The following is a 56,451-nucleotide window of genomic DNA, read 5'->3' as shown; positions in this document are numbered from 1 at the left end:
GTGGTGCGGGGCACGGATCCGCAGCTCTGCCATGCCTGGGGCTCGACGGTTCCTCGCCCATCCGCCCACCCGTCTCGGCGGGCCAAGGGGGCGGCATGCCTCGGAGCTCCGCCCCAGCCCCCGACCCGGGCTGCGCCCGTCCGCCCTCCCGGACACCCGTCTCGGCAGGCAGCCAAACGCCGACCGTGGCCCGGGGGGACTGCTCCGGGCCCCGACCCGGGCTGCGCCCGCCATGCCCACCCGGACACCCGTCTCGGCAGGCAGCCAAACGCCGACCGTGGCCCGGGGGGACTGCTCCAGGCCCCGCCCCGGGGGGCGCCCGCCTGGCCCTCCCGCCCACCCGTCTCACGGCCGATTCCCGCTCCACCGATGTCCGCACCAGCCCCCATCCCGCCGAGAGTCTCCGCCGTCCACCTCCCAGCCCACCGAGTCGGGTGGTGGGTGGGCGCAGGTCGCGGGTGCAGGGGGCGGAGCCCCCTGGTCCGGTGGGGTGGGACCGGCGCGGCCTCGGAGCTACTGCAGCTTCCACTTCTGGTGGGCAGCACCGGTGCAGGACCAGATCTGCGCCCTGGCCCCGTTCGCCGACGAGTTGTCCGTCACGTCCAGGCACTTGTTCGCCGCCGTGTTCACCACATCACCGCTGGACGCGTTGTACGACCACTGCTGCGCACCGGTCCCGTTGCAGTCGTACAACTGCACCTTGGCCCCGTCCGCCGTCGAACCCGAGGCCACGTCAAGGCACTTGTCCAGCGCCTGAATCGTCCCGTCGCCCTGCACCGTCCACTGCTGCGCCGCACTCCCGTTGCAGTCGTACAGCTGCACCGCCGTCCCGTTCGCGCGGGAACCACCGGCCACGTCAAGGCACTTGCCCGCCGGTCCCACGAAGGATCCGGACCGGCCGCCGCCGCCCGACTGGGTGCCCGACCAGGTGAAGGTCGCCGAGGTCCTGCCGGGGAGCGAGTAAGTGGCGTGCTGCGAGCCCCAGTCGATCGTCACCGACTTCGCGGAGGACGAGTCGTTGTACGCGATCAGCGCCTTGCTGCCGTCCGGGTTCCGCCACGCCACGTTGGGCACGGCGGTCGACGCCGTCGAGGCGATCCGCTGGGCGCCCGGGCGGACGAACTTCGTCAGATGGCCCATGTCGTAGTACTCGACGGTGTAGTCGACCGTTCCGCTCGAGCCGTCCCCGTTGTGCACGGTGACCAGCCCCGTGCAGGTGCCGCAGCCGCCGTTGTGCGGCCCCATGTTCTGGTCCACCGCCAGCGACCACTTGGTGACCGACTTCGCCCAGTTGCGCGTGTAGTCGATGATGTTGGACATGTCCTCGCGCTGCTGGTCGGTGATCCAGGTGCCACCGGAGTGCTCGGTGCCGAAGGCGTCCAGCGTCGGGTACTGGTTGTGCACGGACGTCTGCTTGCCGACGTCACCGCCGTAACCGTGCCAGGCGATCCCGCCGAAGTTGGGGTGGTTGCGGACCGCCGGGTCGTCCACCGTCTGGGCGGCGTAGGAGTCGTAGACGTCCCAGTTCCAGTCGTGCGCCAGCACCTTCGTCGCAAGACCCGCCGCCTGCAGCTTCGGCAGCAGCTCGCTCTTGGTGAAGTACGCCAGCCCGCTCGCGTTCCAGCTCATCGACGGATAGCCCGAGCAACAGGTCGGCTCGTTCTGCGCGGTGACGAAGGAGACGTTCACGCCCTGGTCCTTGTAGGCCTGCAGGTACTTCACGAAGTACGAGGCGTACGCGCCGTAGTCCTCCGCCTTCAGCCAGCCGCCGTTGAGCGAGCCGCTGTCCTTCATCCATGCCGGGGCCGTCCACGGCGAGGCCATCACCGTCAGGGACGGGTTCAGCCGCAGCGCCTGCTGCGTCAGCGGGACGACGTCCGCGAGGTCGTGCCCGATCGAGAACTTCGACAGCGACGGATCGGTCTGGCCCGCCGGCACGTCGTCGTAGGTGTACCCGTACCGCGCCAGGTCCGAGGCGCCCATCGGGTCGCGCAGGAACGACAGCCCGATGCCGTCCGTCGGAGAGAACAGCTTGCGCATGGTCGCGTCCCGCGTGGCCTGCGTGAGCGCCCCGCTGCTGTTCATCAGCCAGGCCGCGGCGTCCGTGAAGGACGCGCCGCCGCCGGTGAAGGTCTGGTAGCGGGTGTTCTCGTCCACGGTGATGTTCTCTCCGCTGCCGCCGGTCCCGGACTGGAAGGCGAACGGCGTCTGCGCCTGGAGTCCGCGCACGACGTGCCGTCCGGCGGAGTCGTCGGTGGTGGTGAGCCAGGCGGTGACCTGTTCACCGGCCGCGTGCGCGGAGGGCATGCCGAGGGTCGTGAGCCCGGCGGTGGTCAGCAGGCCGGCGAGAAGCAGCCGGGCCGTGCGCAGGGGACTTCTCATGGTGCGTCGCCCTTCTGGGGAGAGCCAACGTGCCTGATGTGGGGGGAAGCAGTACCCGCGACCGTCCTGACGTGCCGTCTTGACGGTTCTGTGAGCCCCCAGTTAACTCATGTCGTGAGCTAAGTCATGAGTGAACCATGAGAGTCGAGGGAAGGTCCATGCGAAGAACCGCCCTGCTCGTCTCCGCCGCACTCCTCGCCGGTCTGCTCCCGTGGGCGACCGCCCGAGCCGCCGACGACCCGGCCCCAGCCCCCGTCGACCGCTTCGAGGGCGAGGTTCCCTTCGCCGCCCAGCCCGCCGAGGGCATCTTCACCTGGGGGAGCGACGCCGACGACCCGCCGGCCCTGCAACTCACCGCCCGCTCCGACGCCCCCGAGGGCGCCAAGGTCCTCACCGGCAGCTACGACATCAGTGGCTACGGTGGCTTCACCCACGACTTCGCCGCCGGTGAGCCCGCCCACGACTGGTCCGCCCACCGGGGCATCCGTTTGTGGTGGGACGGCCAGGACAACGGCAGGAAGGTGGCCTTCGAGATCAAGGACGGCGGCGCGAACGGCGAGGCCTCGGAACTGTGGACGACCTCGTTCACCGACGACTTCACCGGCTGGAAGCGGATCGAGCTCCCCTTCACCGACTTCACCTACCGTACGGACTACCAGCCCGTCGGCGGCATCGACCACGTCCTCGGCCTCACCGGGATGTGGGGCTACGCCGTCACCCTCCCGGCCGGCGCCAGGGGCCGGTTCGCCCTGGACGGCGTCGAGTTGTACGGCAGGGCCGACCAGTCGCTGCGCGCCTCGGTCACGACCGACGCGGCCGTTCACCCCGTCACGGAGGGCGGCACCGCCAAGGTCGGGGTCACCGTCGCCACCACTGGCTCGCAGCCCCTGGACGATCCGGTGACCGTCACCTACGCGACCGGCGCCAACGGCACCGCCGACCCCGGCAGGGACTACACCCCGGTCTCCGGCACCCTCACCTTCCCGGCCGGTACGGCCTCCGGCGCCACGCGGACCATTGAGGTGTCCACCCTCAAGGACAAGGCGGCCGAGTCCGCCGAGACGATCCCGCTCACGCTCACCGTGAACGGCGCCAAGGCCCCCGCCGAGACCCCGCAGGTCGTCATCGACGCGCACGGACTGCCCTACCTGGACGCCAGGTTGCCGGTGCGCAAGCGGGTCGCGGATCTCCTGAGCCGGATGTCGCTGCGGGAGAAGGCCGGCCAGATGACCCAGGCCGAGCGCGGCGCCCTGACGAACCAGGGGGACATCGCCGCCTACGCGCTCGGCTCGCTCCTGTCCGGCGGCGGCTCGACTCCCACGCCCAACACCCCTGAAGCCTGGGCGAAGATGATCGACGGCTTCCAGCTGCGCGCCCGGGCGACCCGCTTCCAGATCCCGCTGATCTACGGCGTCGACGCGGTGCACGGCCACAACAACCTGGCCGGCGCGACGATCATGCCGCACAACATCGGCATCGGCGCCACCCGCGACCCCCGACTTGCCGAGCGGGCGGGCGCGGTGACGGCCGCCGAGGTGCGGGCCACCGGGATCCCCTGGGACTTCGCGCCCTGCCTGTGCGTGAGCCGTGACGAGCGCTGGGGCCGCTCCTACGAGTCCTTCGGCGAGGACCCGGCGCTGGTCGAGTCGATGGAGACCGTCATCCAGGGGCTCCAGGGCCGGGCGAACGGCAAGGACCTCGCCCGCGACGACAAGGTCCTCGCCACCGCCAAGCACTTCGTCGGCGACGGCGGCACCGGGTACGGCTCCTCGACCACGGGGACGTACAAGATCGACCAGGGCGTCACCAAGGTCACCCGGCAGCAACTGGAGGCCATTCACCTGGCGCCGTACCGGACGGCCGTCGACCGGGGCATCGGCACGGTCATGCCCTCGTACTCCTCCCTGGACGTGCTCGGCGACGGGCAGGGCCCGGTGAAGATGCACGCGCGGGCCGACATGATCAACGGCGTCCTCAAGGATCGCCTCGGCTTCGACGGCTTCGTCATCAGCGACTGGAACGCCATCGACCAGCTCCCCGGCGACTACGCGTCGCACGTCCGCACAGCGGTCGACGCGGGTGTCGACATGATGATGGTGCCGTACTCGTACAAGGACTTCAGCTCGACGCTCATCGACGAGGTGAGGGCCGGACGGATCAGTGAGAAGCGGATCGACGACGCGGTCTCCCGGATCCTCACCCAGAAGTTCGGACTGGGCCTGTTCGAGCACCCCTACGCCGACACCACCGGCGCCGCCGCGATCGGCTCCCCGGCCCACCGGGCCGTGGCCCGCCGGGCCGCCGCCGAGTCGCAGGTGCTGCTGAAGAACACCGGCGGGCTGCTGCCCCTGAAGAAGGGCCAGAAGGTGTACGTCGCCGGGTCCAACGCCGACGACATCGGCAACCAGACCGGCGGCTGGACCGTGACCTGGCAGGGCTCCTCCGGGAACATCACCCCGGGTACGACCGTCCTCCAGGGCATGCGCGAGGCGGGCGGCAACGTCACCTACTCCAAGGACGCCTCCGCCCCCACCACCGGCTACGACGTCGGCGTGGTCGTCGTCGGCGAGACCCCGTACGCCGAGGGCGTCGGCGACGTCGGCAACGGCCACGACCTCGCGCTGTCCGCCGCCGACAAGGCGGCCGTGGACAAAGTGTGCGCGGCCATGAAGTGCGCGGTGCTGATCGTCTCCGGGCGTCCGCAGCTGATCGGCGACCGGCTCGACCGGATCGACGCGCTCGTGGCCTCCTGGCTGCCGGGCACCGAGGGCGAGGGCGTCGCCGACGTCCTCTACGGCAGCCGCCCCTTCACCGGACAGCTCCCGGTCACCTGGCCCAGGTCCGAGTCCCAGCTGCCGATCAACGTGGGCGACCCGTCGTACGACCCCCAGTTCCCCTACGGCTGGGGCCTGACCACCCTCACCCGGGTGCCGCGGGGCGGCGCGGCGGCCCTGCGCGCGCTCGCCCTGGCGGCGACGGCGGCCGAGAAGGCGGGCGCCGTCCGGACCGGACGCGAGCTGGTCGCCGAGGCGCGGCTGATCGTCCAGCGGAAGGCGGGACAGCGGATCACGCAGGGGGTGGCCGAGCCCTTCGCCGACGCGGACCACCTCCTGCTGACCGGACACTACGGCAAGGCGGTGCAGAAGCTGGCGGAGGCGTACCGGGCCGCGTAGGCCCACCCCTCTGCTCCGCAGACATCACCGATTCCGGGAGGCTTCGGGTAGGTTCGAAGGATGAAGGCCGTCCTGCGGATCCGAAGCCTCCCAGCACTGCTGCTGGCCGCACTGATGCTGGTGATGGTGACCGCACTGGCGCCCGGCGCGACGGCGGTCACCGGCATCTCCACGATCGCCGAGGCCCTCCGCAAGGGCCCGGTCTACGTCGACCCGGCCGCTTCCGCCCAGGTGTCCGCCGCCGACGCCCACACGCTCGCCAAACGGATCAAGGACGCGAACAAGCCCCTGTTCATCGCGGTCCTGCCCGCCGGCTACCCCACGCAGAACCTCTTCTCCGACCTGCGCACGGCAACCGGCATCACCGGTGTGTACGCCATCCGCCTCGGTGACCGCTTCGACGCCCGCGCCGACTCCTCGGTGCTCTCGCGCGGCGCGGTGCGCAACCTCGTCACCAGCGTGCGGGGCGAGAACGCCACGACCCAGCTCACCGACTTCACGAACCGCGCCCTGGCCAACATGGGCGGCCACGCCCCCGCCTCCTGGGGGTCCTCCGCCTCCGGAGGCGCAGTCTCCGGTACGGCACTGATCACCACGGCCGCGGTCCTGGTGGCCGGCGGCGCGGGTGCCTACGCCCTGGTGCGCCGCAACCGCCGCCGGCGCGACGAGGAACAGCGGGCCGCCCTGGACCGCCTGCGGGTGGTCGTCGACGAGGACATCACCGCCTTCGGCGAGGAACTCGACAGGCTGGACTTCCACCCGGCCGAGGCGGGGGCCGACGACGCCATGCGCGCGGACTACGAACGGGCCCTGGACGCCTACGAGAAAGCCAAGCAGTCCATGGCCGAGGCCCGCAGACCGGAGGACGTCCGCGCGGTCACCGAGGCCCTGGAGGACGGCCGATTCTCCCTCGCCCAGCTGGCCGCCCGCCGTGAGGGCCGCGCTCTCCCGGAGCGCCGCCCGCCCTGCTTCTTCGACCCCCGCCACGGCCCCTCCGTCACCGACGCCACGTGGACCCCGCCCGGTGGCGCCCCGCGCGAGGTCCCGGTCTGCGCGGCCGACGCCACCCGCCTGGCCGACGGCCGCGATCCGGTGATCCGCGAGGTCGACACCGACTACGGCCGCCGCCCCTACTGGGACGCGGGCCCGGCCTACGGCCCCTGGGCGGGCGGCTACTTCGGCGGCGGCATCCTGCCCGGCCTGCTCGTCGGCACCCTGCTGGGCAGCATGATGGCCACGCCGTCGTACGCGGCCGGCTACGGCACCGGATACGGCGACTTCGGCGGCGGGGACTTCGGCAGCGGCGGCTACCAGGGCGGCGACATGTCCGGCGCGGACTTCGACCCCGGGGACTTCGGGGGAGGCTTCGGCGACGGAGGGGGCTTCGACGGGGGCGGAGGCGGGGGAGGGGACTTCGGCGGGGACTTCTGAAGTCTTCGCAGCGACGGCACCCGGCACCGGCGCCCGGGAGCCGCGCAAGCGTCACAGGTCCCGGTCCCTCGTGCCCAGCCGTTCCATCAGGTCCGCGTCGGCGCCGGCACCCCGCGTTCCGGCTCCCCGAGCGCGCTGCGGTCATGCGGCGGTGGCGGTGTCGTTCGCCGTCCTGGCCGTGGCCCGGTGGCTCCGCCCGCTCACCCACGCCCACTGGGCGGCAGGCATGACCACCGTGCTCTCCCTGCTCCTCGGCTACGTCCACCAGGACGCGGCAAGCCTGCTGCCGCCCCGCCTGGCCGCGATCGCCGTCGGGACGGTGCTGTCCGTGGGAGCCTCCGGGTACCCGCTGCCGGTTCAGCGGCCGTACCGGCGGGCGTAACGCTCACCGGCGGCGTGCCATCAGGCGGGCACGGAAGGGCCGTTGACGACGGAGGTCGGCTGATCGGGATGCAGCCCGAGCCGCCTCAGCGCGCGGGCTTCCACGTTCAGACCGAGCGTGCCGTGCCAGTGCCCGTCGTCACCGATACGGCACATGAGGTCGATCCGCAGCTCCTCCTGGGTGAACGGCATCCAGTCGATGCCGCGTTCCCGCAGTCAGGCGAGGAGGACGACGGCGGGGTGGGGGCGTCCCGGGAGGTTCTCGTAGGAGGTGAGGTGTACCCAGTCGGTCACCCACACACAACACACCCACCCACGACACGCGCGAGCGCCCGCCCTCCCTTGTGCGGAGGGCGGGCGCGCTCGGGGTGCGGGAGTCCCGCAACCGGCCGGACCGCCGGAGGCTCACGCGTTCTTGATCGCCGAGATGTCGAAGTTCAGCTTGATCTTGTCGGAGACGAGAACGCCGCCGGTCTCCAGCGCCGCGTTCCAGGTCAGGCCCCACTCGGAGCGCAGGATCTCCGTCCTGCCCTCGAAACCGACGCGCTCGTTGCCGAACGGGTCCTTCGCGGCGCCGTTGAACTCCAGGTCGATGGTGATCGGCTTGGTCACGCCGAGGATGGAGAGGTCACCGGTGACGCGGTACTCGTCGCCGCCCAGCGCCTCCGCCTTGGTGGAGCGGAACGTCATCGTCGGGAACTCGTCGGTCTTGAAGAAGTCCGAGGACTTCAGGTGACCGTCACGGTCGGCGTTGCCGGTCTCGATGCTCTCCATGCTGACGTCGAGGGTGGCGGTGGACTTGGCGGGGTCCTCGCCGTCCAGGTGCAGGGTGCCGGTGAAGTCCTGGAAGCTGCCCTTGACGTTGGTGACCATCGCGTGGCGGGCCACGAAACCGATCGTGGTGTGCGCGGGGTCGATGGTGTAGTCGCCGGTCAGCGCGGCCAGGTCGGGGTTGACGGCGGTCGGCGCCGTGGCGGTGTCGGTGCTTTCCTTGCGGCTGAAGATACCCATGACGGTGCTCCTTGGGGACGGGCGCGGCCGGCAGTGCCGAAGCCGCGGGGCCTTCTGTTTAACGTTCAACGAACCTAACGACTCAGACCGTAGACCTATTCCGTACGGTTTTCAACATCATCCGGAACGTGTTTACCTGGCTACCCTGAGTCACCGTGTCAGCCCTCTGGCGAACGCGCGTAGAGCTCGGGCACCATCAGGCGTGCGCCACCTGCACAGCCGAACCACAGGAAGCACGGCCATCAGCAGGAAGGGTCCCCATGAAGGCCACACCGGTCATGAAGGTCCGCTCCGTCCTGACCGCGCTCGCTCTCGTCGCCGCTCCCGGCGTCGCCGTCCTCGGCACCGCCACCGACGCCTTCGCCGTCACCAAGATCAGTCACGCGACCGCCACCCAGATGTTCCGCGACGTCGGCATCACCTGGTCGTCCTCGGGCAACTGCTCCGACCGGAACAACCCCACCTGTACGTCCTTCGAGCAGCTCAACCTCGCCACCGCGCAGGGTGCCCAGACCCTCAAGCGGGCCAGCGGCTGCGCCCTCGACATCACCGGCGGCACCGAGACCGGCCACGCCTCCGGCACCTACTCCCACTGGAACGGCTACAAGCTCGACTACGGCAAGAACACCTGCGTCACCTCGTACATCAAGAACTACTTCAGCTACATCGGCCTGCGCGGCGACGGCGCCCCGCAGTACCAGTCCGGCTCCGGCAACATCTATGCCGACGAGGGCAGCCACTGGGACGTCCTGTACTACAACTGCGGCGGCTGCTGAGCGAGGGGGCGGTGACCGGCGACATGGGCGCGACCGGACCGACGCGGCGCGTGCTCCTGCTGGCCGCCGCCCTCTGCGCCACCCTGACCCCCCGGGCCCACGCGGCTCCCGCCGCCGACCCCTACGACACCCTCCGCCGCCGCTGGCTCGACCTCGCCCTCGGCACCGGATACGACCCGGCCGCCGCGCCGTACGCCGCCCGGCTCGCCCAAGTCGGGTCACTGGCGCGGGACTTCCGGGCCACCATGGCCCCCGCTCCCGACTCCCTGTGGCCCGGGCACCCCTTCGACCCGCCCTCCGGCATCACCTTCAGCTACGGCCGCCTGTGGACCATGACCCAGGCCTACGTCCAGCCCGGCACCGGCTCCACCGGCGACGACGCCCTCCTCGCCGACGTGATCCGCGGCCTCGACCACCTCTCCGCAACCGTCTACAACCCGGTCACCACCCGCTACGGCAACTGGTGGGAGTGGCAGATCGGCAGCCCGCGGCTCCTCATGGACCTCACGGCCGCCCTGCACGACCACCTCGGCGCGGCCCGTGTCACGGCCGCCTGCGCGGCGGTCGACCACTTCATCCCCGACGCGATGCTCACCGACTACTCCGGCACCTCCACCGGCGCCAACCGCGTCGACCTGTGCCGTTCCATCGCCCTGCGCGGCGTCCTCGGCCGGGCCGGCGACCGCGTCGCGCTCGCCCGGGACGCCCTCTCACCGGTCTTCCCGTACGTCACCCGGGGAGACGGCCTCTACGCCGACGGCTCCTTCGTCCAGCACACCTGGGTCGCCTACTCCGGGACCTACGGCCAGGTCCTGCTCGACGGCCTCGGGCGGCTGTTCGCCCTGCTCGCCGGGTCGGCGTGGGAGATCACCGACCCGGCCCGGCAGAACGTCCTGGACGGTGTCGAGCACGCCTACGCACCGCTGATCCACGACGGGTTGGTGATGGACTGCGTCAACGGCCGGGCCATCAGCCGGGGTTACCTGCGCGGGGACGACCTGCACATCCTGCGCAGCGACCATTACCACGGCCAGGCCCTGATCGCGGCCGTCGCCCTGCTGGCGGGCGGTGCGAGCGAGGAGGAGCGGAAGCGGTGGTACGGCCGGATCAAGGGCTGGATCGAACGGGACACCGTGACACCGGTCCTGACGGCCGGTCAGTTCGAAGTCGCCGACCTCGCGCGGCTGCACGCGGTTGCCGACTCGGCCGTACCCGCGAGTCCCGAACCGGTCGGCCACCGCCTCTTCCCGGCCATGGACCGGGCCGTCCACCGCCGCCCCCGCTTCACCGCCGCCCTCTCCATGGCCAGCGACCGCATCGCGCACTACGAGTGCGGCAACGGCGAGAACCCGCGCGGCTGGCACACCGGCTCCGGGATGCTCAGCTGGTGGCCGGCCGGCCCCGGCGCCCGGTCCGACCAGTACACCGACTGGTACTGGCCGACCGTGGACTGGTACCGCCTCCCCGGCACCACGGTCTCGACCAAGCGGCTGGCCGACCGGGCCGGCGGCGAATGGGGCGCCCCCAAGCCGGACGTCCACTGGGTCGGCGGTACGACCGACGGCGAGTACGCGGCCGTGGGCCAGCACCTGAAGGGGATCGAGTCGACGCTCCAGGCCCGCAAGTCCTGGTTCTTCCTCGCCGACGCGATCGTCTGCCTCGGCGCCGGGATCACCTGCGCCGACGGCGTCCCGGTCGAGACGGTCGTGGACAACCGCAACCTCGGCGAGAAGGGCGGCGAGCCCCTCGTGCGCGGCCCCGGCTGGGCCCATCTGGAGGGCCAGGGCGGCTGGATCCTGCCCTGCGGCGGTGAGCTGCGCACCCTGCGCGAGGACCGCACCGGCGCCTGGTCCGACATCAACACCACCAGTTCGGCCGAACGGCGCACCCGCCGCTGGCAGACCCTCTGGCTAGACCACGGCACCGACCCGGCCGACGCCGACTACGTCTACGTCCTGCTGCCCGGCGCTTCCCGCGGCGAGGTCGCGGCCCGGGCCGCCGACCGTCACTGGCTGCGTGTCCTCGGCAACGACGCCCGCCGCCAGGCCGTCGCCGTACCCGCCCTCGGCCTGACCGCCGTCAACCTCTGGGAAGCGGGTACGGTGGGTGACCTGACCGCCTCGGCGGGCGCCGGCGTGCTCGTCCGGTGCCGGGGTCGGACGGCTACCCTCTGCGTGAGCGAGCCTCCCCGCACAGGTGTGCCACTGGAGATCGTCTGGGACCGTCCCGTGCGTTCGGTTCTCCGCGCCGACGACAGCGTGGAGGTCCTTTCGGGGGACCGCCGTCTGAGGCTCCGTGTCACCCCAGGGAGGGCATGTGCCACCCATGAATGTGAGGTGGCTCTCTGGTGACGCCTTTGTGGCTTCTCCACAACGCCGATGCCCCCTGACCAGTCGGAACGGCTGCATGCCGCTTTGGTTCTGTTCGGTGGTACCAGGAAAACGGCCCGGAGACTGTACGGAGTCGACGGCTCGCTTTCCTTGGTGTCCTTCGTAAGGTCGCTACATGACCGTTTTGGAAGAGACGACGGGTGAGCCGACCGGCGAGCCGACGGACGCGCGCGGGCGGGTCGCCGAGCTGCACGAGATCCGTGCGCAGGCCGTGGCGGGCCCCAGCGAGAAGGCGACCGAGGCGCAGCACGCCAAGGGCAAGCTGACGGCGCGGGAGCGCATCGAGCTGCTCCTGGACCCGGGATCCTTCCAGGAGGTCGAGCAGTTGCGCCGGCACCGGGCGACCGGTTTCGGCCTGGAGGCGAAGAAGCCGTACACCGACGGCGTCATCACCGGCTGGGGCACGGTGGAGGGCCGCACGGTCTTCGTCTACGCCCACGACTTCCGGATCTTCGGCGGCGCGCTGGGCGAGGCCCACGCCACCAAGATCCACAAGATCATGGACATGGCCATCGCGGCCGGTGCGCCCCTGGTCTCCCTGAACGACGGCGCGGGCGCCCGTATCCAGGAGGGCGTCAGCGCCCTCGCCGGGTACGGCGGCATCTTCCAGCGGAACACGAAGGCCTCGGGTGTCATCCCGCAGATCTCCGTGATGCTGGGCCCGTGCGCGGGCGGCGCGGCCTACAGCCCCGCCCTCACGGACTTCGTCTTCATGGTCCGCGAGACGTCGCAGATGTTCATCACGGGGCCGGACGTGGTCAAGGCGGTGACGGGCGAGGAGATCACCCAGAACGGCCTGGGCGGCGCCGACGTCCACGCGGAGACCTCCGGCGTGTGTCACTTCGCGTACGACGACGAGGAGACCTGCATCGCCGAGGTGCGCTACCTCCTCTCGCTCCTCCCCCAGAACAACCGCGAGAACCCGCCCCGGGTGGACTCCAGCGACCCGGTGGACCGTCGCAGCGACGTCCTGCTCGACCTGGTCCCGGCGGACGGCAACCGGCCGTACGACATGGCCAAGGTCATCGAGGAGATCGTCGACGACGGCGAGTACCTGGAGGTCCACGAGCGCTGGGCGCGCAACATCATCTGCGCGCTGGCCCGCCTCGACGGCCAGGTGGTCGGCATCATCGCCAACCAGCCCCAGGTGCTGGCCGGCGTCCTGGACATCGAGGCGAGTGAAAAAGCTGCGCGCTTTGTCCAGATGTGTGACGCTTTCAATGTCCCGATCATCACCTTCCTGGACGTGCCGGGGTTCCTCCCCGGCGTCGATCAGGAGCACGGCGGAATCATCCGTCACGGCGCGAAGCTGCTGTACGCCTACTGCAACGCGACCGTGCCGAGGATTTCGCTGATCCTGCGCAAGGCGTACGGAGGTGCCTACATCGTCATGGACTCCCAGTCGATCGGCGCCGACCTCACCTACGCCTGGCCCACCAACGAGATCGCCGTGATGGGCGCGGAAGGCGCGGCCAACGTCATCTTCCGCCGTCAGATCGCCGAGGCCGAGGACCCCGAGGCGATGCGGCAGAAGATGGTCAAGGAGTACAAGGCCGAGCTGATGCACCCGTACTACGCGGCCGAGCGCGGTCTGGTGGACGACGTCATCGACCCCGCCGAGACCCGCGAGGTCCTGGTCAAGTCCCTGGCGATGCTGCAGTCCAAGCACGCCGACCTGCCCTCCCGCAAGCACGGCAACCCCCCGCAGTAACCGAGCGGACCCGCCGCGGCAATCCCGCGGACCTCTCTCTCACGGAGACTGACATCCATGAACACTGACATCCGCGTCGAGAAGGGCCACGCCGAGCCCGAGGAAGTCGCCGCCATCACGGCCGTCCTGCTGGCCCGCGCGGCCGCCCAGCCGGCCGCCCCGGCTCACCGCGGCCGGCCGAAGGCAGGCTGGCGCCGCCTGGAACGCGAGCCCGGCTTCCGGGCCCCGCACAGCTGGCACTGAGCCCTTGCGCGTGACCACAGCCCCGCTGCTCCTTCGGGAGGGCGGGGCTGTGGTGTGTGGCCGTCGCACACCCCTTCCGTTGCGACGTCCGGCGGGGCAGGGGGTACGACAAAAGGGGCCCTCTCCGGATGGAAAAGGGCCCCCGCGTGCGGCGGTCGACTAGCGCAGGCGCGCCATCAGGGCGTGCTCCACGAGCGTGATGAGCGCTGACTTCGCGTCCGCGCGGTGACGGGCGTCCGTCGTGATGATCGGGGTGTCCGGGCCGATCTGCAGGGCCTCGCGGACCTCGTCCGGGTTGTAGGGCTGCTGTCCGTCGAAGCCGTTGAGGGCGATGACGAACGGCAGGCCGCTGTTCTCGAAGTAGTCGACCGCGGGGAAACAGTCGGCCAGGCGGCGGGTGTCCACCAGGACCACCGCGCCGATGGCGCCGCGGACCAGGTCGTCCCACATGAACCAGAAGCGGTCCTGGCCCGGTGTACCGAAGAGGTACAGGATCAGGTCCTGGTCCAGGGTGATGCGGCCGAAGTCCATCGCCACGGTCGTCGTGGTCTTGTCTCCGGTGTGGGTGAGGTCGTCGATGCCGGCCGACGCGGACGTCATGACGGCCTCTGTGCGCAGCGGGTTGATCTCCGAGACGGCGCCGACGAACGTGGTCTTGCCCACGCCGAAGCCGCCCGCCACCACGATCTTCGCGGAGGTGGTGGAGCGGGAAGGACCGCCGCTAGAGCTTGCGAAGTCCACTGAGCACCCTTTCGAGCAGTGTCACGTCTGGCTGGCCACCGGCGTTCTCGTCGCCGCCGGGCTGATGGATGGCGACCAGGCCCGCCTCCGCCAAGTCGGCGACGAGAATCCTGGCCACGCCGAGGGGGATCGTGAGCAGGGCCGAGACCTCGGCCACCGACTTGATCTCCCGGCACAGGTTGCAGATCCGCTGATGCTCGGGCAGTTGGCCCTGCATCTGGTGCGGAGCGGCGGTGGTGTGCACCAGTGCCTCGATGGCGAGCTGGTAGCGCGGGCGGGTCCGGCCGCCGGTCATGGCGTACGGACGCACCAAGGGGTTGTTCGCTGCGGTCGCGGGCGCCGGCTCGGGGCGGCGCTGCGGTTGCACCGGCTGGATGCGCGGGGCCGGCGGCTGGTCGTACGGCGACGGGCCGGGACCCTGCGGGTACGGCTGCCGGTGGCTCGGGGCGGAGGGGAAGTTGTACCGGTTCGCCGAACCGTCGCCCTGGCCCTGGGCAGGGCCGTACGACCAGTTGCCCGAAGACGAACCGCCTGGGGGTGTTACCACTTTCTCCTCCTCCGACTGTGCCGGGCACCCATCCGTGTGGAGCCGCGTCCCGAAACCTTACGGCCCCGGGACGCGTATACGCACCGTTGGTCTGTTAGTTGAGAAGGCTTCCCTGGAGTTCCGCACGCAGATCCGGGGTGAGGACCGTGCCCGCGCGGTCCACCAGAAGGGCCATCTCGTACCCGATGAGGCCGATGTCCGCCTCCGGGTGTGCCAGAACCGCGAGCGAGGAACCGTCGGAAATGGACATGATGAAGAGGAATCCCCGCTCCATCTCCACAACCGTCTGGTTCACACTGCCGCCCTCGAAGATGCGCGAGGCGCCTGCCGTCAGAGACGTCAGACCGGAGGCGACGGCCGCGAGCTGATCGGCGCGGTCGCGGGGGAAGCCTTCGGACATCGCCAGAAGGAGTCCGTCGGCGGAGACCACCACCGTGTGGGACACCCCCGGGGTGTTGTCCACGAAGTTGGTGATCAACCAGTTCAGGTTCTGTGCCGCCTGGCTCATCGGGCTCACACTAACGCTCCTGGTTGTAGGTGCTGTCAGGACCGAAGCCCTGGCCGTTCGTTTCACTGCCTGCGCTGCGTCCGCGCTGGACGCCCCGACGCAGGTTGCTCAGCCTGCCCCGGACGTCCTCCGGGGCGCGGGAGACCTGTGGGCCTCCCTGAGGGGTGCTCTCGGCGGTGCCCTCGACCAGGTTGGCCTTGGGTACCCGCCGCGGCAGGCCGGAGGCGGTGACCCCGCCCGCCTTGGGCTTCCGGAGCTGCGCGGCCTGCTGCCAGCGCTCGTCGTTGGCCGAACGCCAGTCGCTGTCGCCGCCCGCTCCCGGGGCGTTGCCCGGTGCGGGAGCCGGCACTTCCTGCTGCACGCGCGCCGTGCCGTTCGAGGCACTCGAGCCGTTGGTGCCGCTCGCGGCGGAGCCGCGGCGGGGCAGCCCGGCGTCGGTCAGCTCGTGGGCGGCGGGAGAGGCCGTTCCCGGACGGTCGAAGCCTACGCCGTTCCGCTCACTTGCGTCAGCGGCCTGCGAGGATTCCGCTTCCGGAGCGTACTGGGCCGGGTAGCCGTTCTGGTAGCCGTTCTGCTGCGGCCAGTCGTCCTGGTAGGACTGGCTCTCGTAGGAGCCGAATCCGTCGGACGCGGAGGCCTGAGTGGGCCCGTGCTCCTCCCGGGCGGGCTCCGCATAGGCGGTGTCCGGGTAGCCGCCACCGGTCGAGGAGAAGCCGTCGTTCTGCGGCAGCCCGCCGTTCGGCGCGAAGTACTGCTCGTCGTACGAGGTGTGCTGCTGCTCCTCGTACGTCTGCTCCTGGTACGCCTGCTGCTGCTCCTGGTACGCCTGCTGCTGCTCCTCGTACGCCTGCTGCTCGGTGTAGCCCGTGCCGCCGCCTTCGTAGCCCTGGGGTGCGTCGAACTCGTCCCGGTACGCGGACCGCTCCGCGCTCTCCTGGTGCGGCTGGCCGTGGTTCTGGGCCTCCAGGGCCGCCCGGCGCTCCTCGCGCATCAGGGAGCGGCCCACGGGGTCCAGTTCGCGGATGTCGTCGGGGACGTCGGAGTAGCGGCTGTCGTCGAAGCCCAGCTCGGCGGCCGTGCGCATCGGCGCCACCTGGCTGAAGCTCTCACCCTGGAACTGCTGGTCCGGGATGATCTGGGAGACCGTGAAGTCCTCGCGGTCCAGCGGCGTCTCGGCGCCACCGCCGTGCGTGATCGCGTCCGGCAGCATGACCAGGGAGGTCGTGCCGGCCTGCTCGCCCGAGGGGCGCAGCTGGACACGGATGCCGTGCCGGTCGGACAGCCGGCCGACCACGAACAGGCCCATGCGCTGGGAGATCGCGGCGTCCACGGTCGGCGGGTTGGCCAGCTTGTGGTTGATGTCCGCGAAGTCCTCGGCCGTCAGGCCGATGCCCTTGTCGTGAATCTCGATCATGATGCGGCCGTCGGGCAGACGGGTCGCGGTGACCCGGACCTTGGTCTGCGGGGAGGAGAACGTGGTGGCGTTCTCCAGCAGCTCGGCCAGCAGGTGCACGAGGTCGGTGACGGCGCGGCCGTGGATCTCGGCCTCCGGAACACCGGACAGCTCGACACGCTCGTACTGCTCCACCTCGGAGGAGGCGGCGCGCAGGACGTCGACCAGCGGGACCGGCTGGTCCCAGCGGCGGCCGGGCTCCTCGCCGGCGAGGACCAGGAGGTTCTCGCCGTTGCGGCGCATACGGGTCGCGAGGTGGTCCAGGCGGAAGAGGTTCTCCAGCTGGTCCGGGTCCGCCTCGTTGTTCTCCAGGTCGGTGATCAGGGTCAGCTGGCCCTCGATCAGCGACTGGTTGCGGCGCGAGAGGTTGGTGAAGATCGCGTTGATGTTGCCCCGCAGCAGGGCCTGTTCGGCGGCGAGCCGGACGGCCTCGCGGTGGACCTGGTCGAAGGCGCGCGCGACCTCGCCGATCTCGTCCGTGGAGTTGATCGGGATCGGTGCGACGCGGGTGTCGACGCGGCCCGGGTCGGTGCGGGAGAGCTGGTCGACCAGCATCGGCAGACGCTGCTCGGCGATGCCGAAGGCGGCGTTGCGCAGCTGGCGCATCGAGCGGCTCATCTGGCGGGCCACGGCACCGGCCAGGATGAACGCGAGGAGGAGGGCGACCACGACGACGGCACCGGTGATGATCGCGGAGGTCTTGGCGTCGTCGGCGATGCCGGAGGCCTCGTTCACCGCCTTGTCGGCGAGGTCCGACTCGATCTGGCGGTAGGCCTTGTACTTGAGCGTGTTGACCGCGAACCAGTTCTTGGCGGTGATGCCCTTGGCCGCCAGCGCCTGACGCGTGAGCGGGCTGGTGTCCTGCAGCCTGGCCAGCGCCGAGACCATGGTCTCCGGCTTGGACGGCGGGGCGATGTACTTCGGGTCACTCTGCTTCTGCTGCGCGACCAGCGCGGCGCCGTCCGTCGTGATCTTCTGCTTCGCGTCGGTCAGCTTCTGCGCGTCCTCGTCGGTGCCACCGCCCAGGTACTCCTCCAGGGCGATGCGCTCCAGGTAGGCGTACGAGGACAGGGAGACCCGCTGGGTCGCCAGGTTCGGGTCGTCCGGGCCGGGCTTGACCAGCAGATGCGTGCCGATCGACCGCTCCAGCGACAGCGCCCCCTTGGTGAGGGAGATGGCGTAGACGGTACGGCCGTAGGAGGTGATGTTGCCGGTGCCCAGACCGAGTTCGTTGGCGAACTCCATCAGGGGGTGGCTGACCCCGACATAACCCTCCTCGGTCTGCACGCCGTGGGTGTTGCTCGTGTAGGCGACCTGGCGCAGCGTCTGCAGCTGGGGCTCCACCTTGCGGAACAGCTGCAGGCGGCGCTTCAGACCGGACTTGTCCGGCATGTTCTGCGCGGCCTGGTCGAAGCCGTCGGCGGCCTGGTCCGTGGCCTTGCGGGCGGCGGCGATGGTGTCCTTGCCGGTGCCCAGCAGGATCGGCGCCGCCGTGACGTCGCGCTCGTTCTCCAGGGCGTCGGCGTAGGTGAGGGCGGCGCGCACCAGGACGGCGGTGTTCTCCGCGTCCCGTGCCTCCTGCCAGGTGTCGATGGAACTCTTCACCTGGAAACCGCCCATGACGAGACCGACCGCCACGGGTATGAGCAGAATCGCGTTCAGCCGGGTCGGCACCCGCCAGTTGCGCGGGGAGAAACGGCCGCCACCCTTCGCGGGAGTGGGCGCCGGCTCCGCACCGGACACAGGGGTGTGCGCCGCAGCGCGCGGCGGCGGGGAGAAGTTGCCCCGCGCCGACGGCTCGGGACCGTTCTTGCTTCGCCTCACTCGACCAACAACCTCTCGGCGGTCGGCACCTACGTCGTGCCGCAGTCTCTCAGAGCCCGGTTCGTCATCGACCACTCGGTAGGTACGTCTTTGACTAATGGGCAGTTCAGGCATTCCAGCACGTGGACCAGCGCACTTCCAAACACTGGAAACCCTCGGACGGCACTCTGTAAGCCCCAGATAAAACGGTCATAAAGAACGAGCCCCGCCAAAAGGCGGGGCGTTTGTGAGCACAGCGGCACCACTCGACCGCGTCGCGTGGTGACGCCGGGCGATTCCTCTGCCGAACTGTTATGAACACCGGAGCCGACCGTGTCAAAGTCCACAGCCGGCTCCGATTGATTTACGACAACTGCCGTACGGCATGTCGAACTTGGGTGCTACCGCAGGCGAGCCATCAGCGCGTGCTCGACCAGCGTGATCAGCGCACTCTTGGCGTCCGCGCGATGGCGGGCGTCCGTCGTGATGATCGGGGCGTCGGGACCGATCTGCAGGGCCTCGCGCACTTCATCGGGGGTGTACGGCTGCTGTCCGTCGAAGCCGTTGAGGGCGATGACGAACGGCAGACCGCTGTTCTCGAAGTAGTCCACGGCCGGGAAGCAGTCCGCGAGGCGCCGGGTGTCCACGAGCACCACCGCGCCGATGGCGCCGCGGACCAGGTCGTCCCACATGAACCAGAAGCGGTCCTGGCCCGGCGTACCGAAGAGGTACAGGATCAGGTCCTGGTCCAGGGTGATACGGCCGAAGTCCATCGCCACCGTGGTGGTCGTCTTGTCTCCGGTGTGGGTGAGGTCGTCGATGCCCGCCGAAGCGGACGTCATCACGGCCTCCGTACGCAGCGGGTTGATCTCCGAGACGGCGCCGACGAACGTGGTCTTGCCCACGCCGAAGCCGCCCGCCACCACGATCTTCGCGGAGGTGGTGGCCCGGCCCGCGTCAGAGCTTGCGAAGTCCACTGAGCACCCTTTCGAGCAGCGTCACGTCCGGAGCGCCGCCGTTGTTCTCGTCGCCACCCGGCTGGTGGATGGCGACCAGGCCGGCCTCGGCGAGGTCGGCTACCAGGATCCGGGCCACGCCGAGCGGCATGGCCAGCAGCGCGGAGACCTCCGCGACCGACTTGACCTCCCGGCACAGGTGGCAGATGCGCTGGTGCTCCGGGAGCAGTCCCATGAGGGCTGCCGGGTCGGCCGTGGTGCTGATCAGTGCCTCGATGGCCAGCTGGTACCGCGGCCGGGTCCGGCCGCCGGTCATCGCGTACGGCCTCACCAGCGGCTGGTCGCCCTCGTCCCCGTACGGCTCGGCGTACGGATCATGATGGGCGGTGGGCGGGGTCATGAATCCTCCGGGCGGGACAGCAAGTCGGTCAGTCGTGCCGTCTGACGGGGCCGGTGGGGGGATTGTGGCGGCCGGACGGTGTTTTCGTGAGGTGGGTGGTGCCGGAGCAGGTCAGTGGAGCAGACTGCCCTGGAGTTCGGCGCGCAGATCCGGGGTGAGTACCGCACCCGCGCGGTCGACGAGCAGTGCCATCTCGTAGCCGACGAGACCGATGTCGCACTCGGGATGGGCCAGGACCGCGAGGGACGACCCGTCCGAGACGGACATCAGGAAGAGGAAGCCGCGCTCCATCTCGACGACCGTCTGTGCCACGTTGCCGCCCTCGAAGATCCGGGACGCCCCGGCCGTGAGGGAGGTCAACCCGGACGCGACGGCCGCCAGCTGGTCGGCGCGGTCCCGCGGGAAACCTTCGGACATTGCCAGCAGAAGGCCGTCGGCGGAGACCACCACTGTGTGGGACACCCCGGGGGTGTTGTCCACAAAGTTGGTGATCAACCAGTTCAGGTTCTGTGCCGCCTGGCTCATCGGACTCAACTAACGCTCCTGCTGGTGAGTGGGGCTCGGGAAGCTGCCGGTCTGGCCGCTGCCGGCCTGACGGCCCTGAGCGATGCCCCGACGGAGATTGGTCAGCCGGCCGCGTACGTCATCGGGCGCACGCGAGACCTGCGGACCGCTTTGGTGCTGTTGCTGCTGGGCCGTGCCCGGAACGAGGTTCGCCCGGGGCACCCGGCGCGGCAGGCCGGAGGTGGTGACGCCACCCGCCGCGGGCTGCCGTACGCGCTCCGCCTGACGGACGAGTTCGTCGTTGGGCGAGGTGCGCCAGGAGCCGGTGGCGGAGGCCGAACGCTGGGGACCGGGCGTGGGTGCCTGCTGAGGTGCCGGCGCGGGGGTGTTGTCCGGCTGCCGCTCCTGCTGGCCGTGGAACCAGTTGGTCTCCAGCGTGTCGTACAGCGGGGTACGGCCGTCACCCGGGCCGGTGGCCGGCGGCAGCGCCTCCGGCTCCTGCCGGACCGGACGCTGCTGCTGGGCCGGCGGGCGCGGGGCGCCGAAGTCGCCGCGGCCGCCCTGCTGCGGGCGCTCGAACTGACCGGTGTCCGCCGGGCCCTGGCCCGGCCGGCCGGGCAGCGCGTGCCTCCCGGAGGAGCTGCCGTCGAAGCCGGCGTCGTAGGCCCGCGGGGCCGCGAACCGGCCCGTGTTCTGCGGGTTCTGCTGCCCGGGCGCCGGCGTGCCGAAGACGTCGGAGCGGACGAACTGCCCGCCGCCGCTCTGCTGGCCGAACTGGCTGTTGTCCTGCTGGGCGCCGGGCCGGGCGAACTGGCCGGTCTGCTGCGGGCCTTCGCTGCCGGGGCGCGCGAACTGGCCCGTGGAGCCACCGGTGGCGAAGTCGGGACGGGGGAACTCGCCCGTGGCGGCCGGGCCCTGCGCGTCGATGCGGGGCATCTGCGCGGTCGAGCCCGGACCCTGCTGGTCGTCGACGCGCGGCATGCGCCCGGTCTGCGCCGGGTCCTGCTCGTCATGGCCGCGCGGGGCGTCCAGCGAGGCGCGCGACTGGGCGTTGTCGTTCCAGTCCGGGGTGCGCGAGGGCGGGTTGCCGCCGGGCAGTTCGGCCCGCGGACCGCCACGCGGCGACAGCTGGGGCTGACGGCCCTGGTCGGACGCGTTCGCGCCGGCGCGCGGCGGAACGGGGCCGCGACCGCCGAAGGCGTCCTGCTGGGGTCCGCCGGTACCCGCGGCCTGCAGGCCCTGCGTCTGACCGCCGAAGCCGCCCGCACCCGCACCGGCCGGGGCCGGCCGGCCCTGCTGCGGGGCACCAGGACCCTGCGGACCACGCGCGCCACCCGGCGCACCGGGACGGCCGCCCTGGCCGGTGCCGGGCAGCGCGGCCCGCGGACCCTGGGCGGAGCCGACCTGGCCGCGCGGGCCGGGGCCGGCGCCGAGGCGTCCACCACCGGACGGCGCACCGCCGAGGGCGCCGCCCGGACCGTTGCCGCCGTTGTTGCGGCGGGCGGCGGCAACACCGGCAGCGGCCTGCGCGGCGGCCGGACCGCCGGTCGGCGCGGGCGCGCCGGGCTTGCCCGGGACGGGCTTCTTGCCGCCCTGGGCGACGTCGACGGGAAGCATGACCAGCGCGGTCGTGCCGCCGGAGTCGGACGGGCGCAGCTGGATGCGGATGCCGTGGCGCTGCGACAGACGACCGACCACGAACAGGCCCATGCGGCGGGAGACGGAGACGTCCACGGTGGGCGGCGAGGCGAGCCGCTCGTTGATCGCCGCGAGGTCCTCGGGGGAGAGGCCGATACCGGTGTCGTGGATCTCGATCAGCACCCGGCCGTCGGGCAGCGCGTGACCGGTGACCTTGACCTTGGTCTGCGGCGAGGAGAAGGAGGTGGCGTTCTCGAGCAGCTCGGCCAGGAGGTGCACGAGGTCGTTGACCACCCGTCCTGCGACCTCGGTGGTCGGCACGGCGGCCAGTTCGATGCGCTCGTACTGCTCCACCTCGGACGCGGCGGCACGGAGCACGTCGACCAGCGGGACCGGGCGGGTCCAGCGGCGGCCGGGCTCTTCACCCGCGAGGACCAGGAGGTTCTCACCGTTACGGCGCATACGCGTCGCGAGGTGGTCGAGCTTGAAGAGGGAGGACAGCTGGTCCGGGTCGGCCTCGCGGGACTCCAGCTCGGAGATCAGCGACAGCTGGCGCTGGATCAGACCCTGGGAGCGGCGCGAGAGGTTGGTGAACATCGCGTTGACGTTGCCTCGCAGCAGGGCCTGCTCGGCGGCGAGGCGGACCGCCTCGCGGTGCACGTCGTCGAAGGCCGCGGCCACCTGGCCGATCTCGTCCTTGGAGTGCACACCGACCGACTCCACCGACGTGTCGACGTCCTGCGGGTCGGACTCGGACAGCTGCTTGACCAGCTCGGGCAGCCGGTCCTGGGCGACCTTGGTCGCGGTCTCCTGCAGCCGGCGCAGCGAGCGGATCATGGACCGGGCCACGACGAACGCACCGACCAGCGAGATGCCCAGCACCAGCAGGATCAGCGCACCGGAGATGATCGCGTCCTGCTCGGAGGACGACTTCAGCTCGCGGGCCTTCTGCTCCATGTCCTCGAGCAGCGTCTGCTCGATCTTCTTCATCTCCTGGATCTTGGTCGTACTGTCGTCCACCCAGTCGCGGTACGAGCGCGCCGGCAGGCCGTCGAGACCGTCGCGGGACTCGAAGGTCCGCTTGGCGTACAGGTCCGCGGCCTGGATGATCGGGTTGCCCTCCTCGATCGGCTTGAGGAGTTGGTCCGGGTTCTGGTTGCTGTAGATCTTCCGGAAGATCGCGATCTCGGAGTTCTCGCTCTCGTACGCGGAGGCGCCGTAGAGGCGGTCGTTGTCGGAGAGCTTGCCCTTGGAGGTGTTGCTGGAGGTCAGGGCCGCGGCGATGACGGCGCGCTGCACCGAGGCGTACTCCTTGGCGGTGGAGAAGGCCGCCAGGGCACGGGTGCGGGAGATCATCTCCGGGTTGCTGGACGCCTCCGCCATGGACTGGGAGAGGTCGATCAGCTGGGTGATCAGCCGGTGGTAGGCCTCGACCGTCTGCGTCGAGTTGTTCTTCGACTGGTAGGCGTCCCGGCGGATCTTGGCCAGGTCGCCCAGCTGTTCGGCGAGGCTGACCAGGGTGTCGCGGACGCCCTGGAGCTGGCCGTTCTTGCTCGCCTCGTCGATCTGCTCGGAGGAGTTGAGGAAGTTCTCGCGGGCGCGGTCGGTCTTGTCCTCGTAGCCCTTGATCTCGTAGGCGGACGTCACGCCGTGCGACAGGGGGCCGGCCGACTGGTCGCGCTCGTCCTGAAGCGCCATGGCCAGCTGGGTGGCCTGCTTGGTCATGTCCGTCAGCAGCTTCATGTTGTCGAGCTGCTGGATGTCGTCCATGGACTGGCTGATACGCACAGCGCCCAGAGAGGTCGCCGCGACGACCGGGAGCGCGAGCAGCGACACCAGACGCGTGGAGATGCGCCAGTTGCGCAGGGCCATGCGCGAACCGGGGCCGGTCGGGCTCTTGGCGGGCTTCACGGGCGGCGTGGGGTTCGCCGCCTTCGTCTTCGCGGAGCCCACCGCGACCGTCGGGGCGGACACGCCGGGGCGCCCGGAGCGCTCACCGCCGTCTCCGGACGGTGCCGGGCCCGGGTTCTGGGCGTGCTGGGGCGAGGAACCGCGGTCGGTCCCGCCGTGCGCCTCCGGCTCCGCCGGAGCGCTGCCATCCCTCTTGAAACGTCCCTGCACTAGCGTCGCAACCTCTGGACCAGGCGCCCCTCCGCGTGAACGGAGAGACACGGTTTCGGCGTCTTGGAGAGCGCCCTGAATACGCCCCCCGGGTGGTCTTGAGTGACCGGCGCAGGTTTCCCCCTATCTCGCCGCCACTCGGCGCTGCTGCGCCCCCTGCGCGCCGGCTCGATCCCGCGGCGGTCCGTGGAATTCCAGCACAGTGCCGGATCTCCAACAAGGGCCATACCCCGAGCTGTGACCTCCGTGACGCCTTGTGACCACCGGACTACGACCTGTGTAGGTCGTTCTCCTGCAAAACGGGCATACCCCTGCGAGTTGTCACGCGGTGCCCGGTGTCCCAGTCGCCATGATCAGGTGCGGAATGCAGGCTTCAGGGGGTCAATGTCCGTTTCCTTGGGGCGAGGTGTAGGCCGGAATTGACCGATTTGCCCCTGGATTCGTGAGCAAACTCACACGCAGATCATGGAGCGTTCCCGTCTGTGACGGGGAAGCGGATGTTTAGCCTGACGCTTTACAAGATGAAGCATTCTGTTCGACACGAGGCCACAGGACGACAACGGTGAAGACGACGATGATGTTCCGGACGATAGCCAACCCGCGGCGCACGACGCTGGCGCACCTCGAGGACGCCGACGACCTGCAGACGCCCGAGCTGCCGGAGCACTCCCTCGACCTCCCCGCCCAGACGGCCAACCCGAGGCGCACCGTCCTGGTGGAGGTCCCGGCCGGCCTGGCGGTCGAGGCCGGCGCGTAGCCGGGCGGGCACCGCACTCGTCGAGCGCGGCCCGGAGATCACGCACCCGCGATGATCTTCCTGGCCGCGCTCACCTTTTGGGCGTGCAGGGTCTTCAGCCGCCGCAACACCGCGATCCGGTTCCGGATCATCCGGCGCTGAATCCCGGTCTCGGCCTTCAGCCACGATTCCAGATGGTTCGTACGGCGCTTGCACGCCATGTCGGCCGCCGCCGTCGCCTTCTCCTCCGCGGTCACCCGGCCGTCCGTGAACGCCGGATTCCGGAACGGTTCCAGCGGTGAGGCGTAGTCGTACCCGTTCTCCTTCATGCAGGCGGACCAGTGGGCGAACAGCGCCTCGACGCCGGAATCCCGCATCGAGTCGCTGAAACCGCCGGACGAGATGTTGCTCGCCGCGGTGACGCCCGCGGGATACTCGTGCGGCCGCGCGAGCTGCCGGACGGCCGAGCCCAGGCATCCCGTGTTCGGTACCGCCTTTCCCCGGAACTCCAGCTTTCCGCGCTTTCCGGCCGAGCCGTCCCTGTTTCCGTAGAGAACTCTGCGCTGGTCCGCGCCGAGTTTCGGTTCGGGGTCCCGCGGCTGCGGCGGCAGGTGATATCCGTAGCGCGCCGCGTCAGCCATGTCCGATATCCCGTACCGGCGGTCCGACGTGGCACCCGGAGCGGATTTCTTCGCGGGACGGTAGGAAAGCCCGAAACCTTTCATGCAGTCGCGGGCCAGGATCTGCTGCGCGGACTCGATGACCTCGTATTCGGCGTCGCTGTAGCTGTAGACCGCGAGGGGGAGCCGGTAGGTGTAGTCGCTCCTGCCGGGGCCCGTGGGGCTCGGCCCGGCCGCCGCGCGGGTGGTGTGCGGACCCTGGGCCGTCGGCTCCGGGGAGGCGCAGCCCGCGAGCAGCGCCAGGCAGACGGCGGCCGGCGCCAGCCGTGCCGCCGCACGTCGGCGGCGCTGGATCAGTTCCACTTGTAGCAGTTGGTGCCGCTGCGGGCGAAGCCCAGCGAGGCGTTCTCGTTGTAGGTGTTGTGCAGCCGGTCGGTGGCGGTGAGCGGGGCGAAGGTGTCACAGGCCCCCGAGTAGCCGTTGTTGTAGAAGACCGTGGCGATGTTGTCGACGCTCAGGTTGTTGAAGGAGACCGCGTTGTTCTTGACCGGCAGGCCCCTGCCGGCCCCGGAGGTCACAAAGGTGTAGCCGGCGAGATTGGACACGCTGCTGCCCCGGAAAGCGGTGAAGGAACCGGTCCGTCCGCTGTTGTGGAAGAAGATCCCGCAGTTCTTCTCCTCGTTCAGGCAGTAGGGGCCCGCATCGGCATGCGCCAGGGGAGCCGTGCTCAGTACCGCGACGACTGCTGCCGGAATCGCGACAGCGAGGGAACAGAGCTTCCGGGATGCCTTCATGAGGTCCTCTCCCCGTCGGAAATTCGGTGGTTTTTCCGGGGGGATCCCAGGGTCCGGATCCGGCCGGATCAATAGCGCTTCCGGCCACTGGCGCCGGGTGGCATCACGCGGCGCGGATCGCGGGCAATAAGGGTGATGCGCCCGTATGCCGGGTTGTCGCGTGGAATGCCATGGGCGCGGAACTCCCGGAATTCGGAATTCCGGTACGACGGTTTCCGCTGCGGAAAAGCCCCGTCGCCACGCCGCACCGCCCGAACACCGGGCGGCCCGACCGGTTAACCTGGGGCGTCAGTACGCCGGTTCTAGTTGAGGGGCGCAAGGATCCCGTGCGCATCGCCAGGTTCTCCATCGACGGGAACGTAGCCTTCGGCGCGGTCGAGGGCGACACGCAGGACGAACTCGTCCTCGACATCATCAAGGGCATCCCGTTCGCGGACTACGAGCTGTCCGGGACGAAGGTGCCGGTGAGCAAGGTCAGGCTGCTCCCGCCGGTCCTGCCCAACAAGGTCGTGGCGTTCGGGCGCAACTACGCCGACCACGCCAGGGAGCTGGGCAACGAGGTGCCCGACACCCCGTTCGCCTTCTTCAAGCCGTCCACCTCGGTGATCGGCCCCGGCGACGACATCCAGTACCCCCCCTTCTCGCAGGAACTGCACCACGAGGCCGAGCTGGCCGTCGTCATCGGCCGCATGTGCCGCGAGGTACCGCGCGAGCGCGTCAAGGACGTGGTCTTCGGCTACACCTGCGCCAACGACGTCACCGCCCGCGACGTGCAACAGCGCGAGAAGCAGTGGGCCCGGGCCAAGGGCTTCGACACCTCCTGCCCGCTGGGCCCCTGGGTGGAGACGGAGCTGGACCTCGACCGCGCCAACGACCTGACCATCCAGCTCACCGTCAACGGCGAACAGCGCCAGCTGGGCCGTACGAGCGAGATGATCCATCCCATCGAGGACCTGGTCGTCAACATCTCCGAGGCCATGACCCTGCTCCCGGGCGACGTCATCCTCACCGGCACCCCCGCGGGGGTCGGCCCCCTGAACGTCGGCGACGAGGTCGCCGTCACCATCGAAGGCATCGGCACTCTCACCAACAAGGTTGTCAAGCGTGGCTAGCGCATCCGGCTCCCCCGTACGCGTCCGTTTCTGCCCCTCGCCCACCGGTAACCCCCACGTGGGCCTCGTCCGCACCGCCCTGTTCAACTGGGCGTTCGCCCGGCACCACCAGGGCACTCTGGTCTTCCGTATCGAGGACACCGACGCGGCCCGAGACTCGGAGGAGTCCTACAACCAGCTGCTCGACGCGATGCGCTGGCTGGGCTTCGACTGGGACGAGGGCCCCGAGGTCGGCGGCCCGCACCCGCCCTACCGCCAGTCGCAGCGCATGGACCTCTACCAGGACGTCGCCCACAAGCTCCTCGACGCCGGTCACGCGTACCACTGCTACTGCTCCCAGGAGGAGCTGGACACCCGCCGCGAGGCCGCCCGGGCCGCCGGCAGGCCCTCCGGCTACGACGGCCACTGCCGTGACCTGACCGCCGAGCAGGTCGAGGAGTACACGGCCCAGGGCCGTACGCCGATCGTCCGCTTCCGCATGCCGGACGAGACGATCACCTTCACGGACCTGGTCCGCGGCGAGCTGACCTTCACGCCGGAGAACGTGCCGGACTACGGCATCGTCCGCGCCAATGGCGCACCGCTGTACACGCTGGTGAACCCGGTCGACGACGCCCTGATGGAGATCACCCACGTTCTGCGCGGCGAGGACCTGCTCTCCTCCACCCCGCGGCAGATCGCCCTGTACAAGGCGCTGATCGAGCTGGGCATCGCCAAGCGCATCCCGGAGTTCGGCCACCTGCCGTACGTGATGGGCGAGGGCAACAAGAAGCTTTCCAAGCGCGACCCGCAGGCGTCCCTCAACCTCTACCGCGAGCGCGGTTTCCTCCCCGAGGGCCTGCTCAACTACCTGTCCCTGCTCGGCTGGTCGCTCTCGGCGGACCAGGACATCTTCACGATCGACGAGATGGTCGCGGCCTTCGACATCAAGGACGTGAACCCCAACCCGGCGCGCTTCGACCTGAAGAAGTGCGAGGCGATCAACGCCGACCACATCCGCATGCTCGATGTGAAGGACTTCACGGAGCGCTGCCGCCCCTGGCTGAGGGCCCCGTTCGCCCCGTGGGCGCCGGAGGACTTCGACGAGGCCAAGTGGCAGGCGATCGCCCCGCACGCCCAGACCCGTCTGAAGGTCCTCTCCGAGGTCACCGACAACGTCGACTTCCTCTTCCTCCCCGAGCCGGTCTTCGACGAGGCCTCGTGGGCCAAGGCCATGAAGGAAGGCAGCGACGCCCTCCTGCGCACGGCCCGCGAGAAGCTGGAGTCGGCCGACTGGACCTCGGCCGAGTCGCTCAAGGAGGCCGTCCTGGCGGCCGGCGAGGCCCACGGCCTCAAGCTCGGCAAGGCCCAGGCCCCGGTCCGCGTGGCCGTCACCGGCCGCACGGTCGGCCTGCCCCTGTTCGAGTCCCTGGAGATCCTGGGCAAGGAGAGGACACTGGCGCGGATCGACGCGGCGCTGGCGAAGCTCGCGGCGTAACGAACGCCATACCTGAGGGGCGGCAGCCGGAGTCCCCGGGTGCCGACCCTCGTCGTCCGCATCCGCGGGACACGACGGCGAGGCGCCGGTTACCGTCGGTGTCATGACGATCAGAGCCGTGGTCTGGGACGTCGACGACACCCTCTTCGACTACACGACCGCCGACCGTGAGGGCATGCGTGCCCACCTGGCGGTGGAAGGCCTGCTCGCCGGGTACGCGACCGCGGAGCAGGCCCTCGTGCGGTGGCGGGAGATCACCGACCGGCAGTGGGCGCGCTTCTCGGCCGGGGAGGTCTCCTTCGAGGTGCAGCGGCGCGACCGCGTACGGGTCTTCCTGGGGCAGGACCTGGCCGACGCCGAGGCCGACGCCTGGTTCCGGCGTTACATCGGTCACTACGAGGCCGCCTGGAGCCTGTTCCCGGACGTGGTGCCTGCCCTGGACGCGCTCGCCGTCAGCCACCGGCACGCGGTGCTGTCGAACTCCAGCCTCACGGTCCAGGAACACAAGCTGCGCACCCTCGGCCTCCTCGACCGCTTCGAGAGCGTGTTGTGCGCCGCGGAGCTGGGCGTCTCCAAGCCGCAGGCCGGCGCGTTCCTCGCGGCCTGCGAGGTGCTCGGCCTGCCGCCGCACGAGGTGGCGTACGTCGGCGACCACCCGGAGATCGACGGGCGGGGCGCGGCCGAGGCCGGGCTGCTGTCCGTGTGGATCGACCGCGGCGGGGTGTACGCGCAGGGTGCGGAGGCCGTGGTGACGCACCGGATCTCCACCCTCGCCGAACTCCCCGCGCTGGTCCGCTCGGATACTCGTTTTGGAGCCCCGTCCACCTTCGGGTAATGTTCTTCCTGCGCCGCCGGGGAGCGGGCCGAAAGGCCGGGACCCGGAGGAGCGAACTAGAACGAGATCCCCTCAGGGGCTTGAGTTCCAGTGGCCTATGGTGTAATTGGCAGCACGACTGATTCTGGTTCAGTTAGTCTTGGTTCGAGTCCAGGTAGGCCAGCTCGCAGAGCTCATCTGCAAAGCCCCCGTTGTGTAGCGGCCTAGCACGCTGCCCTCTCAAGGCAGTAGCGCCGGTTCGAATCCGGTCGGGGGTACTGGTCTCGATCAACTCGAGATCGCTAGGGCCCCCGTTGTGTAGCGGCCTAGCACGCCGCCCTCTCAAGGCGGTAGCGCCGGTTCGAATCCGGTCGGGGGTACTGACTGGTCTAAACCATCATTGGTCTATGGTGTAATTGGCAGCACGACTGATTCTGGTTCAGTTAGTCTTGGTTCGAGTCCAGGTAGACCAGCTCGGATCTGCGGAAACGTAAGATCCTCGCCCCCGTTGTGTAGCGGCCTAGCACGCCGCCCTCTCAAGGCGGTAGCGCCGGTTCGAATCCGGTCGGGGGTACGAGACGAAGGCTCTTCGCTTTGGCGGAGAGCCTTCGCTGTTCCCGGGCTTATTCGAAGCCGTACCGCCGGGCCGACTCCTCCTCCTGGGCCAGCCGGCGCAGGGCCCGCAGTATCGGCTCGGTCAGCACCGCGCCGAGCACCGCCGTCTCCACCTTCTCCGCCTCCGACGTATGCGTCTCCACGAAGTCCAGGTCGAGTTTCGCCGCCTCGTGCATCAACTTGGCGTAGGAGGCGAGCAGTTCGGTCTCCCAGTCGTAGCCGAGCCGGCGGAACGCGGCCACCGCCGCCACCAGGGAGCGGTACGCGGGGGAGATCGTCGTCAGCAGCTTCGCGTTCGACCAGCCCACCCTGTCCAGCAGCTCCTCCGCCTCCCGGCGCGCCGCCCGCACGAACGCGTCGTCCTCGTCGGGCTCCGGTGCCTGCGGCAGCGCCCACAGGGCCGCGCCCAGCCGGATCGTGCGGCCCAGGGACTCGTCGTCGATGTTCCGCAGCACCTCCCGGACCGTGGCCACCGAGAGCCCGCCGACCTGGATCATCGCGCGCACCAGCCGCAGTCGGCGCAGATGCTCGCCGTCGTACTCCGCCGTCGTCGTGTTGATCTGGCGGCCCGGCGGCAACAGGCCTTCGCGCAGGTAGTACTTGATCGTCGCGGTGGACACGCCACTGCGTCTGCTCAGTTCGGCGAGCCGCATGTCTTGCGCCCCTTCTCGGATAACGGCACTATCCAAGCATCCACAGTTGGATAGCGTCGCTCACCAACGAGGGGGAACTCATGGTGGCCCGTACGACAGCCGACGCGAAGGGTGAGGTCGTCGTCCTGCTGATCGGCATGCGCATCAACCGCTTCCGGGCGGTGCACCTGTGGCTGCCTGTGCTGCTCGCGATGCTCCGCATGCTGCGCGAACTGGAGAAGGACCGAGGGCGGGGCCTGCGCGCCAAGGTTCTGCTGACGGCGTCGCCTCGTACGTACTACGTCGTGCAGTACTGGGAGTCCAAGGACAAGCTGTACGCCTACGCCACCGCGCCGGACGCGTTCCATCACAGGGCGTGGGCCTTGATCAACCGCAAGGAGCGCAGCGGCACGCTGCGGGGGCAGGTCGGGATCTGGCACGAGACGTATGTCGTCCCGGAGGGGTCGTACGAGGCGATCTACGGGGACATGCCCGCGTTCGGCCTCGCCGCCGCGCACGGGCAGGTGCCGCTGGAGAAGCGGGGGCGGTATGCCAGGGACCGGTTCGCTCATCGGTCGCAGGAGGCGCCGCTCACCGACGGCGCCGTCTGAGAGGACCGAGGGGACCGAGGGGGGCCTGCCGCGGCGTTGAGGCGGCCCCACCCCGGTGACGTCCTCGATGTGGCGGAGCTCAGCCCGAGCGGCGCAGGGCCTCCGAGAGGCGGCCTGCGGCGTCGATGACCGCCTGGGCGTGCATACGGCCCGGGTGGCGGGTCAGGCGCTCGATGGGGCCGGAGACGGACACGGCGGCCACCACGCGGTTGGAAGGGCCGCGTACGGGCGCGGAGACGGACGCGACGCCCGGCTCGCGCTCGCCGATGGACTGGGCCCAGCCGCGCCGTCGTACGCCCGACAGGGCCGTCGCCGTGAAGCGGGCCCCCTGCAGACCGCGGTGCAGGCGCTCGGGCTCCTCCCAGGCGAGCAGGATCTGCGCCGAGGAGCCCGCCTTCATGGTCAGCGTGGAGCCGACCGGGACCGTGTCCCGCAGGCCGGACAGGCGTTCCGCCGCGGCCACACAGATCCGCATGTCACCCTGGCGTCGGTAGAGCTGCGCGCTCTCGCCGGTGACATCGCGGAGGTGGGTGAGCACGGGGCCCGCCGTGGCGAGCAGGCGGTCCTCGCCGGCCGCCGCCGCCAGTTCCGCGAGGCGCGGGCCGAGGATGAACCGGCCCTGCATGTCGCGTGCCACCAGGCGGTGGTGTTCCAGGGCCACGGCCAGGCGGTGGGCCGTGGGTCGTGCCAGTCCGGTCGCCCCGACCAGACCCGCGAGGGTGGCCGGACCGGACTCCAGAGCGCTCAGGACGAGGGCCGCCTTGTCCAGAACGCCGACGCCGCTACTGTTGTCCATGCAACGATACTCACGTCTCACTCTGTGAAACGCAAGTTCAATTTTCCGTGGAACGCGCCACCCTGGAATCACACACAGCGGCCCGTGGACCAAGGGGCCTGGCGGCGGACGCCCGGAACAGGGGCGCGGGCAGCCGCCTCCTCAAGATCTCTAGTTTGGGTCGGCGGACGCTTGCCGACCGGAGGGAAAGCGATGGGTAGGACACTCGCGGAGAAGGTCTGGGACGACCACGTCGTCCGGCGCGCCGAGGGCGAGCCCGACCTCCTCTACATCGATCTGCACCTGCTGCACGAGGTGACCAGCCCGCAGGCCTTCGACGGGCTGCGGCAGAACGGTCGCAGGGTGCGTCGCCTCGACCTCACCATCGCGACCGAGGACCACAACACCCCGACCCTCGACATCGACAAGCCCATCGCCGACCCGGTTTCCCGGGCCCAGCTGGAGACCCTGCGCAAGAACTGCGCCGAGTTCGGCGTGCGACTGCACCCGCTGGGCGACGTCGAGCAGGGCGTCGTGCACGTCGTGGGTCCGCAGCTGGGCCTGACGCAGCCGGGCACCACCGTCGTCTGCGGTGACTCGCACACCTCCACGCACGGTGCCTTCGGCGCGCTGGCGTTCGGCATCGGCACCTCCCAGGTGGAGCACGTGCTGGCCACCCAGACGCTGCCGCTGGCCCGCCCCAAGACCATGGCGATCACCGTCGAGGGCGAGCTGCCCGAGGGCGTCACCGCCAAGGACCTGATCCTGGCGATCATCGCCAGGATCGGTACCGGCGGCGGCCAGGGCTACATCCTGGAGTACCGCGGCTCCGCCATCGAGAAGCTCTCGATGGAGGCCCGGATGACCATCTGCAACATGTCGATCGAGGCCGGTGCCCGCGCGGGCATGATCGCCCCCGACGAGACCACGTTCGCGTACCTCAAGGGCCGCCCGCACGCCCCCGAGGGTGCCGACTGGGACGCCGCGGTCGAGTACTGGAAGACGCTGCGCACCGACGAGGACGCCGTCTTCGACGCCGAGGTCGTCATCAACGCCGCCGAGCTGTCGCCGTTCGTCACCTGGGGCACCAACCCCGGCCAGGGCGCGCCGCTTTCGGCGTCCGTCCCCGACCCGGCTTCGTACGAAGACGCTTCGGAGCGCCTGGCCGCCGAAAAGGCCCTGGAGTACATGGGGTTGGAGGCCGGTCAGTCGCTGCGCTCCATCCAGGTGGACACCGTCTTCGTAGGCTCCTGCACCAACGGCCGCATCGAGGACCTCCGGGCCGCGGCCGCGATCCTGAAGGACCGCAAAGTCGCCGACGGCGTACGGATGCTGGTCGTCCCGGGCTCCGCGCGGGTCGGTCTGCAGGCCGTCTCCGAGGGTCTGGACGTGGTCTTCAAGGAGGCCGGCGCCGAATGGCGGCACGCGGGCTGCTCGATGTGCCTCGGCATGAACCCCGACCAGCTGGCTCCGGGTGAGCGCTCCGCCTCCACATCCAACCGCAACTTCGAGGGCCGGCAGGGCAAGGGCGGCCGCACCCATCTGGTGTCGCCGCAGGTCGCGGCCGCGACCGCCGTCCTGGGCCACCTGGCCTCGCCCGCCGATCTGTCCGACGCCCCCGTGCCCGCTGGAGTCTGAGAACCATGGAAGCCTTCACCACCCACACCGGCCGGGCCGTCCCGCTGCGCCGCAGCAACGTCGACACCGACCAGATCATCCCTGCTCACTGGCTCAAGAAGGTGACCCGGGACGGTTTCGAGGACGGGCTGTTCGAGGCCTGGCGCAAAGACGAGTCCTTCATCCTCAACCGGCCCGAGCGGCAGGGCGCCACCGTCCTGGTCGCCGGTCCCGACTTCGGCACCGGCTCCTCCCGCGAGCACGCCGTCTGGGCGCTGCAGAACTACGGCTTCAAGGCCGTGATCTCCTCCCGCTTCGCGGACATCTTCCGGGGCAACTCGCTGAAGAACGGCCTGCTCACGGTGGTTCTCGACCAGAAGGTCGTGGACGCGCTGTGGGAGCTGACCGAGGCGGACCCGACTGCTGAGGTCGCTGTGGACCTTGAGGCTCGTGAGGTTCGTGCGCAGGGCATCACCGCCTCCTTCGAGCTGGACGAGAACTCCCGCTGGCGGCTGCTGAACGGCCTGGACGACATCTCCATCACCCTGCGGAACGAGGCCGACATCGCCACCTACGAGGCCAAGCGGCCCGCTTACAAGCCGCGCACGCTCCAGATCTGAGCCCGGGCGGCAGATCTGAGCCCGGGCGGCCGGACAAGTCGAGTTTCGGTCATCGCAACACCCCCGCTGTACCCCCGATCGCCACGATTGGGGGTACAGCCATGTCTGCACCCGAACGGCCCCGTGCCGGTCCGGCGGCCCTCCCAACTTCCCACGTTAAGGAGGTGGTTGGCCGGGTACGCGATCAGTGGGACCCCGGCGTCCGGAAGGGCCGAGATGGCTGTCCGAGGCGGCAGTTGCACCCTGCGCAGGCGACAACTCGCCCCAGATGGCACAATCTGTGCATGGAACACGACGGCCAACTCGAGCTCTATACGGCGGTCGCGGTCCAGCTGAAGGAAGCGCACGCAAGAGTGCGCGCACTGCAAGTCCCGGAGGGCGTACGGATGGCGCTGACCCGGAAGCTGCTGGTCATTACGGCCGCGGCCAAGCACGATCTCGCCGGTGCGGCAAGGCGGCTCGAGCGGTTCATCAAGGACCTCGACGAGGGTCGGATCCCCGAAGAGGACCGCTGAACAGTCCGAGTCAACCGAGTCCGTTGCGGCACAAGGGTGATAAGCCCGTTTCGTGTTTGATTTGCGGTATATATCTGCCTAACGTGCGAAAAAGCTTGAACACTTTCGTTCTGGCGATGTCTCCGAAGGGGAAGACGTGAACAAGGCGCAGCTCGTAGAAGCGATTGCCGAGAAGGTGGGTGGCCGCCAGCAGGCCGCTGAGGCTGTCGATCATGTCCTGGACGCCATCGTCCGCGCGGTCGTCGCGGGCGAGCGGGTCTCGGTCACCGGCTTCGGGTCCTTCGAGAAGGTGGACCGCCCCGCCCGTTACGCCCGGAACCCCCAGACCGGCGAGCGGGTTCGGGTCAAGAAGACCTCCGTGCCGCGCTTCCGTGCAGGTCAGGGCTTCAAGGACCTGGTGAGCGGGTCGAAGAAGCTCCCGCGCGGTGGTGAGGTCTCGGTCAAGAAGGCGCCCAAGGGCAGCCTGACCGGCGGTGCTTCCGCGACGGTCAAGAAGGCCGCCGCGAAGAAGACCACCAAGGCCGCCGCGAAGAAGACCACCGCGAGGAAGGCGGCGCCGGCGAAGAAGACCACGGCCGCCGCGAAGAAGACCACGGCGAAGAAGGCGGCCGCCAAGAAGACCACGGCGACCGCCAAGACCGCCGCCGCGAAGAAGACCACCGCCAAGAAGGCGACGGCCAAGAAGGCCCCGGCGAAGAAGGTCACCGCGAAGAAGGCCCCGGCCAAGAAGTCGACGGCCCGCAAGACCACCGCCAAGAAGGCCACCGCCCGCAAGGCGACGTCATAAGGTCGCCAGGGCATTCACGCGCCGGGCCGGACTCCTCAGGGAGCCCGGCCCGCGGCGTTTTCCGGGGAACGTCAGAGTGTCTGCAGGGTCACCAGGGTGATCCGCAGGCCGTCCCCGGCACCCTCCGTCTCGATCCGCACCCGCTGCCCGGGCCGCAGCAGCCGCAGCCCGCCCGCGTCGAACGCCGCCGTGTCGAAGGGCACCGGGGTGCCGTCGTCGAGCAGTACCTGCCCGCTGCGGGTCTCGGGGTCGTACGTGTACGAGGTCGCCTGCATGACGGCCAGCGTAGTGCCTCCCGCGGTTCGGGGTAGGGCCGCGGGCCGTCCGCCGACCGCGGGCCCGTCGTGCTGGCCGCCCAGTTCCCCGCACCCCCCGGGGGCTTCGGTGCCGTCGGCCCGGTGCTGCCGCCGCCGCTGGGGGTCAGGCGTTTCGACCTCCGCCCGGCCCGGAACCGGGAAGCCCGGTGTCCGCCTCAGGATCCCGGAATCAGCAACCCCGCCGACACCGCCGCCGTGAACGGTCCGACCCCCAGCGCCAGGGCCGCGCGCAGATCGTCGCCGGTGTCCACGTCCTGCCGTACCGAATCGACGCCAGTGAGCCGGAGTTCCGTCGCGCCACGGGCGCGGTGCCGGGCGCGGGAATCGGCGCCGAACGCCGGGTGCAATTCCTGGTCCGGGGCCGCGGCCAGCAGGGTGGTGCCCAGTGCGGCCGCGTCCGCGAGAAAGGCGCGCGGGAATTCGGCGGCCGCGTCCAGTACCCGGGACAATTCCAGCGGGCGCAGGGCCGGAAGATCGGCGTTCAGGGCCGCGACTGCGGCGCGGGGGCGTCTTTCCCGCACGGCACCCGCGCCGTGCCCGAGAGCGGCGTTCAGGCCGCTTCCCGGAGCGTCGGGGACGATCCGGGCGCCCAGGGCCGCCAGTTCCCGGCCGGCCAGGGTGTCGTCCGTGACGACCGACACATCCGCGACCGACTGACAGGCCAGCGCCGCCGCCACCGTGTCCTGCGCGAACGCGAGGGCCAGACCCGGGCGCACCCCGTCGGCGGCGGTGTCCGAGAGCCTGCTCTTGGCCCGCGCCAGAGGCTTCAGGGGGATGACCAAGCTCCACTGCACCGGCGTACCGCCCCTCTCTTGTCGCGCTCATTGTCACCCGGGGGGTCCGGCACCGCTGGGATCGGGGAGGTGTGCGAAGCTCCCAGCGAGGGCGGTGGCGGGTGACGGGCGGGCGTACGGTGTTCTCGACAGACCGGCCGTCCGGGGCGACACTTGTGCGGCCCCCGGGCCCGGAGCAAGTCCTAGAGGAAGGTGTCCGCGTGTCCCGCCGCAGAATCGGGTTCTGGTACCGCTTCGCAGCGGTCCTGTGCAAACCGCCGCTGGTGGTTCTGATCAAGCGGGACTGGCGTGGAATGGAGCACATTCCGGCCGACGGTGGATTTATCACCGCGGTGAACCACAATTCTCACGTGGACCCCTTCGCTTACGCGCACTATCAGTACAACACCGGACGGGTTCCGCGATTCCTGGCAAAGAGCGGACTTTTCAAGAAGGGATTCGTCGGTGCCGCGATGCGCGGCACCGGGCAGATCCCGGTCTACCGCGAGAGCACGGACGCGCTCAGCGCCTTCCGTGCCGCGATCGACGCCGTGGAGCGCGGCGAGTGTGTCGCCTTCTACCCCGAGGGCACCCTCACCCGCGACCCGAACGGCTGGCCCATGACCGCCAAGACCGGCGCGGCCCGGGTCGCCCTGCAGACCAAGTGCCCGGTCATCCCGGTCGCCCAGTGGGGATGCAACGAACTGCTGCCGCCCTACGCCAAGAAGCCCCACCTCTTCCCGCGCAAGACCCACCACGTCCTCGCGGGCCCGCCCGTGGACCTCTCCCGCTTCTACGACAAGGAGATGACCACCGACCTCCTGAGGGAGGCCACCGAGGTCATCATGGCGGCCGTCACCCGCCAGCTGGAGGAGATCCGCGGCGAGAAGGCGCCCGAGACGCCCTACGACCCGCGCCGTGAGCGGATCCAGCAGCGCCGCAAGACCCGTGCGCAGACCGCGCAGGGCCCCTCCCAGCCGGGCAGGGCGGCCGCGCGGGCCGGGGCGGAGGCCGCGCTCACCGGGGCGGAGGCCGCGCCGGCCGGCAGGGAAGTCGCGCGCAGCGGCACGGAGGAGGAGAGCGGCAAGTGAGCAAGCCTGTCCGGGCGGCCGTCATGGGCACCGGCTCGTGGGGCACCGCCTTCGGCATGGTCCTCGCCGACGCGGGCTGCGAGGTCACCCTGTGGGCCCGCCGCCCCGGGCTCGCCGAGGCGGTCAACTCCACGCGGACCAACCCCGACTACCTGCCCGGCGTCGAACTCCCGGAGAACCTGCGCGCCACCTCCGACGCGGCCGGGGCCCTCGCGGACGCGGACTTCACCGTCCTCGCGATCCCTTCGCAGACCCTGCGCGCCAACCTCGCCGAGTGGACGCCGCTGCTCGCACCCGGCACCGTGCTCGTCTCCCTGATGAAGGGGGTCGAACTCGGCTCCACCATGCGCATGAGCGAGGTGATCGACGACGTCGCCAAGGTCGGCGCCGACCGCATCGCCGTCGTCACCGGACCCAACCTGGCCCGGGAGATCGCCGCCCGCATGCCCGCCGCCGCCGTGGTGGCCTGCACCGACGAGCAGGTCGCCCAGCGGCTCCAGGCCGCCTGTCACACCCCTTACTTCCGGCCGTACACCAACACCGACGTGGTCGGCTGCGAACTCGGCGGCGCGGTCAAGAACGTCATCGGCCTCGCGGTCGGCATCGCCGACGGCATGGGCCTCGGCGACAACGCCAAGGGCTCGCTCATCACCCGGGGGCTGGCCGAGACCACCCGGCTCGGCATGGCCCTGGGCGCCGACCCGCTGACCTTCTCCGGACTCGCCGGACTCGGCGACCTGGTCGCCACCTGCTCCTCGCCGCTGTCCCGCAACCACACCTTCGGCACCAACCTCGGCAAGGGCATGACCCTGGAGGAGACCATCGCGGTCACCAAGCAGACCGCCGAGGGCGTCAAGTCCTGCGAGTCCGTGGCGGATCTGGCCCGTCGGCACGGAGTCGAGATGCCGATCACCGAGACGGTCGTGGACATCGTGCACGAGGGCAAGCCGCCGGTCGTCGCCCTCAAGGAGCTGATGTCGCGCAGCGCGAAACCCGAGCGACGCTGAGCGACCCCCCTGCGTCGACGCTGTCTTGGGGCCCTACCACCGGGTACTCTCGACGCGATATGAGCACCGAGAACCTCCCCCAGAGCCCCGAGCAGCCGTCCCGCAAGCCGCGCGTGGCCGTCGTGTTCGGCGGGCGCAGCTCCGAACACGGGATCTCCGTGGTCACCGCCGGCGCCGTCCTCAAGGCCATCGACCGGGCGAAGTACGACGTCCTGCCGATCGGCATCACCCGGGACGGCCGTTGGGCCCTGACGGCCGACGAGCCGGAGCGGATGGCCATCACCGACCGCCGCGTACCCGCCGTCGAGGAGCTGGCGGAGTCCGCCGAGGGCGGCGTGGTGCTCCCCGTCGACCCGGCCAACCGCGAGGTCGTCTACACCGAGCCCGGCTCCGTGCCCAAGGCCCTCGGCGAAGTCGACGTGGTCTTTCCGGTGCTGCACGGCCCGTACGGCGAGGACGGCACTCTCCAGGGTCTGCTGGAGCTGTCCGGGGTGCCGTATGTGGGCTCGGGCGTGCTCGCCTCGGCCGTCGGCCAGGACAAGGAGTACATGAAGCGGGTGTTCACCTCCTTCGGGCTCAAGGTCGGCCCGTACGTGGTGATCCGGCCGCGCGAGTGGCAGCAGGACCAGTCCGCCGCCCGCAGGAAGATCATCGACTTCGCCGGCGAGCACGGCTGGCCGCTGTTCGTGAAGCCCGCGCGCGCGGGTTCGTCGATCGGCATCACCAAGGTCGACGACCTGTCGGGCCTGGACGAGGCGATCGCCGAGGCTCAGTCGCACGACCCGAAGATCCTGATCGAGGCGGCCGTACGGGGCCGCGAGATCGAGTGCGGCGTCCTGGAGTTCGAGGACGGTCCGCGTGCCTCCGTCCCGGCCGAGATCCCGCCGCCTGAGGCGCACGCGTACTACGACTTCGAGGCCAAGTACATCGACTCCACGCCCGGCATCGTCCCGGCCCCGCTGACCGACGAGGAGACCGCCGAGGTGCGGCGGCTCGCGGTGGAGGCCTTCGAGGCGGCTTCCTGCGAGGGCCTGGTCCGTGCGGACTTCTTCCTCACCGAGGACGGCGAGTTCGTGATCAACGAGATCAACACCTTGCCCGGCTTCACGCCGATCTCGATGTACCCGCAGATGTGGCAGGCCTCCGGCATCGGCTACCCGGAGCTGATCGACCGCCTGGTGCAGGCGGCGCTGCGCCGCTCGACCGGGCTTCGCTGAGCAGGCTCATCTCATGGAGGCGATCCCCTTGGGGATCGCCTTCTTCACTGCTCCCGCGAGGTCCGTGAGGACCGCGGTGCCCTCGTCCTGTGCGGGCATCCCCTTGGGCAGGCTCACCTGCACATAGGCCACGCGGTTGGCGGTGGTGAACCGCCAGGTGCCGTCACCGTGCTTCTCCATCAGCCAGTCGACGCCGTCCACCTCGCCCGCCACGGCGTCGGGGTCCCCGCCCTCGGCCACCTTCGGATCGACCATCTTCGGCGGCCGTACGACACCGCAGCGCAGTATGATCGCCGGGCTTCCCCAGCCCGCCGTGTAGGCGGACCGGGGCTCGGGGTCGTCGCGGTCCCGCCCGTCCAGCTTCTCGGGCAGCACCCGGTGCAGATCCCGGCACACCGTCGCCGTCCTCGCGTCGGGGCTGGGAACCGCCACCTTGGCGCTGTCGTCTGCTGAGGAGCAGCCCGCGACCGCGATCAGCAGCGCGGGCGCGAGCAGGCCGAAGGGCCGGTGACGGAAGATGTTCACCGGCCAAGGGTAGACGGGGGCTACAGATGCACGACCGGACAGGTCAGGGTGCGGGTGATGCCGTCCACTTGCTGGACCTTGGCGACCACCATGCGTCCCAGGTCGTCGACCGTGTCGGCCTGGGCGCGCACGATGACGTCGTACGGTCCCGTCACGTCCTCGGCCTGGAGCACTCCAGGGATCTTGCTGATCGTCTCGGCGACGGTCGACGCCTTGCCGACCTCCGTCTGGATCAGGATGTACGCCTGTACCACGGAACCTCCAGGGCGGCCACGAGGATCATGTGGGGAAAAGGAACGCCACGGTATCGCGTTGCCGCTCCCCGCGGGGAGACCTGCGGGAACCGGGCTTGCGCGCCAGGGTGCAGGCACGACAGAAGTTGACGGTCACTTCGACCGTATCGGGGACACTGATGACGCGCGACCGGGCACGGACCGGCACAGAAGGGGCTTGAGGCAATGAAGGGCACAGTGGGTGAGCTAGGTGAGTTCGGGCTCATCAGGGAGCTGACCTCCCGTCTCACCACCACCCCGGTGGTCCGGGTCGGCCCCGGTGACGACGCCGCGGTGGTCGCCGCGCCCGACCGCCGGGTGGTGGCGAGCACCGACATCCTGCTGGAGGGGCGGCACTTCCGCCGCGACTGGTCCACGGCCTACGACGTCGGGCGCAAGGCGGCGGCGCAGAACCTCGCGGACATCGCCGCAATGGGCGCCGTACCGACCGCGCTGCTGCTCGGCCTGGTCGTCCCGGCCGAGCTCCCGGTCACCTGGCCCAGCGAGCTGATGGACGGCCTGCGCGACGAGTGCCAGGTAGCGGGCGCCTCCGTGGTCGGCGGGGACGTCGTACGCGGGGACACGATCATGGTGTCGATCACCGCGCTCGGTGATCTGCGCAACCAGGAGCCGGTGACCCGCGGGGGCGCGCAGCCCGGCGACCTGGTGGCCGTCACGGGCTGGCTCGGCTGGTCCGCGGCCGGCTTCGCGGTGCTCTCCCGCGGCTTCCGCTCCCCGCGGGCGTTCGTGGAGGCCCACCGGCGCCCCGAACCGCCGTACCACGCGGGCCCGGCCGCGGCCGCGCTCGGCGCGACTGCGATGTGCGACGTGAGCGACGGCCTGATCGCAGACCTGGGGCACATCGCCGAGGCCAGCAAGGTCCGCATCGACATCCGTTCCGGCGCGATCGACATCCCCTCGCAGATGAACGACATCGGGCAGGCCGTCGGCGTCGACCCGCTGCAGTGGGTGCTGACCGGGGGAGAGGACCACGCGATCGTGGCGACCTTCCCGCAGGACACCAAGCTGCCGGCCCGCTGGAAGGTCATCGGTGAGGTCCTCAACCCCTCGGCACTGCCCCAGGTGACCGTCGACGGGGCCCCCTGGACCAGCAAGGGCGGCTGGGACCACTTCGGGGACATCGAGTCATGATCCCCCGGGTGCTCACGGTGGCGGGCTCGGACTCCGGCGGCGGGGCGGGCATCCAGGCCGACCTGAAGACGATGCTGGCGCTCGGCGTGCACGGGACGAGCGTGATCACGGCTGTGACCGCGCAGAACTCCGTGGGGGTGCAGGGGGCCTGGGAACTGCCGGTGGAGGCCGTACGGGCCCAGTACCGCAGCGTGGTCGACGACATCGGCGTCCAGGCCGTGAAGACCGGCATGCTGGCCTCGGCCGAACTGGTCGAGGCGGTCGCCGAGTTGATCTCCGGCACGGCCGCACCCGCCGTGGTGGACCCGGTGGGCGTCTCCAAGCACGGCGACCCGCTGCTGGCCGCCTCCGCGCTGGACTCGGTCCGTACGAAACTGCTGCCGGTGGCGGCCGTGGCCACGCCCAACCTGGACGAGGTGGCCCAACTCACCGGCGTCCGGGTCGAGTCCGAAGGTGATCTTCGGCGAGCCGCCGCGGCCGTGCTGGAGTACGGGCCGCGCTGGGCGCTGATCAAGGGCGGCCATCTGGACGGGGACCAGGCGGTGGACCTGCTCACCGACGGCTCCGAGGAGCACTGGCTGCGGGCCCCCCGCCACGACAACCGGCACACCCACGGCACCGGCTGCACGCTCGCCTCCGCGGTCGCGTCGGGGCTGGCGAAGGGGCTGGCCGTGCCGGAGGCCGTCAGGGAGGCCAAGGAGTACGTCACGGGGGCGATCGCGGCCGGGTTCGCACTGGGGGCGGGCATCGGGCCGGTGGATCACGGCTGGCGCTTCCGGGCGTGAGCCGCCGGGGTACGGCAAAAAGCCGGCCCACCCGGAGGTGGACCGGCTTCAAGCAGCGAACCAGCAGTGGCCGCGCGCGATGGGGTTCCCCCCTGCTCGTAAAGAGCCTGGGGGATGTGCGTCAGCGCGAGACCTTGCCGGCCTTGATGCACGAGGTGCAAGCGTTCACGCGCTTCGGCGTCCCGCCGACCACGGTACGCACACGCTGGATGTTCGGGTTCCAGCGGCGGGACGTACGGCGGTGCGAGTGCGAGATGTTGTTGCCGAAGCCCGGCCCCTTGCCGCAGACGTCGCAGTTGGCAGCCACGGGTCACTCCAAAGACTTCAGATGCACTTACGGTTGATCCCGGCATGCCGGGATCAAGGTCCTGAGACCAGAGATCTTGAGTGGCGCTGCCAGGGGAATGGCCCGATCAGGATCGGGCAACCGGAGCAGCATACAACGACTGCGTCCGTACAACGAAACTACCATGGCAGCTCAGGGGCCTGCTCCCGGCCCTCTTCCGGAGGACACCGCTCCGGGGTCTACGCTGCCTCCCACGTCCAAGCAGCTCAGGGAGGCGCAGGTGGCGCAGGTGCCGCAGACACTCGATGCTCTCGCGGTGCGCACCTGGTGTGGTCTGGCGCTGCGGGCACTGGGGCGGGCCCGCGAGGAGATCGACGCGATCAACGTCTATCCCGTGGCCGACGGCGACACCGGGACGAATCTCTACCTGACCCTGGAATCGGCGGCGACCGCCGTGGAGGCCGTGTTCGACGGGTACGGCACGGGCGCGCGGGAGCCCTCCCTCGCGGACGCCGTGCGCGCGATGGCCCACGGGGCCCTCATCGGCGCCCGGGGCAACTCCGGGACGATCCTCGCCCAGCTGCTGCGGGGCATGGCCCAGGTACTGGCCGAAGGGGCGCCCGGCGACGCCTCTCACACCGGCGGCGCGGGGCTGCGGCTGGCCCTGCGGCACGCCGCCGACTCCGCCCGCGAGGCCGTGGCCCACCCGGTCGAGGGCACGGTGCTGACGGTCGCGTCCGCCGCGGCGGACGCCGCCGAGGGAGCCGAGGGCGACTGCGGATCGGTGGCACGGGCCGCCTACGAGGGGGCCAGGGCGGCCCTGGCGGCGACTCCGGGACAGCTGGCCGTGCTGAAGCGGGCCGGGGTGGTCGACGCGGGCGGCAGCGGACTCGTGGTGGTGCTGGGGGCACTGGTGGAGGCCTTCACGGGGGAGGCGGTGCGGGAGACCCCGAGGACACCGGAAGCCGTCTTCGCAGCCGTGTCCGACGCGCACGCGCGCATGGAGGCCGCGTCTGACGCCCGCGCGCGCGTGGAGGCCGTTTCCGACGCGCACGCGCGCGTGGAGCCCGCTTCCGAGGCGGGCCTGTGCGCCGAGGGCGCCGAGGCCGACGGCCCCGCCTACGAGGTGATCTACCTCCTGGAGGCCGGCGACGAGGCCGTGGCCCGGCTGCGCGAGCGGCTCGACGCCCTCGGCGACTCCCTCGTCGTGGTCGGCGGCGACGGGCTGTGGAACGTCCACGTGCACGTCGATGACGCCGGCGCCGCCGTGGAGGCGGGCATCGAGGCGGGGCGCCCCTACCGGATCCGGATCACCCACTTCGGGCTCGGTGACGTGCACACCGGCGGCGAGCGGCCGCCGCGCGAGCGCGCGCAGCGCGCCGTCGTCGCCGTCGTGCCCGGCGAGGGCCTGGCCGGGCTGTACACCGACGCCGGTGCGACCGCCGTCCTCGCGCGCCCGGGGGAGCCACCCGCCAGCGGGGAACTGGTACAGGCCGTACGGCGCGCCCACGCGCGCGAGGTCGTGCTGCTGCCCAACGACGCCGAGCTGCGCCACACGGCCGCCGCGGCGGCCGAGCAGGCCCGCACCGAAGGCATACGGGTGGCGCTGATCCCGACCCGCTCGGCGGTCCAGGGCATCGCCGCGCTCGCCGTGCACGCGCCGGAGCGCCGGTTCGACGAGGACGTCGTCCAGATGACCTCGGCGGCGGGCGCCACCCGGTACGCCGAGGTCGTCGTCGCCGAACGCCAGTCCTGGACGACGGCCGGCATCTGCCAGGCCGGGGACGTCCTGGGCCTGATCGACGGGGACGTGGCCGTGATCGGCCCGGACGTCACCGCCACCGCCGAGACCCTCCTGGACCGCATGCTCCAGGCCGGCGGCGAACTGGTCACCCTGGTCGTCGGCGACGAGGCGCCCGAGAACGTCGCCGGCCACCTGGAGGCACGCGTGCGCGAGTCCTACCTCGCGGTGGACACGGTGGTGTACCGGGGCGGCCGGCAGGGGGCGCTGCTGCTCATCGGCGTGGAGTGAACCGGCTCCGGGTCATTGCCCGGTCCGGTCCAGCCGGAGCATCCGCTCCGCCTCCGCTCGTCGCGCCCGCACGGTCTCGTCCGTCCCGTCGGCACCCTCGTAGGCCGCGAGCACGCCACGCGCGCGTGCCGCCGCCCTAGCGGGACGGCCGAGGCCGGCCTCCAGCCGGCCCGCGGCGAGTTCGGCGCCGGTACGGCCGTGCAGCCCCTCCGCACCGAGCGTGCCGAAGAGCTCGGCCGCGCGGTCCATCTGGATCAGCGCGGCCTCGAACGCGCCCTGGACCACCTGGTCGTCGTACTCGGAGTAGTCGGGCTCCTCGGGCTCCTCGGGCTCCTCGGGCTCCTCGGGCTCCTCGGGCTCCTCGGGCTCCTCGGCCGCCGAGCGGGCCAGCAGGTCGCCGAACTGGCGGTGCGTGCTGCCCAGTTCGGTGACGAGCTGGCCCCTGGCCACCGGGTCCGCCGCGGCCCGCAGCGCACCCTCGCAGGCGCCCACCGCGTCCGCCATCAGCTCCCGCGCGCCCTCCGCCCCGGCCTCCCCGCGCAGCGCGAGCCAGGCGCGGGCGCGCAGTGAGCGGACGAGGAAGTGCGGGTTGCCCAGGACCCGCCACAGCTCGCCCGCACGCGCGTAGGCCAGGTCCGCCTCCTCGAGCAGGCCCGCGTTGCTCAGGGACTCGGCGGCGAGGTGGGCGAGCGTCGCGTGGTCCTGCTGCTCGGGCCAGTGCCGGGCGATCTCGGCGGCCTGCAGCCGGTGTTCGGCGGCCGCCCGGTGCTCACCCAGCTCGCTCAGGCAGTCCCCGAGCCACCACTGCGCCTGTACGACCGCCCCGTCGCCGTGCGTCTGGGCGGACAGGTCGGGCAGCGCCGACTCCAGCACCTCGGCGGCCTCCGCGTGCCGCCCCTGGCGCAGCAGCGAGCCGCCCAGCTGGTGCCGCGCCCAGGCGCCCAGCGTGGCGCTCTCGCCCGCCTCGTCGGCCCAGTGCGCGGCCTCCAGCGCGTGCTCCGCGGCCTCGCCGGCCTCGCCCCGGCCGCCGGCCACCTCGGCGAGCTGGAGATGCAGCTGGGCCCGACCGATCGGCTCCACGTACGGCCCGCCGTGCTCCAGGGCGGCCCGCAGTGCCCGCTCGGCCTCGGCCAGGTCGCCGAGCTGGTGAGCCAGCGCCGCGACCCGGACCTCGTACTCCACCGCGAACCACGGCAGCCCGGCGCCCACGTACTCGGCGGCGGCCCGCCGGAACAGCTGGGCCGCCCGCCCGGCCTCCCCGGACCGTTCGGCCAGCTCGGCGAGCATCCCCCGCGCCTCGGCGGCCCGCGCTGCCAGCCGCACGTCGTCGCCCGCGCGCCCGTCGACGAGGGCCAGCACCTCACGCACGGCCCGCTCGGCATCCGCGAGATCACCACGAGCACGCGCCGTCGCCGCGCCCGCGTTCACGCCCCCCTCGCCCTCACCCGGTACCGTGTTCGGTATTTCCGGTATTTCCGGGGTTCCTTCCTGCACCCGCCGCATGAGGATCCGTGCCCGGCTCATCACCACCGACGCCGTCTGCCGTACTCCGGTGGACTCCTCGGCGTACAGCGCGAGTGCCTCGTCGTACAGCCCGGTGACCGTCGTCAGCGCCGCGTCCACGTCTCCCGTCAGCGCGCGTACGTACGCTCCACGCGCGCGTGCCGCCAGTGCCTCCCCGGGGTCGCCCGCCTCCGCGTACAGCGCTGCGGCCCGCTCGAACAGGGCGATGCCCTCGGGGCCGCGCGCCATCGCCTCGTGGTCGGCGATCTCCGCGCGGTCGCGCGGGTCCAGTTCGACGCCCTCGGCGGCCCGTGCGACCGCCGCCCAGGCCTCCAGGGCATGCGGTCGCAGGGTGTCCGCCTGCCGGCGCGCCTCGGTGAGCAGGGTGGACAGGTCCGGCTGCTCGGCAGCCTCCGGTGCCGGGGGCGTGACCGCCGGCGCCGGCGCGGAACGCACCGTACGGACGCCCAGCGGCAGCCGCTCCACCAGGGGAGGCCGGGCCATGCGCGCGCGGACGCGGTCGCCGATGTGCGACGTGCCGTTGCGCCGGTCGAACCGCTCGGCCAGTTCCAGGGCCTCCGCGCGCGCGTGGACGCCCAGTTCCCGCGCCGTCCACGACCGCCCCGCAGGCCCCGGCACCTGCCGTTCGCCGAGACCCAGCCCGGTCAGCCGCTCCATCAGCAGCGCCACCACGGCCATGAAGTCCAGCCGGCTGCGCGGATGCCCGGTGTCCGTGAAGTACGACGGCCGCTCGGCGAGCAGCTCCAGACCGCGCGCCTCGTTCCCGGTCAGTGCGCAGAACTCGACGTGGTCCGCGTAGGCGCCCCGCATGCTCTCCATCGGGCGCACGAGGCGGAAACCGCGCAGATGGTGAGCGCGGGCCTCGTCCAGGCGCCCCAGGCGCAGCAGCGGGGCCAGCGAGGAGGCGAGGACCGTGTGCGGTTCGTGGGCGCAGCTGTACTCGCCCTCCAGCACCGGCCGCCACAGCCGCAGGGCCTCCTCGTCCCGGCCGCGTTCGGCCTGCCAGGTGCCCTGCCCGTGCAGCTCGCAGGCGTGGCAGTCGGCCATCCGGTCCCGGTCCGCGGCCAGCCACGCGGCATACGCCCGCTCGGCCCGCTCCAGGTCCCCGACATGTGCGGCCACACTGAACTCCGCGCTGCGCACGGCGCGTTCGGAATGTCCCGCGAGCCGGTAGCGGTGCTCCATCTCGCCGAGCCACTTCTCGACCGAGGCGAGCGGGATGTGCGGCTGGTCCAGCATGCCCGCCGACACCCACTTGAAGACCCAGTGCAGCGTGTGCGCCTCGTACTCGTCGAAGTCCGCCGGCCGCTCGTCCCACATGCGCAGCAGCCGCGCGAACGGGACGAACATCCGGTCCTTCTCGGAGCTGTAGTTGTAGACCTTCAGCTGGTGCCCGAGCGCCTCGATCACGGCGAGCGGGATGTTCAGCTTCTCGGCCTCGGCGAGCAGCTGCTCCGCGCGCGCGTTACGTGCGGGACCCTCCGGCTCCTCGGAGTTCTCCGCCATCGCCCGGCGCAGCGCGTCGAAGTCCGTGATCTCAGCCATCAGCGACCGTTCTCCCCGTGTGTGGCCCACTCCAGGAGGCCGATGAACGCCCGGTTGAGCAGCGCCGAGTCGGCCGGCCTGAGCGGCCGCTGCGCCATCAGCAGCGCCTGCCCGTACAGCGACTCGGTCGCCGTGCCGATCAGCTCCGGGTCCTTGAGTGAACTGATCCTGCGGATCAGCGGGTTGAGATGGTTGAGGACAAGACGCGCGCGCGGGGCGCTGCCGCGCAGCGAGCCCAGGATGCCCGCCCACAGGTCGTCGGCCTGCTCCTCGGCCTCGGCCCGCGCCTGCTCGTGCCGTGCGGCCCGGTCGTCCAGGTGCAGCGCGGGCACCGACAGCGGATGGAAGGCGCGCAGGACGACGTCACAGCCCAGCGGGTCGAGTTTCGCGCGCGCGGCCGCGAGGAAGCCGGACAGCGCCAGTTCCTCCGTCGCGTCGACGGCGTCCAGGTGCGCGGTCACGGTGTCCGCGTCCAGCTCGGCGACCACCGTCCCCGGCCGCACCGACGGCAGCGCCTCGACCAGCTCGCTGTCGTAGGTGTAGCCGCCGTTCACCACCCCGACGCCCTGCGCCGAGGCGATCGGCGCGACCTGCCGGTACTCCTCGACCGTCCGCGTGAAGTGCACCACCGGGTGCCGCTGCGCGAACTCCTCCAGGGACAGCTGCCCGTCGGTCGTCTCGAACGGCAGCCACGGCAGCATGGTGCGCAGCATGTCGCTGTCGTGCCGGGCCAGGGACTTCACCCCCAGGTGGTGCACGGCGAGGAACGCGGCCAGCCGTTGCGGATCGCCGGCCGCGAGCCCCGTCAGCCAGGACCGGATCCTTTCGCCGAGCGCCTCCCGTACGGCCGCGAGGGTCTCGTCCTCGTACAGCGACTCCCGCGAGGCCGTGGGCCGCAGGCTGTCGGTGTCCAGGACGCAGCGCACGAAGAACGCCCAGTCGGGCAGCAGCTGTTCGGCCCGCTCGGTCAGCAGCATGCCCTTCAGGTGCACCCGGTGCGTGGCCCGCTGCGCCGGGCTGACCGCCGTCGGCAGCACGTGGGCCACCCCGCGGACACCGGCCAGCGGCACGTCCAGGTCGATCGAGTCCAGCGGGGTGAAACCGAACAGCTCGTGGCAGTGCCGGGCCAGGGCCACCCTGCGCGTGGCGGGGCTCGGATAGGTCCGGTCCCACGGCGCCGGCAGGTCCGTGACCGCCTCCTCGCCCACCCGGACGTCGTACGGGAGCAGCGAGCCGAAGTCCCGGGCCAGGGTGAGGACCCGCTCGGGCGACAGCCACTCGGCCGCGCCCGCCCGGGCCACCAGATGCACGGTGGTGCCCGGCTCGGGCCGCGCCTCGTCCGGCAGTGTCCGCACGGTGTAGGAGCCGTCGTCGCTCGCCGACCACTCCACGGGCGGCGCCCCGGGCGTACGGGCGCTGCGGCTGACCACCCGGATCCGCTCGGCGACCACGAAGCAGGCCAGCAGGCCGATGCCGAACTGGCCGAGGAAGTCGGACCGGGCCTCCTGCAGGCCCTCCGCCCGCTTGGAACTGCGGCCGATGGTCGCCAGCAGGCTGTGGACGTCCGACTCGGTGAGCCCGACGCCGCTGTCCTCCACCCGCAGGGACCCGTCCGCCGCGTGGAGCCGCACGCGCGCGGGCGCCCCGGGCTCCTCGGCCCGCCGGGCGGTGATGGCGTCCACCGCGTTCTGCAGCAGTTCGCGCAGGTAGACCTTGGGGCTGGAGTAGAGGTGATGGGAGAGCAGGTCCACCAGACCACGCAGGTCGACCTGGAACGTATGAGGTGACTGGGATGCCTGGGATGACTGTGAGGTCTGGGAGTCCATCGTCGCAGCGCCGGTGGGGGGAGCGTGCCTTCGGCGCGGGGTCGGGCGGTCCCGGGTGGGGCGGTGACCGCGGGGGATGGCCGGAGCGCGCCATCCTAGAGCCGGAACGGACCACCTGACCAGCGGTTTCCCAGACGAATACGGCATGCCGGGCCCAATTCGTGGGGTCGCGTCTACGGCATTGTCGGTGCCGTGGTGTGCAATGGATCTCGTGCCCGCACTGGAAGAACCACTGAGACAACCACTGAAGTCAGTGCTCGGCCCCGCCACCGCGAAGGTGATGGCCGAGCACCTCGGCCTGCGCACCGTGGGCGACCTCCTGCACCACTACCCGCGCAGATACGAGGAGCGCGGACAGCTCACCCACCTCGCCGACCTCCCCATGGACGAGCACGTCACGGTGGTCGCCCAGGTCGCAGACGCCCGCCTGCACACCTTCGCCTCGTCCAAGGCGCCCCGAGGCAAGGGCCAGCGCCTCGAGGTCACGATCACCGACGGCAGTGGCCGCCTCCAACTGGTCTTCTTCGGCAACGGCGTTCACAAGCCCCACAAGGAGCTGTTGCCGGGCACGCGCGCGATGTTCGCCGGCAAGGTCTCCGTCTTCAACCGCCGCCTCCAACTCGCCCATCCTGCCTATGAGTTGCTACAGGGTGACAGTGAGGAAACCGTCGAGACCTGGGCCGGTGCCCTGATCCCCCTTTACCCCGCCACCGCCAAGCTGGAGTCCTGGAAGATCGGCAAGGCCGTCCAGACGGTGCTGCCCAGCGCGCAGGATGCCCTCGACCCGCTGCCGCCCTCCCTCCGGGAGGGCCGGGGCCTGGTCACCCTCCCCGAGGCCCTGCTCAAGATCCACCGCCCGCACACCAAGGCCGACATCGCCGACGCCCGCGCCCGCCTCAAGTGGGACGAGGCCTTCGTCCTCCAGGTGGCCCTGGCCCGCCGCCGGTACGCCGACGCCCAACTCCCGGCCGCGCCGCGGAAGCCCAAGCCGGACGGCCTCCTCACGGCCTTCGACGACCGCCTGCCCTTCACCCTCACCGGGGGCCAGCAGAAGGTCTCCAGGGAGATCTTCGACGATCTCGCCACCGACCATCCGATGCACCGGCTGCTGCAGGGCGAGGTGGGCTCGGGCAAGACCCTGGTGGCGCTGCGCGCCATGCTCGCCGTGGTCGACGCCGGCGGCCAGGCCGCCATGCTGGCGCCCACCGAGGTCCTCGCCCAGCAGCACCACCGCTCGGTGACCGAGATGATGGGCGAGCTGGCCGAGGGCGGGCTGCTGGGCGGCGCCGAGCACGCCACCAAAGTCGTGCTGCTCACCGGGTCCATGGGGGCCGCCGCCCGCCGCCAGGCCCTGCTGGACCTGGTCACCGGCGAGGCCGGCATCGTCATCGGCACCCACGCCCTGATCGAGGACAAGGTGCAGTTCCACGACCTCGGCCTGGTCGTGGTCGACGAACAGCACCGCTTCGGCGTCGAGCAGCGCGACGCCCTGCGCGGGAAGGGCAAGCAGCCCCCGCACCTGCTGGTCATGACGGCCACCCCCATTCCCCGCACGGTTGCGATGACCGTCTTCGGCGACCTGGAGACCTCGGTTCTGGACCAGCTCCCGGCCGGCCGCTCCCCGATCGCCACCCACGTGGTCCCGGCCGCCGACAAGCCGCACTTCCTGGCCCGCGCCTGGGAGCGGGTGCGCGAGGAGGTCGGGAACGGCCACCAGGCCTACGTCGTCTGCCCCCGCATCGGGGACGAGGAGGACGACCCCAAGAAGGCGGGCGGGAAGAAGACCCCGGAGGACGAGGCCGAGAAGCGCCCCCCGCTCGCGGTCCTCGACGTGGCCGACCACCTGGCCAAGGGCCCCCTCCAGGGCCTTGAGGTCGAGGTCCTCCACGGCCGTATGCACCCCGACGACAAGGACGCGGTGATGCGCCGCTTCGCGGCCGGCGAGACGGACGTCCTGGTCGCCACGACGGTCATCGAGGTCGGCGTCAACGTCCCCAACGCCACCGCCATGGTGATCATGGATGCCGACCGCTTCGGCGTCTCCCAGCTCCACCAGCTCCGCGGCCGCGTCGGCCGGGGCTCGGCCCCCGGCCTCTGCCTCCTGGTCACCGAGATGCCCGAGGCCAGCGCGGCCCGCCAGCGCCTGAACGCGGTGGCCTCCACCCTCGACGGCTTCGAACTCTCCCGCATCGACCTCGAACAGCGCCGTGAGGGCGACGTCCTCGGCCAGGCCCAGTCCGGCGCCCGCTCCAGCCTCCGGGTGCTGGCGGTCATCGAGGACGAGGAGGTCATCGCGGAGGCCAGGCAGGAGGCGGCGGCGATCGTGGCGGCCGATCCGGAGCTACAGCACCTGCCCGGCCTGCGCACGGCGCTCGACGCCCTGGTGGACGAGGAGAGGGAGCAGTACCTGGACAAGGGCTGAAGGTGATTCCCCAAGGACGCGGGGCCGGCGCGGGGCTGTGTCGACACGCGGCTCCGCCGCCGGGGCGCGACCAGTCACGACGAGCCCGCTCCCGCCGGAAGCGACCGGGCACCGACCCCCTCGGGCCTGCCAAACTGACTCATAAAGCCGCCCACGACGAAGGACCCCCACATGACCCGCGTGATCGCCGGCCGGGCCGGCGGACGCCGCCTGTCGGTGCCCCCCGGCACCGGAACCCGGCCCACGTCCGACCGCGCACGCGAGGGCCTCTTCTCCACCTGGCAGTCCCTCCTCGGCGGCCCGCTGGACGGCGAACGGGTCCTCGACCTCTACGCCGGCTCCGGAGCCGTGGGCCTGGAGGCCCTGTCCCGGGGCGCAAGCCACACCTTGCTGGTCGAGGCCGACGCCCGCGCGGCGAGGATCGTCCGGGAGAACGTGAAGAACCTCGGCCTGCCCGGCGCCGAGGTGAGAGCGGGCAAAGCGGAACAGATCATCAGAACGCCACCCCCCGCCGAGCCGTACGACCTCGTCTTCCTGGATCCCCCGTACGCCGTCGAAGACGACGATCTTCGGGAGATCCTGCTCACACTCCGCACGGAGGGGTGGCTCACGGAGGAAGCCCTCGTCACCGTGGAGCGCAGCACCAGAGGTGGCGAATTCCGATGGCCCGACGGCTTCGAGGCGATCCGGGCCCGTCGTTACGGCGAGGGAACGTTTTGGTACGGTCGCGCCGCCTCTACGTGCGAAGACGCACGATGACCGGACCGGAGAGCGAGGGATCACAAGTGCGCCGCGCCGTCTGTCCCGGGTCGTTCGACCCGATCACCAATGGACACCTCGACATCATTGCCCGCGCCTCCCGCCTGTACGACGAGGTCTATGTCGCGGTGATGATCAACCAGTCCAAGAAGGGCCTGTTCGAGATCGAGGAGCGGATCGCGCTGATCCGCGAGGTCACCGCCGAGTACGCCAACGTCCGGGTCGAGGCCTTCCACGGCCTCCTCGTCGACTTCTGCAAGCAGCGCGACATCCCCGCCATCGTCAAGGGCCTGCGCGCGGTCAGCGACTTCGACTACGAACTCCAGATGGCCCAGATGAACATCGGGCTCACGGGGGTCGAGACGCTGTTCGTGCCGACGAACCCGACCTACAGCTTCCTGTCCTCCTCGCTCGTCAAGGAGGTCGCGGCCTGGGGCGGCGACGTCTCCCACCTGGTGCCGCCCCCCGTCCTCGCGGCCCTCAACAAGCGGCTGCGCAAGGACTGAACGGGCTACAGTCGTCCCGTCCGTCTCCAACACAGCTGTAGAGAGTGGCGAGCACAGGTGGACGTCCAGAAGAAGCTCGACGAGATCGTCTCCACGGTCTCCAGCGCCCGGTCCATGCCCATGTCGGCCTCGTGCGTGGTCAACCGCGCCGAGCTGCTCGCGATGCTCGAAGAGGTGCGCCAGGCCCTGCCCGGCTCCCTGGCGCAGGCGCAGGAGCTGATCGGCGACCGGGAACAGATGGTCGAGCAGGCTCGTCTGGAGGCGGAGCGGATCATCGAGAACGCTCACGCCGAGCGCGGTTCGCTGATCTCCGACACCGAGATCGCCCGCCGCTCCCAGGCCGAGGCCGACCGGATCCTCGCCGAGGCCCGCAAGGAGGCCGAGGAGGTCCGCGCCGAGGCCGACGACTACGTCGACTCCAAGCTCGCCAACTTCGAGGTCGTCCTCACCAAGACCCTCGGCTCGGTCGGCCGCGGCCGCGAGAAGCTGCTCGGCACCGGGCCCGGCCTGGACGAGAACGGCTACGAGGACGAGGACGCTCCCGAGCGCAGCCAGGACCCGGCGACCCTGCGCCACAACGCCGACTCCTACGTCGACGCCAAGCTGGGCGCCTTCGAGGCGGTCCTCGCCAAGACCCTGGAGGCCGTGGGCCGCGGCCGGCAGAAACTGCACGGCCGGATCGCCACCGACGACCTCGGCGCCCTCGCCGACGACACCACGACCTTCCAGCACTCCAGCGACGCGGACTACCTCGCCGACCTCGCGGCCCTCACGGACACCCCGGCCGAGCGCCCGGCGCAGGCGCAGCAGTCCGAGCCGGCGCAGCCGTCGTACGAGCCGCAGCCGGCCTACGGCTACCAGCAGCAGCCCGACCCGTACGCGGGCTACCCGCAGCAGCCCGACTACGCCCAGCAGGACCCGTACGGCTACCAGCAGGCCGACCCCTACAGCTACCAGGGCTACGACCCCCAGCAGGCCGCCTACGACCAGCAGCAGGCCCAGCACCAGCAGGCCCAGCAGGGTTACGCTCTCGACGAGACCAGCCTCTTCGACACGGGCATGATCAGCGCGGAGCAGTTGCGCGCGTACGAACAGGGCCGCGGCCTGTAGCCCACGCACCGGATTGGGACCTGAGCGAAAGGTCCAGTATCCTGGCTCTTCGGTCGCGCCTACGTCCGCGATCACCGCTGCCCGGGAACCCCGACGGGCGGCGTCCCTCCGAGTTCGAAGATCGAAAGCAGGAATGGCTTCCAACGCCCGCCTCGACCACCGCAACCCCCTCGTGTTCGACACGCACGAGCTGGGTCGGCGTCCTGGCGCGCTGCAGCGCCTGACCCGCACGATCGACGCCCCCAGGGACCTCGGTATCCAGGGAGTCATCGGAGTGCCGGAAGGCGCCCCGGTGGAGCTCGAACTCCGGCTCGAGTCGGTCATGGAAGGGGTGCTCGTCACAGGCACCGCCCGTGCACAGGCCGAGGGGGAGTGCGTAAGGTGTCTGGAGCCGCTCGAGCTGGAGCTCGAAGCGGACTTCCAGGAACTGTTCTCGTACCCTGACGCCGACGACCGGGGCCGCGTGATCGCGGAACCGGGCGACGACGCCGAGGACGACGAGGACAGGTTCTACCTCGAGGACGGCCTGTTCGACCTCGAACCTCTGCTGCGCGATGCGGTGGTGCTCGCACTGCCGATGCAGCCGGTGTGCCAGGAAGACTGCCCGGGCCTGTGCTCCGAGTGCGGAGTGCGGCTCGCGGACGACCCGGACCACCACCACGACGCCGTCGACATCCGTTGGGCGGCTTTGCAGGGACTCGCCGGTTCACTCGAAGACGGCGAGAAGGACGAGATGAGCGGCGACGTGCCTCGATCAGCACACGTCGACGAGAAGCAGGAGAAGTAGCCGTGGCTGTTCCGAAGCGGAAGATGTCGCGCAGCAACACGCGCCACCGCCGGTCGCAGTGGAAGGCTGCGGTCCCCACCCTGGTTGCGTGCGAGCGCTGCCACGAGCCCAAGCAGCAGCACATCGCGTGCCCGTCTTGTGGCACCTACAACAAGCGCCAGGTCCTCGAAGTCTGAGCGGGCCGGTGAGAGGCACTGTGTCCAGTCCCAAGAAGGCGGAAGACGCCAAGGCGGACGCACCCGCCAAGAAGAAGGCGGACAACACGGCCTCGTCCCACACGCTTCTGGAAGGGCGGCTCGGCTACCAGCTCGAGCCCGCCCTTCTGGTGCGTGCGCTGACCCACCGTTCCTACGCCTACGAGAACGGCGGTCTGCCGACGAACGAGCGGCTGGAGTTCCTCGGGGACTCCGTGCTCGGTCTCGTCGTCACGGACACGCTGTACCGCACCCACCCCGACCTGCCCGAGGGCCAGCTGGCCAAGCTGCGGGCCGCGGTGGTCAACTCGCGGGCGCTGGCGGAAGTGGGCCGCGGCCTCGACCTGGGCGCCTTCATCCGGCTCGGCCGTGGTGAAGAGGGCACGGGCGGCCGGGACAAGGCGTCCATCCTTGCCGACACCCTCGA

General features: G+C 70.9%; 51 protein-coding genes and 5 tRNA genes (1 of these 56 only partly in view). 34 read left to right on the top strand and 22 right to left on the bottom strand.

The window, feature by feature from the left end; translation table 11 throughout:
* Positions 1 to 513: 513 nt before the first annotated feature.
* Positions 514 to 2,382: a ricin-type beta-trefoil lectin domain protein gene (locus ACFZDC_RS21185; protein ID WP_391325910.1), complete on the bottom strand. Its 1,869-nt coding sequence runs from the start codon at positions 2,380 to 2,382 to the stop codon at positions 514 to 516.
* 158 nt (positions 2,383 to 2,540) lie between these two features.
* On the opposite strand from ACFZDC_RS21185, the gene ACFZDC_RS21180 reads away from it, so the two are divergent.
* From ACFZDC_RS21180 to ACFZDC_RS21170, 3 genes are all read left to right on the top strand, one after another.
* A complete protein-coding gene (locus ACFZDC_RS21180; protein WP_391325908.1) occupies positions 2,541 to 5,555 on the top strand; it encodes a glycoside hydrolase family 3 N-terminal domain-containing protein in 3,015 nt (1,004 codons plus the stop codon).
* Between the two features lie 60 nt (positions 5,556 to 5,615).
* A complete protein-coding gene (locus ACFZDC_RS21175) occupies positions 5,616 to 6,986 on the top strand; it encodes a hypothetical protein (RefSeq protein ID WP_391325906.1) in 1,371 nt (456 codons plus the stop codon).
* A gap of 151 nt (positions 6,987 to 7,137) precedes the next feature.
* Entirely contained in the window at positions 7,138 to 7,368 is a 231-nt protein-coding gene (locus ACFZDC_RS21170; protein ID WP_391325904.1) for a hypothetical protein, read from the top strand.
* Positions 7,369 to 7,388: 20 nt separating this feature from the next.
* On the opposite strand, the gene ACFZDC_RS21165 is transcribed toward ACFZDC_RS21170, so the two are convergent.
* The gene (locus ACFZDC_RS21165; RefSeq protein WP_391325902.1) at positions 7,389 to 7,559 is read right to left on the bottom strand and encodes a hypothetical protein; all 171 of its coding nucleotides are present in this window, start codon (positions 7,557 to 7,559) and stop codon (positions 7,389 to 7,391) included.
* Between the two features lie 213 nt (positions 7,560 to 7,772).
* The gene (locus ACFZDC_RS21160; protein WP_391325900.1) at positions 7,773 to 8,378 is read right to left on the bottom strand and encodes a YceI family protein; all 606 of its coding nucleotides are present in this window, start codon (positions 8,376 to 8,378) and stop codon (positions 7,773 to 7,775) included.
* A gap of 278 nt (positions 8,379 to 8,656) precedes the next feature.
* Between ACFZDC_RS21160 and ACFZDC_RS21155 the strand changes: the two genes are divergently transcribed.
* The 4 genes from ACFZDC_RS21155 (at position 8,657) to ACFZDC_RS21140 (ending at position 13,498) form a co-directional block, all read left to right on the top strand.
* Complete coding sequence (locus ACFZDC_RS21155) at positions 8,657 to 9,154, top strand: hypothetical protein (RefSeq protein ID WP_391326095.1); 498 nt, start codon at positions 8,657 to 8,659, stop codon at positions 9,152 to 9,154.
* A 23-nt stretch (positions 9,155 to 9,177) separates the two neighbouring features.
* Positions 9,178 to 11,505, top strand: coding sequence for a polysaccharide lyase family 8 super-sandwich domain-containing protein (locus tag ACFZDC_RS21150; protein WP_391326093.1), 2,328 nt, complete (start codon positions 9,178 to 9,180; stop codon positions 11,503 to 11,505).
* Positions 11,506 to 11,659: 154 nt separating this feature from the next.
* Positions 11,660 to 13,255, top strand: a complete 1,596-nt coding sequence (locus tag ACFZDC_RS21145; RefSeq protein ID WP_391325898.1) for a carboxyl transferase domain-containing protein — start codon at positions 11,660 to 11,662, stop codon at positions 13,253 to 13,255.
* 57 nt (positions 13,256 to 13,312) lie between these two features.
* Entirely contained in the window at positions 13,313 to 13,498 is a 186-nt protein-coding gene (locus tag ACFZDC_RS21140) for an acyl-CoA carboxylase epsilon subunit (RefSeq protein WP_391325896.1), read from the top strand.
* A gap of 159 nt (positions 13,499 to 13,657) precedes the next feature.
* On the opposite strand, the gene ACFZDC_RS21135 is transcribed toward ACFZDC_RS21140, so the two are convergent.
* The 8 genes from ACFZDC_RS21135 to ACFZDC_RS21100 form a co-directional block, all read right to left on the bottom strand.
* Positions 13,658 to 14,239, bottom strand: a complete 582-nt coding sequence (locus tag ACFZDC_RS21135) for an ATP/GTP-binding protein (protein WP_043432136.1) — start codon at positions 14,237 to 14,239, stop codon at positions 13,658 to 13,660.
* Positions 14,220 to 14,786, bottom strand: a complete 567-nt coding sequence (locus ACFZDC_RS21130; RefSeq protein WP_391325894.1) for a DUF742 domain-containing protein — start codon at positions 14,784 to 14,786, stop codon at positions 14,220 to 14,222. The genes ACFZDC_RS21135 and ACFZDC_RS21130 overlap by 20 nt, the downstream gene beginning before the upstream one ends.
* 94 nt (positions 14,787 to 14,880) lie before the next feature.
* Positions 14,881 to 15,294: a roadblock/LC7 domain-containing protein gene (locus ACFZDC_RS21125; protein ID WP_004983065.1), complete on the bottom strand. Its 414-nt coding sequence runs from the start codon at positions 15,292 to 15,294 to the stop codon at positions 14,881 to 14,883.
* Positions 15,295 to 15,304: 10 nt separating this feature from the next.
* Positions 15,305 to 18,571 carry a nitrate- and nitrite sensing domain-containing protein gene (locus tag ACFZDC_RS21120; RefSeq protein ID WP_391325893.1) on the bottom strand — a complete coding sequence of 1,089 codons (3,267 nt, stop codon included), beginning with the start codon at positions 18,569 to 18,571 and terminating at the stop codon, positions 15,305 to 15,307.
* A 380-nt stretch (positions 18,572 to 18,951) separates the two neighbouring features.
* A complete protein-coding gene (locus ACFZDC_RS21115) occupies positions 18,952 to 19,527 on the bottom strand; it encodes an ATP/GTP-binding protein (RefSeq protein ID WP_067301226.1) in 576 nt (191 codons plus the stop codon).
* Complete coding sequence (locus tag ACFZDC_RS21110) at positions 19,508 to 19,906, bottom strand: DUF742 domain-containing protein (protein WP_009190816.1); 399 nt, start codon at positions 19,904 to 19,906, stop codon at positions 19,508 to 19,510. The genes ACFZDC_RS21115 and ACFZDC_RS21110 overlap by 20 nt, the downstream gene beginning before the upstream one ends.
* 111 nt (positions 19,907 to 20,017) lie before the next feature.
* Positions 20,018 to 20,431, bottom strand: coding sequence for a roadblock/LC7 domain-containing protein (locus ACFZDC_RS21105; protein ID WP_003973453.1), 414 nt, complete (start codon positions 20,429 to 20,431; stop codon positions 20,018 to 20,020).
* A gap of 9 nt (positions 20,432 to 20,440) precedes the next feature.
* Positions 20,441 to 24,169, bottom strand: a complete 3,729-nt coding sequence (locus ACFZDC_RS21100; protein WP_391325890.1) for a nitrate- and nitrite sensing domain-containing protein — start codon at positions 24,167 to 24,169, stop codon at positions 20,441 to 20,443.
* Positions 24,170 to 24,731: 562 nt separating this feature from the next.
* On the opposite strand from ACFZDC_RS21100, the gene ACFZDC_RS21095 reads away from it, so the two are divergent.
* A complete protein-coding gene (locus ACFZDC_RS21095; protein WP_391325888.1) occupies positions 24,732 to 24,926 on the top strand; it encodes a hypothetical protein in 195 nt (64 codons plus the stop codon).
* Positions 24,927 to 24,964: 38 nt separating this feature from the next.
* On the opposite strand, the gene ACFZDC_RS21090 is transcribed toward ACFZDC_RS21095, so the two are convergent.
* Positions 24,965 to 25,888 carry a hypothetical protein gene (locus tag ACFZDC_RS21090; RefSeq protein ID WP_391325886.1) on the bottom strand — a complete coding sequence of 308 codons (924 nt, stop codon included), beginning with the start codon at positions 25,886 to 25,888 and terminating at the stop codon, positions 24,965 to 24,967.
* Positions 25,879 to 26,319: a hypothetical protein gene (locus ACFZDC_RS21085; RefSeq protein WP_391325884.1), complete on the bottom strand. Its 441-nt coding sequence runs from the start codon at positions 26,317 to 26,319 to the stop codon at positions 25,879 to 25,881. The genes ACFZDC_RS21090 and ACFZDC_RS21085 overlap by 10 nt, the downstream gene beginning before the upstream one ends.
* Before the next feature lie 326 nt (positions 26,320 to 26,645).
* On the opposite strand from ACFZDC_RS21085, the gene ACFZDC_RS21080 reads away from it, so the two are divergent.
* From ACFZDC_RS21080 to ACFZDC_RS21045, 8 genes are all read left to right on the top strand, one after another.
* Positions 26,646 to 27,431 (top strand): fumarylacetoacetate hydrolase family protein, encoded by a 786-nt coding sequence (locus ACFZDC_RS21080; RefSeq protein WP_391325882.1) that lies wholly within the window; start codon positions 26,646 to 26,648, stop codon positions 27,429 to 27,431.
* The gene (gene gltX / locus ACFZDC_RS21075; RefSeq protein ID WP_391325880.1) at positions 27,424 to 28,908 is read left to right on the top strand and encodes a glutamate--tRNA ligase; all 1,485 of its coding nucleotides are present in this window, start codon (positions 27,424 to 27,426) and stop codon (positions 28,906 to 28,908) included. The genes ACFZDC_RS21080 and gltX overlap by 8 nt, the downstream gene beginning before the upstream one ends.
* A gap of 103 nt (positions 28,909 to 29,011) precedes the next feature.
* The gene (locus ACFZDC_RS21070) at positions 29,012 to 29,743 is read left to right on the top strand and encodes an HAD-IA family hydrolase (RefSeq protein WP_391325878.1); all 732 of its coding nucleotides are present in this window, start codon (positions 29,012 to 29,014) and stop codon (positions 29,741 to 29,743) included.
* Between the two features lie 91 nt (positions 29,744 to 29,834).
* Positions 29,835 to 29,906: transfer RNA gene (locus tag ACFZDC_RS21065), tRNA-Gln, on the top strand.
* A 21-nt stretch (positions 29,907 to 29,927) separates the two neighbouring features.
* Positions 29,928 to 30,000 (top strand) — tRNA-Glu (locus ACFZDC_RS21060).
* A gap of 29 nt (positions 30,001 to 30,029) precedes the next feature.
* Positions 30,030 to 30,102: transfer RNA gene (locus tag ACFZDC_RS21055), tRNA-Glu, on the top strand.
* A 21-nt stretch (positions 30,103 to 30,123) separates the two neighbouring features.
* Positions 30,124 to 30,195 (top strand) — tRNA-Gln (locus ACFZDC_RS21050).
* Between the two features lie 28 nt (positions 30,196 to 30,223).
* A tRNA-Glu gene (locus tag ACFZDC_RS21045) sits at positions 30,224 to 30,296 on the top strand.
* 49 nt (positions 30,297 to 30,345) lie between these two features.
* On the opposite strand, the gene ACFZDC_RS21040 is transcribed toward ACFZDC_RS21045, so the two are convergent.
* On the bottom strand, positions 30,346 to 30,990 hold the full coding sequence (locus ACFZDC_RS21040; RefSeq protein ID WP_391325876.1) for a MerR family transcriptional regulator: 645 nt from the start codon (positions 30,988 to 30,990) through the stop codon (positions 30,346 to 30,348).
* An 80-nt stretch (positions 30,991 to 31,070) separates the two neighbouring features.
* On the opposite strand from ACFZDC_RS21040, the gene ACFZDC_RS21035 reads away from it, so the two are divergent.
* Complete coding sequence (locus tag ACFZDC_RS21035; protein WP_391325874.1) at positions 31,071 to 31,580, top strand: monooxygenase family protein; 510 nt, start codon at positions 31,071 to 31,073, stop codon at positions 31,578 to 31,580.
* A gap of 79 nt (positions 31,581 to 31,659) precedes the next feature.
* Here the strand turns inward: ACFZDC_RS21035 and ndgR are convergent, their stop codons facing one another.
* The gene (gene ndgR / locus ACFZDC_RS21030) at positions 31,660 to 32,376 is read right to left on the bottom strand and encodes an IclR family transcriptional regulator NdgR (RefSeq protein ID WP_391325872.1); all 717 of its coding nucleotides are present in this window, start codon (positions 32,374 to 32,376) and stop codon (positions 31,660 to 31,662) included.
* Between the two features lie 192 nt (positions 32,377 to 32,568).
* On the opposite strand from ndgR, the gene leuC reads away from it, so the two are divergent.
* From leuC to ACFZDC_RS21010, 4 genes are all read left to right on the top strand, one after another.
* The gene (gene leuC, locus ACFZDC_RS21025; RefSeq protein ID WP_391325871.1) at positions 32,569 to 33,993 is read left to right on the top strand and encodes a 3-isopropylmalate dehydratase large subunit; all 1,425 of its coding nucleotides are present in this window, start codon (positions 32,569 to 32,571) and stop codon (positions 33,991 to 33,993) included.
* A gap of 5 nt (positions 33,994 to 33,998) precedes the next feature.
* Positions 33,999 to 34,592: a 3-isopropylmalate dehydratase small subunit gene (gene leuD, locus ACFZDC_RS21020; protein ID WP_391325869.1), complete on the top strand. Its 594-nt coding sequence runs from the start codon at positions 33,999 to 34,001 to the stop codon at positions 34,590 to 34,592.
* A 284-nt stretch (positions 34,593 to 34,876) separates the two neighbouring features.
* Entirely contained in the window at positions 34,877 to 35,107 is a 231-nt protein-coding gene (locus tag ACFZDC_RS21015) for a hypothetical protein (protein ID WP_391325868.1), read from the top strand.
* 136 nt (positions 35,108 to 35,243) lie between these two features.
* On the top strand, positions 35,244 to 35,894 hold the full coding sequence (locus tag ACFZDC_RS21010; protein ID WP_391325866.1) for an HU family DNA-binding protein: 651 nt from the start codon (positions 35,244 to 35,246) through the stop codon (positions 35,892 to 35,894).
* A 71-nt stretch (positions 35,895 to 35,965) separates the two neighbouring features.
* Here the strand turns inward: ACFZDC_RS21010 and ACFZDC_RS21005 are convergent, their stop codons facing one another.
* Together ACFZDC_RS21005 and cofC are read right to left on the bottom strand one after the other, a co-directional pair.
* A complete protein-coding gene (locus ACFZDC_RS21005) occupies positions 35,966 to 36,169 on the bottom strand; it encodes a hypothetical protein (RefSeq protein ID WP_391325864.1) in 204 nt (67 codons plus the stop codon).
* A 197-nt stretch (positions 36,170 to 36,366) separates the two neighbouring features.
* A complete protein-coding gene (gene cofC, locus ACFZDC_RS21000) occupies positions 36,367 to 37,005 on the bottom strand; it encodes a 2-phospho-L-lactate guanylyltransferase (RefSeq protein WP_391325862.1) in 639 nt (212 codons plus the stop codon).
* Between the two features lie 200 nt (positions 37,006 to 37,205).
* Between cofC and ACFZDC_RS20995 the strand changes: the two genes are divergently transcribed.
* Genes ACFZDC_RS20995 through ACFZDC_RS20985 form a run of 3 tightly spaced genes read left to right on the top strand, consistent with a single transcriptional unit; the run spans position 37,206 to position 40,299 of the window.
* Positions 37,206 to 38,075, top strand: a complete 870-nt coding sequence (locus ACFZDC_RS20995) for a 1-acyl-sn-glycerol-3-phosphate acyltransferase (protein ID WP_391325860.1) — start codon at positions 37,206 to 37,208, stop codon at positions 38,073 to 38,075.
* Positions 38,072 to 39,082, top strand: a complete 1,011-nt coding sequence (locus ACFZDC_RS20990) for an NAD(P)H-dependent glycerol-3-phosphate dehydrogenase (protein WP_391325858.1) — start codon at positions 38,072 to 38,074, stop codon at positions 39,080 to 39,082. The genes ACFZDC_RS20995 and ACFZDC_RS20990 overlap by 4 nt, the downstream gene beginning before the upstream one ends.
* A gap of 59 nt (positions 39,083 to 39,141) precedes the next feature.
* Entirely contained in the window at positions 39,142 to 40,299 is a 1,158-nt protein-coding gene (locus ACFZDC_RS20985) for a D-alanine--D-alanine ligase (protein WP_391325856.1), read from the top strand.
* A gap of 6 nt (positions 40,300 to 40,305) precedes the next feature.
* Here ACFZDC_RS20985 and ACFZDC_RS20980 read toward each other — a convergent pair whose 3' ends face one another.
* Together ACFZDC_RS20980 and ACFZDC_RS20975 are read right to left on the bottom strand one after the other, a co-directional pair.
* Complete coding sequence (locus ACFZDC_RS20980; protein ID WP_391325854.1) at positions 40,306 to 40,824, bottom strand: DUF3515 family protein; 519 nt, start codon at positions 40,822 to 40,824, stop codon at positions 40,306 to 40,308.
* A 20-nt stretch (positions 40,825 to 40,844) separates the two neighbouring features.
* Positions 40,845 to 41,078, bottom strand: coding sequence for an Lrp/AsnC family transcriptional regulator (locus ACFZDC_RS20975; RefSeq protein ID WP_003993216.1), 234 nt, complete (start codon positions 41,076 to 41,078; stop codon positions 40,845 to 40,847).
* Positions 41,079 to 41,282: 204 nt separating this feature from the next.
* Here ACFZDC_RS20975 and ACFZDC_RS20970 point away from each other — a divergent pair, with 204 nt between their 5' ends.
* Both ACFZDC_RS20970 and thiD read left to right on the top strand, forming a co-directional pair.
* Positions 41,283 to 42,248 carry a thiamine-phosphate kinase gene (locus ACFZDC_RS20970; RefSeq protein WP_391325852.1) on the top strand — a complete coding sequence of 322 codons (966 nt, stop codon included), beginning with the start codon at positions 41,283 to 41,285 and terminating at the stop codon, positions 42,246 to 42,248.
* Complete coding sequence (thiD, locus tag ACFZDC_RS20965; protein WP_391325850.1) at positions 42,245 to 43,033, top strand: bifunctional hydroxymethylpyrimidine kinase/phosphomethylpyrimidine kinase; 789 nt, start codon at positions 42,245 to 42,247, stop codon at positions 43,031 to 43,033. The genes ACFZDC_RS20970 and thiD overlap by 4 nt, the downstream gene beginning before the upstream one ends.
* 121 nt (positions 43,034 to 43,154) lie before the next feature.
* Here thiD and rpmB read toward each other — a convergent pair whose 3' ends face one another.
* A complete protein-coding gene (gene rpmB, locus ACFZDC_RS20960; RefSeq protein ID WP_003993230.1) occupies positions 43,155 to 43,340 on the bottom strand; it encodes a 50S ribosomal protein L28 in 186 nt (61 codons plus the stop codon).
* Between the two features lie 259 nt (positions 43,341 to 43,599).
* On the opposite strand from rpmB, the gene ACFZDC_RS20955 reads away from it, so the two are divergent.
* Positions 43,600 to 45,351, top strand: coding sequence for a DAK2 domain-containing protein (locus ACFZDC_RS20955; protein ID WP_391325848.1), 1,752 nt, complete (start codon positions 43,600 to 43,602; stop codon positions 45,349 to 45,351).
* A gap of 12 nt (positions 45,352 to 45,363) precedes the next feature.
* Here the strand turns inward: ACFZDC_RS20955 and ACFZDC_RS20950 are convergent, their stop codons facing one another.
* On the bottom strand, positions 45,364 to 48,420 hold the full coding sequence (locus ACFZDC_RS20950) for a tetratricopeptide repeat protein (RefSeq protein WP_391325846.1): 3,057 nt from the start codon (positions 48,418 to 48,420) through the stop codon (positions 45,364 to 45,366).
* Positions 48,420 to 50,246, bottom strand: coding sequence for an HSP90 family protein (locus ACFZDC_RS20945; RefSeq protein ID WP_391325844.1), 1,827 nt, complete (start codon positions 50,244 to 50,246; stop codon positions 48,420 to 48,422). Before ACFZDC_RS20945 ends, ACFZDC_RS20950 begins: the two co-directional genes overlap by 1 nt.
* Before the next feature lie 202 nt (positions 50,247 to 50,448).
* On the opposite strand from ACFZDC_RS20945, the gene recG reads away from it, so the two are divergent.
* The 7 genes from recG to rnc all read left to right on the top strand — a co-directional run.
* Positions 50,449 to 52,668, top strand: a complete 2,220-nt coding sequence (gene recG / locus ACFZDC_RS20940; RefSeq protein WP_391325842.1) for an ATP-dependent DNA helicase RecG — start codon at positions 50,449 to 50,451, stop codon at positions 52,666 to 52,668.
* A gap of 141 nt (positions 52,669 to 52,809) precedes the next feature.
* On the top strand, positions 52,810 to 53,427 hold the full coding sequence (gene rsmD / locus ACFZDC_RS20935) for a 16S rRNA (guanine(966)-N(2))-methyltransferase RsmD (RefSeq protein WP_391326091.1): 618 nt from the start codon (positions 52,810 to 52,812) through the stop codon (positions 53,425 to 53,427).
* 26 nt (positions 53,428 to 53,453) lie between these two features.
* A complete protein-coding gene (gene coaD / locus ACFZDC_RS20930; RefSeq protein WP_391326089.1) occupies positions 53,454 to 53,933 on the top strand; it encodes a pantetheine-phosphate adenylyltransferase in 480 nt (159 codons plus the stop codon).
* 57 nt (positions 53,934 to 53,990) lie between these two features.
* Positions 53,991 to 55,043 (top strand): cell division initiation protein, encoded by a 1,053-nt coding sequence (locus ACFZDC_RS20925; protein WP_391325840.1) that lies wholly within the window; start codon positions 53,991 to 53,993, stop codon positions 55,041 to 55,043.
* Positions 55,044 to 55,176: 133 nt separating this feature from the next.
* Positions 55,177 to 55,830 (top strand): YceD family protein, encoded by a 654-nt coding sequence (locus ACFZDC_RS20920; protein ID WP_391325838.1) that lies wholly within the window; start codon positions 55,177 to 55,179, stop codon positions 55,828 to 55,830.
* A 2-nt stretch (positions 55,831 to 55,832) separates the two neighbouring features.
* Positions 55,833 to 56,006: a 50S ribosomal protein L32 gene (rpmF, locus tag ACFZDC_RS20915; protein WP_003951102.1), complete on the top strand. Its 174-nt coding sequence runs from the start codon at positions 55,833 to 55,835 to the stop codon at positions 56,004 to 56,006.
* An 8-nt stretch (positions 56,007 to 56,014) separates the two neighbouring features.
* Positions 56,015 to 56,451, top strand: the 5' portion of a protein-coding gene (gene rnc / locus ACFZDC_RS20910) for a ribonuclease III (protein ID WP_391325836.1). Its footprint extends 388 nt past the window's final position; 437 of the gene's 825 nt are visible here — the first part of the coding sequence; it begins with the start codon at positions 56,015 to 56,017; its stop codon lies beyond the right edge, outside the window.

This window comes from Streptomyces sp. NPDC007905, assembly GCF_042959345.1.
Classification (GTDB): domain Bacteria; phylum Actinomycetota; class Actinomycetes; order Streptomycetales; family Streptomycetaceae; genus Streptomyces.
This window is presented reverse-complemented; position numbering and strand designations above follow the sequence as displayed.

Bases quoted from the DNA above. Each gene is read 5' to 3' on its own strand.
- ACFZDC_RS21185 (WP_391325910.1), bottom strand. From the start codon at position 2,382: ATGAGAAGTCCCCTGCGCACGGCCCGGCTGCTTCTCGCCGGCCTGCTG.
- ACFZDC_RS21180 (WP_391325908.1), top strand. From the start codon at position 2,541: ATGCGAAGAACCGCCCTGCTCGTCTCCGCCGCACTCCTCGCCGGTCTG.
- ACFZDC_RS21175 (WP_391325906.1), top strand. From the start codon at position 5,616: ATGAAGGCCGTCCTGCGGATCCGAAGCCTCCCAGCACTGCTGCTGGCC.
- ACFZDC_RS21165 (WP_391325902.1), bottom strand. From the start codon at position 7,559: ATGCCGTTCACCCAGGAGGAGCTGCGGATCGACCTCATGTGCCGTATC.
- ACFZDC_RS21160 (WP_391325900.1), bottom strand. From the start codon at position 8,378: ATGGGTATCTTCAGCCGCAAGGAAAGCACCGACACCGCCACGGCGCCG.
- ACFZDC_RS21155 (WP_391326095.1), top strand. From the start codon at position 8,657: ATGAAGGTCCGCTCCGTCCTGACCGCGCTCGCTCTCGTCGCCGCTCCC.
- ACFZDC_RS21150 (WP_391326093.1), top strand. From the start codon at position 9,178: ATGGGCGCGACCGGACCGACGCGGCGCGTGCTCCTGCTGGCCGCCGCC.
- ACFZDC_RS21145 (WP_391325898.1), top strand. From the start codon at position 11,660: ATGACCGTTTTGGAAGAGACGACGGGTGAGCCGACCGGCGAGCCGACG.
- ACFZDC_RS21140 (WP_391325896.1), top strand. From the start codon at position 13,313: ATGAACACTGACATCCGCGTCGAGAAGGGCCACGCCGAGCCCGAGGAA.
- ACFZDC_RS21125 (WP_004983065.1), bottom strand. From the start codon at position 15,294: ATGAGCCAGGCGGCACAGAACCTGAACTGGTTGATCACCAACTTCGTG.
- ACFZDC_RS21110 (WP_009190816.1), bottom strand. From the start codon at position 19,906: ATGACCCCGCCCACCGCCCATCATGATCCGTACGCCGAGCCGTACGGG.
- ACFZDC_RS21105 (WP_003973453.1), bottom strand. From the start codon at position 20,431: ATGAGCCAGGCGGCACAGAACCTGAACTGGTTGATCACCAACTTTGTG.
- ACFZDC_RS21085 (WP_391325884.1), bottom strand. From the start codon at position 26,319: ATGAAGGCATCCCGGAAGCTCTGTTCCCTCGCTGTCGCGATTCCGGCA.
- ACFZDC_RS21070 (WP_391325878.1), top strand. From the start codon at position 29,012: ATGACGATCAGAGCCGTGGTCTGGGACGTCGACGACACCCTCTTCGAC.
- ACFZDC_RS21040 (WP_391325876.1), bottom strand. From the start codon at position 30,990: ATGCGGCTCGCCGAACTGAGCAGACGCAGTGGCGTGTCCACCGCGACG.
- ACFZDC_RS21035 (WP_391325874.1), top strand. From the start codon at position 31,071: ATGGTGGCCCGTACGACAGCCGACGCGAAGGGTGAGGTCGTCGTCCTG.
- ndgR (WP_391325872.1), bottom strand. From the start codon at position 32,376: ATGGACAACAGTAGCGGCGTCGGCGTTCTGGACAAGGCGGCCCTCGTC.
- leuC (WP_391325871.1), top strand. From the start codon at position 32,569: ATGGGTAGGACACTCGCGGAGAAGGTCTGGGACGACCACGTCGTCCGG.
- leuD (WP_391325869.1), top strand. From the start codon at position 33,999: ATGGAAGCCTTCACCACCCACACCGGCCGGGCCGTCCCGCTGCGCCGC.
- ACFZDC_RS21015 (WP_391325868.1), top strand. From the start codon at position 34,877: ATGGAACACGACGGCCAACTCGAGCTCTATACGGCGGTCGCGGTCCAG.
- ACFZDC_RS21005 (WP_391325864.1), bottom strand. From the start codon at position 36,169: ATGCAGGCGACCTCGTACACGTACGACCCCGAGACCCGCAGCGGGCAG.
- ACFZDC_RS20985 (WP_391325856.1), top strand. From the start codon at position 39,142: ATGAGCACCGAGAACCTCCCCCAGAGCCCCGAGCAGCCGTCCCGCAAG.
- ACFZDC_RS20970 (WP_391325852.1), top strand. From the start codon at position 41,283: ATGAAGGGCACAGTGGGTGAGCTAGGTGAGTTCGGGCTCATCAGGGAG.
- thiD (WP_391325850.1), top strand. From the start codon at position 42,245: ATGATCCCCCGGGTGCTCACGGTGGCGGGCTCGGACTCCGGCGGCGGG.
- ACFZDC_RS20950 (WP_391325846.1), bottom strand. From the start codon at position 48,420: ATGGCTGAGATCACGGACTTCGACGCGCTGCGCCGGGCGATGGCGGAG.
- ACFZDC_RS20945 (WP_391325844.1), bottom strand. From the start codon at position 50,246: ATGGACTCCCAGACCTCACAGTCATCCCAGGCATCCCAGTCACCTCAT.
- recG (WP_391325842.1), top strand. From the start codon at position 50,449: ATGGATCTCGTGCCCGCACTGGAAGAACCACTGAGACAACCACTGAAG.
- ACFZDC_RS20920 (WP_391325838.1), top strand. From the start codon at position 55,177: ATGGCTTCCAACGCCCGCCTCGACCACCGCAACCCCCTCGTGTTCGAC.